General features: G+C 38.5%; 49 protein-coding genes and 2 pseudogenes (1 of these 51 running past the window's edge). 20 read left to right on the top strand and 31 right to left on the bottom strand.

Annotation, left to right across the window (positions count from 1 at the left end):
- Positions 1–1,586 carry the 5' portion of a DNA topoisomerase (ATP-hydrolyzing) subunit A gene (gyrA, locus tag H4J54_RS02600; protein ID WP_182189284.1) on the bottom strand. 1,153 nt of this gene lie to the left of the window's left edge, so 1,586 of the gene's 2,739 nt are visible here — the first part of the coding sequence; the start codon lies at positions 1,584–1,586; its stop codon lies beyond the left edge, outside the window.
- Between the two features lie 483 nt (positions 1,587–2,069).
- Between gyrA and ubiG the strand changes: the two genes are divergently transcribed.
- The 5 genes from ubiG to yfaE all read left to right on the top strand — a co-directional run bounded on the left by ubiG (position 2,070) and on the right by yfaE (position 8,077).
- Positions 2,070–2,777 carry a bifunctional 2-polyprenyl-6-hydroxyphenol methylase/3-demethylubiquinol 3-O-methyltransferase UbiG gene (ubiG, locus tag H4J54_RS02595; RefSeq protein ID WP_182189282.1) on the top strand — a complete coding sequence of 236 codons (708 nt, stop codon included), beginning with the start codon at positions 2,070–2,072 and terminating at the stop codon, positions 2,775–2,777.
- A gap of 127 nt (positions 2,778–2,904) precedes the next feature.
- Positions 2,905–3,582 (top strand): HAD family hydrolase, encoded by a 678-nt coding sequence (locus H4J54_RS02590; RefSeq protein ID WP_182189279.1) that lies wholly within the window; start codon positions 2,905–2,907, stop codon positions 3,580–3,582.
- Positions 3,583–4,270: 688 nt separating this feature from the next.
- The gene (nrdA, locus tag H4J54_RS02585) at positions 4,271–6,541 is read left to right on the top strand and encodes a class 1a ribonucleoside-diphosphate reductase subunit alpha (protein ID WP_182189277.1); all 2,271 of its coding nucleotides are present in this window, start codon (positions 4,271–4,273) and stop codon (positions 6,539–6,541) included.
- Between the two features lie 142 nt (positions 6,542–6,683).
- A complete protein-coding gene (gene nrdB / locus H4J54_RS02580; RefSeq protein ID WP_182189274.1) occupies positions 6,684–7,814 on the top strand; it encodes a class Ia ribonucleoside-diphosphate reductase subunit beta in 1,131 nt (376 codons plus the stop codon).
- Between the two features lie 5 nt (positions 7,815–7,819).
- The gene (yfaE, locus tag H4J54_RS02575; protein WP_182189629.1) at positions 7,820–8,077 is read left to right on the top strand and encodes a class I ribonucleotide reductase maintenance protein YfaE; all 258 of its coding nucleotides are present in this window, start codon (positions 7,820–7,822) and stop codon (positions 8,075–8,077) included.
- A 191-nt stretch (positions 8,078–8,268) separates the two neighbouring features.
- Here yfaE and H4J54_RS02570 read toward each other — a convergent pair whose 3' ends face one another.
- The 12 genes from H4J54_RS02570 to H4J54_RS02515 all read right to left on the bottom strand — a co-directional run bounded on the left by H4J54_RS02570 (position 8,269) and on the right by H4J54_RS02515 (position 20,598).
- A complete protein-coding gene (locus H4J54_RS02570; protein ID WP_182189271.1) occupies positions 8,269–8,442 on the bottom strand; it encodes a hypothetical protein in 174 nt (57 codons plus the stop codon).
- Between the two features lie 26 nt (positions 8,443–8,468).
- Positions 8,469–8,834 carry a cupredoxin domain-containing protein gene (locus H4J54_RS02565; RefSeq protein WP_182189269.1) on the bottom strand — a complete coding sequence of 122 codons (366 nt, stop codon included), beginning with the start codon at positions 8,832–8,834 and terminating at the stop codon, positions 8,469–8,471.
- 15 nt (positions 8,835–8,849) lie between these two features.
- Positions 8,850–11,114: a heavy metal translocating P-type ATPase gene (locus H4J54_RS02560; RefSeq protein WP_182189267.1), complete on the bottom strand. Its 2,265-nt coding sequence runs from the start codon at positions 11,112–11,114 to the stop codon at positions 8,850–8,852.
- Positions 11,107–11,535, bottom strand: a complete 429-nt coding sequence (locus H4J54_RS02555; RefSeq protein WP_182189264.1) for a MerR family DNA-binding protein — start codon at positions 11,533–11,535, stop codon at positions 11,107–11,109. Before H4J54_RS02555 ends, H4J54_RS02560 begins: the two co-directional genes overlap by 8 nt.
- Positions 11,536–11,810: 275 nt before the next feature.
- Positions 11,811–12,296, bottom strand: a complete 486-nt coding sequence (locus H4J54_RS02550) for a DUF4440 domain-containing protein (RefSeq protein ID WP_182189262.1) — start codon at positions 12,294–12,296, stop codon at positions 11,811–11,813.
- Positions 12,297–12,328: 32 nt separating this feature from the next.
- On the bottom strand, positions 12,329–12,862 hold the full coding sequence (locus H4J54_RS02545; RefSeq protein WP_182189260.1) for a cytochrome c: 534 nt from the start codon (positions 12,860–12,862) through the stop codon (positions 12,329–12,331).
- A 67-nt stretch (positions 12,863–12,929) separates the two neighbouring features.
- Entirely contained in the window at positions 12,930–13,250 is a 321-nt protein-coding gene (locus tag H4J54_RS02540; RefSeq protein ID WP_182189257.1) for a hypothetical protein, read from the bottom strand.
- A 106-nt stretch (positions 13,251–13,356) separates the two neighbouring features.
- Positions 13,357–16,494, bottom strand: a complete 3,138-nt coding sequence (locus H4J54_RS02535) for an efflux RND transporter permease subunit (RefSeq protein WP_182189256.1) — start codon at positions 16,492–16,494, stop codon at positions 13,357–13,359.
- 2 nt (positions 16,495–16,496) lie between these two features.
- Positions 16,497–18,113: an efflux RND transporter periplasmic adaptor subunit gene (locus H4J54_RS02530; RefSeq protein ID WP_182189255.1), complete on the bottom strand. Its 1,617-nt coding sequence runs from the start codon at positions 18,111–18,113 to the stop codon at positions 16,497–16,499.
- On the bottom strand, positions 18,113–19,570 hold the full coding sequence (locus H4J54_RS02525; RefSeq protein WP_182189254.1) for a TolC family protein: 1,458 nt from the start codon (positions 19,568–19,570) through the stop codon (positions 18,113–18,115). Before H4J54_RS02525 ends, H4J54_RS02530 begins: the two co-directional genes overlap by 1 nt.
- Entirely contained in the window at positions 19,570–20,112 is a 543-nt protein-coding gene (locus H4J54_RS02520; RefSeq protein WP_182189253.1) for a DUF411 domain-containing protein, read from the bottom strand. The genes H4J54_RS02525 and H4J54_RS02520 overlap by 1 nt, the downstream gene beginning before the upstream one ends.
- A 150-nt stretch (positions 20,113–20,262) precedes the next feature.
- Positions 20,263–20,598: a hypothetical protein gene (locus tag H4J54_RS02515; RefSeq protein ID WP_259366949.1), complete on the bottom strand. Its 336-nt coding sequence runs from the start codon at positions 20,596–20,598 to the stop codon at positions 20,263–20,265.
- 650 nt (positions 20,599–21,248) lie between these two features.
- Between H4J54_RS02515 and H4J54_RS02510 the strand changes: the two genes are divergently transcribed.
- The 3 genes from H4J54_RS02510 to H4J54_RS02500 all read left to right on the top strand — a co-directional run bounded on the left by H4J54_RS02510 (position 21,249) and on the right by H4J54_RS02500 (position 25,758).
- On the top strand, positions 21,249–22,937 hold the full coding sequence (locus H4J54_RS02510; RefSeq protein ID WP_182189252.1) for a phosphoethanolamine transferase: 1,689 nt from the start codon (positions 21,249–21,251) through the stop codon (positions 22,935–22,937).
- Positions 22,937–23,302: a diacylglycerol kinase gene (locus tag H4J54_RS02505; RefSeq protein WP_182189251.1), complete on the top strand. Its 366-nt coding sequence runs from the start codon at positions 22,937–22,939 to the stop codon at positions 23,300–23,302. The genes H4J54_RS02510 and H4J54_RS02505 overlap by 1 nt, the downstream gene beginning before the upstream one ends.
- Positions 23,303–23,787: 485 nt before the next feature.
- Positions 23,788–25,758: an LTA synthase family protein gene (locus tag H4J54_RS02500; RefSeq protein WP_182189250.1), complete on the top strand. Its 1,971-nt coding sequence runs from the start codon at positions 23,788–23,790 to the stop codon at positions 25,756–25,758.
- Between the two features lie 254 nt (positions 25,759–26,012).
- Here H4J54_RS02500 and H4J54_RS02495 read toward each other — a convergent pair whose 3' ends face one another.
- Positions 26,013–27,284 (bottom strand): mechanosensitive ion channel family protein, encoded by a 1,272-nt coding sequence (locus H4J54_RS02495; RefSeq protein ID WP_182189249.1) that lies wholly within the window; start codon positions 27,282–27,284, stop codon positions 26,013–26,015.
- Between the two features lie 1,128 nt (positions 27,285–28,412).
- Between H4J54_RS02495 and H4J54_RS02490 the strand changes: the two genes are divergently transcribed.
- Positions 28,413–29,141, top strand: a complete 729-nt coding sequence (locus tag H4J54_RS02490; RefSeq protein WP_182189248.1) for a hypothetical protein — start codon at positions 28,413–28,415, stop codon at positions 29,139–29,141.
- 191 nt (positions 29,142–29,332) lie between these two features.
- Here H4J54_RS02490 and H4J54_RS02485 read toward each other — a convergent pair whose 3' ends face one another.
- From H4J54_RS02485 to H4J54_RS02450, 8 genes and pseudogenes are all read right to left on the bottom strand, one after another.
- Positions 29,333–29,569: a hypothetical protein gene (locus H4J54_RS02485; protein ID WP_182189247.1), complete on the bottom strand. Its 237-nt coding sequence runs from the start codon at positions 29,567–29,569 to the stop codon at positions 29,333–29,335.
- Positions 29,543–29,790, bottom strand: a pseudogene (locus H4J54_RS02480) (DDE-type integrase/transposase/recombinase); the annotation flags it as partial. The gene H4J54_RS02485 and the pseudogene H4J54_RS02480, both read right to left, overlap by 27 nt.
- Positions 29,712–30,011, bottom strand: coding sequence for a hypothetical protein (locus H4J54_RS02475; RefSeq protein ID WP_182189246.1), 300 nt, complete (start codon positions 30,009–30,011; stop codon positions 29,712–29,714). The pseudogene H4J54_RS02480 and the gene H4J54_RS02475, both read right to left, overlap by 79 nt.
- A gap of 33 nt (positions 30,012–30,044) precedes the next feature.
- Entirely contained in the window at positions 30,045–30,359 is a 315-nt protein-coding gene (locus tag H4J54_RS02470) for a hypothetical protein (RefSeq protein ID WP_182189245.1), read from the bottom strand.
- Positions 30,360–30,386: 27 nt separating this feature from the next.
- Positions 30,387–30,674, bottom strand: coding sequence for a hypothetical protein (locus H4J54_RS02465; protein ID WP_182189244.1), 288 nt, complete (start codon positions 30,672–30,674; stop codon positions 30,387–30,389).
- A gap of 146 nt (positions 30,675–30,820) precedes the next feature.
- Positions 30,821–31,015 (bottom strand): hypothetical protein, encoded by a 195-nt coding sequence (locus tag H4J54_RS02460; protein WP_182189243.1) that lies wholly within the window; start codon positions 31,013–31,015, stop codon positions 30,821–30,823.
- Between the two features lie 113 nt (positions 31,016–31,128).
- The gene (locus tag H4J54_RS02455) at positions 31,129–31,425 is read right to left on the bottom strand and encodes a hypothetical protein (RefSeq protein ID WP_182189242.1); all 297 of its coding nucleotides are present in this window, start codon (positions 31,423–31,425) and stop codon (positions 31,129–31,131) included.
- Between the two features lie 148 nt (positions 31,426–31,573).
- The gene (locus H4J54_RS02450; RefSeq protein ID WP_182189241.1) at positions 31,574–32,074 is read right to left on the bottom strand and encodes a GNAT family N-acetyltransferase; all 501 of its coding nucleotides are present in this window, start codon (positions 32,072–32,074) and stop codon (positions 31,574–31,576) included.
- Between the two features lie 211 nt (positions 32,075–32,285).
- On the opposite strand from H4J54_RS02450, the gene H4J54_RS02445 reads away from it, so the two are divergent.
- Positions 32,286–33,191 (top strand): IS30 family transposase, encoded by a 906-nt coding sequence (locus H4J54_RS02445; RefSeq protein ID WP_182189240.1) that lies wholly within the window; start codon positions 32,286–32,288, stop codon positions 33,189–33,191.
- Between the two features lie 360 nt (positions 33,192–33,551).
- On the opposite strand, the gene rhlP is transcribed toward H4J54_RS02445, so the two are convergent.
- From rhlP to H4J54_RS02420, 5 genes and pseudogenes are all read right to left on the bottom strand, one after another.
- Entirely contained in the window at positions 33,552–34,394 is an 843-nt protein-coding gene (rhlP, locus tag H4J54_RS02440) for a rhombotarget lipoprotein (protein WP_182189239.1), read from the bottom strand.
- 123 nt (positions 34,395–34,517) lie between these two features.
- Positions 34,518–34,826, bottom strand: coding sequence for a hypothetical protein (locus H4J54_RS02435; protein WP_182189238.1), 309 nt, complete (start codon positions 34,824–34,826; stop codon positions 34,518–34,520).
- Positions 34,827–35,246: 420 nt separating this feature from the next.
- Positions 35,247–35,402, bottom strand: a pseudogene (locus tag H4J54_RS02430) (IS3 family transposase); the annotation flags it as partial.
- Between the two features lie 624 nt (positions 35,403–36,026).
- Positions 36,027–38,294, bottom strand: coding sequence for a TonB-dependent receptor (locus H4J54_RS02425; RefSeq protein WP_182189237.1), 2,268 nt, complete (start codon positions 38,292–38,294; stop codon positions 36,027–36,029).
- 89 nt (positions 38,295–38,383) lie between these two features.
- Positions 38,384–39,595: a phosphopentomutase gene (locus tag H4J54_RS02420; RefSeq protein ID WP_182189236.1), complete on the bottom strand. Its 1,212-nt coding sequence runs from the start codon at positions 39,593–39,595 to the stop codon at positions 38,384–38,386.
- A 290-nt stretch (positions 39,596–39,885) separates the two neighbouring features.
- Here H4J54_RS02420 and udk point away from each other — a divergent pair, with 290 nt between their 5' ends.
- From udk to H4J54_RS02400, 4 genes are all read left to right on the top strand, one after another.
- Positions 39,886–40,530 (top strand): uridine kinase, encoded by a 645-nt coding sequence (gene udk, locus H4J54_RS02415; RefSeq protein ID WP_182189235.1) that lies wholly within the window; start codon positions 39,886–39,888, stop codon positions 40,528–40,530.
- 81 nt (positions 40,531–40,611) lie between these two features.
- The gene (locus tag H4J54_RS02410; RefSeq protein ID WP_182136812.1) at positions 40,612–41,856 is read left to right on the top strand and encodes a NupC/NupG family nucleoside CNT transporter; all 1,245 of its coding nucleotides are present in this window, start codon (positions 40,612–40,614) and stop codon (positions 41,854–41,856) included.
- 107 nt (positions 41,857–41,963) lie between these two features.
- Entirely contained in the window at positions 41,964–42,737 is a 774-nt protein-coding gene (gene deoC, locus H4J54_RS02405) for a deoxyribose-phosphate aldolase (protein ID WP_182189234.1), read from the top strand.
- A gap of 62 nt (positions 42,738–42,799) precedes the next feature.
- A complete protein-coding gene (locus H4J54_RS02400) occupies positions 42,800–43,378 on the top strand; it encodes a thymidine kinase (RefSeq protein ID WP_182189233.1) in 579 nt (192 codons plus the stop codon).
- Positions 43,379–43,523: 145 nt separating this feature from the next.
- Here H4J54_RS02400 and deoA read toward each other — a convergent pair whose 3' ends face one another.
- The 3 genes from deoA to H4J54_RS02385 all read right to left on the bottom strand — a co-directional run bounded on the left by deoA (position 43,524) and on the right by H4J54_RS02385 (position 48,656).
- A complete protein-coding gene (gene deoA / locus H4J54_RS02395; RefSeq protein ID WP_182189232.1) occupies positions 43,524–44,840 on the bottom strand; it encodes a thymidine phosphorylase in 1,317 nt (438 codons plus the stop codon).
- Positions 44,841–44,852: 12 nt separating this feature from the next.
- Positions 44,853–45,272, bottom strand: coding sequence for a cytidine deaminase (locus H4J54_RS02390; RefSeq protein ID WP_182189231.1), 420 nt, complete (start codon positions 45,270–45,272; stop codon positions 44,853–44,855).
- A gap of 207 nt (positions 45,273–45,479) precedes the next feature.
- On the bottom strand, positions 45,480–48,656 hold the full coding sequence (locus H4J54_RS02385) for a TonB-dependent receptor (RefSeq protein WP_182189230.1): 3,177 nt from the start codon (positions 48,654–48,656) through the stop codon (positions 45,480–45,482).
- 680 nt (positions 48,657–49,336) lie between these two features.
- Here H4J54_RS02385 and H4J54_RS02380 point away from each other — a divergent pair.
- The 6 genes from H4J54_RS02380 (at position 49,337) to H4J54_RS02355 (ending at position 56,724) form a co-directional block, all read left to right on the top strand.
- Positions 49,337–49,978 carry a TetR/AcrR family transcriptional regulator gene (locus H4J54_RS02380; protein WP_182189229.1) on the top strand — a complete coding sequence of 214 codons (642 nt, stop codon included), beginning with the start codon at positions 49,337–49,339 and terminating at the stop codon, positions 49,976–49,978.
- Positions 49,979–50,016: 38 nt separating this feature from the next.
- A complete protein-coding gene (locus H4J54_RS02375) occupies positions 50,017–51,201 on the top strand; it encodes an endonuclease/exonuclease/phosphatase family protein (protein ID WP_182189627.1) in 1,185 nt (394 codons plus the stop codon).
- Between the two features lie 91 nt (positions 51,202–51,292).
- Entirely contained in the window at positions 51,293–52,720 is a 1,428-nt protein-coding gene (locus H4J54_RS02370; protein WP_182189228.1) for an alkaline phosphatase, read from the top strand.
- A 970-nt stretch (positions 52,721–53,690) separates the two neighbouring features.
- On the top strand, positions 53,691–54,167 hold the full coding sequence (locus H4J54_RS02365; RefSeq protein WP_182189227.1) for a pentapeptide repeat-containing protein: 477 nt from the start codon (positions 53,691–53,693) through the stop codon (positions 54,165–54,167).
- Positions 54,168–54,887: 720 nt separating this feature from the next.
- Positions 54,888–55,460, top strand: coding sequence for a tyrosine-type recombinase/integrase (locus tag H4J54_RS02360; protein ID WP_182189626.1), 573 nt, complete (start codon positions 54,888–54,890; stop codon positions 55,458–55,460).
- Between the two features lie 559 nt (positions 55,461–56,019).
- A complete protein-coding gene (locus H4J54_RS02355; RefSeq protein WP_182189226.1) occupies positions 56,020–56,724 on the top strand; it encodes a hypothetical protein in 705 nt (234 codons plus the stop codon).
- A gap of 469 nt (positions 56,725–57,193) precedes the next feature.
- Here H4J54_RS02355 and H4J54_RS02350 read toward each other — a convergent pair whose 3' ends face one another.
- Positions 57,194–57,655: a flavodoxin family protein gene (locus H4J54_RS02350; RefSeq protein ID WP_182189225.1), complete on the bottom strand. Its 462-nt coding sequence runs from the start codon at positions 57,653–57,655 to the stop codon at positions 57,194–57,196.
- Between the last annotated feature and the right edge of the window lie 16 nt (positions 57,656–57,671).

The raw sequence follows: 57,671 nt of genomic DNA, 5'->3' as shown, positions 1-57,671 counted from the left end.
GATAAATCATGTGAGGCATTCGTAATTTCAGTGCGACGTTCATCACCAAATTCATCACGAATCGCTTCAAGCTCTTCACGAATAACTTCCATTAAGCGAGCAGGTGTTGCCAAGATATAAAGTAATTCAGCAATTACATCTAATAATACCTTATATTCACTTAAAATTTTCTCGTGTTCTAAGCCCGTTAACTTATGTAAACGTAAATCAAGAATGGCCTGTGCTTGTGGTGGCGTTAAAAAATATTGTCCATCACGAATACCAAACTCTTCTTCAACCCACTCAGGACGTGCAGCGTCATCACCGGCAGCAGCTAACATGTCAGCCACAAGACCTAAGTCCCAGCCACAAGCTAATAATTGCTCTTTTGCTTCGCCTGGTGTTGGTGATTTTTTAATTAATGCGATAATGGGGTCGATGTTAGAAAGTGCAATCGACAAACCTTCCAATAAATGTGCGCGTTCTCGTGCTTTGCGCAACTCAAAGATAGTTCTGCGTGTTACCACCTCACGACGGTGTAAAACAAAGGCATCAATCATTTCACGCAGGTTAAATAGTTTAGGTTGACCGTTGGTCAAAGCCACCATATTTAAACCAAATGAAACTTGCATTTGAGTAAGCTTATATAAGTTATTTAAAATAACTTCGCCCACTTCACCACGTTTCACTTCTATCACCATACGCATGCCGTCTTTATCAGACTCATCACGTAAAGCAGAAATACCTTCTAAACGTTTTTCTTTCACCAAGTCGGCCATTTTTTCAATCAAACGGGCCTTGTTAACTTGATAAGGTAATTCGTAAACAACAATGGTTTCTTTACCCGACTTCTCATCAACTTCGATTCTAGCTCGAGCACGAATTTTAATTTTACCACGGCCAGTAAGATAAGCTTCTTGAATACCCGCTCGACCGCTGATAATGCCCGCTGTCGGAAAGTCTGGACCGGGAATATATTCTAATAATTCTTCAAAACTAATATCGTCATTTTCTATAACAGCTAAACAACCATTAATAACTTCAGTTAAGTTATGAGGAGGAATATTAGTTGCCATACCTACTGCGATACCTGAGGTACCATTAACAAGTAGGTTAGGAATGCGCGTTGGCATTACCGCTGGTATCATTTCTGTGCCATCGTAGTTGGCAACGTAATCAACAGTTTCCTTGTCTAAATCAGCCAAAATAGAATGGGCGATTTTTGACATTCTAATTTCGGTATAACGCATAGCCGCCGCTGAATCACCATCAACAGAACCAAAGTTACCTTGGCCATCAACAAGCATGTAGCGTAATGAAAATGACTGCGCCATTCGAACAATAGTGTCATAAACAGCAGTATCACCATGTGGGTGATACTTACCGATAACATCGCCAACAACACGTGCTGATTTTTTATACGGCTTGTTAAAGTCGTTACCCAACACGTTCATCGCAAAAAGTACGCGACGATGCACTGGCTTTAAGCCATCACGTACATCTGGTAATGCACGACCTACGATTACACTCATCGCGTAATCTAAATAGGAGCTTTTTAGCTCGTCCTCAATATTGACAGGAGCAATATTATTCGCCAAATCGGTCATAAATTGATGGTATCCCTTAACGTAAATCTAATTCAGAAAATTTCGAAATTATTATATTTATAATTAACACAGCATACTAGCATAAATATTTGTCATGCCCTACCGCTTTGTATTGCTTAATCTTGCCGTTAAAAACGGTAAAGTTTCAAGTAAATGCTCTATATTAACCACAACAATAATATGGATTTGATTTCAGAGCTATTTATCAGCTAAATTCAAGCGCCTATACCTAGAAATATTAGCGCTGATTAGTGTTTTAAACATCTCTCATATTCAAGCACTTATTTTACCATCATTGTAACCCATATACCTACAACCTGAGTGTGAAAAAACAAAGTAATGCGGGACTAGCAATGACATTGCAAATAAAACATACATCACCATTTTTTCTGTCGATTTAAGGTCAATCAACTTTCACACTAGGCTTGCAGTAATTATTGCTTTAGAATCGACAATATTAAAAGACCAACAACAATGGTAGTTATGTCTAATCCTTTAAACGTTAATCCAGACGAAATCGCTAAATTTGAACAAGTGGCTAGCCAATGGTGGGAACTTGATGGTGATTTTAAGCCTCTACACCAAATTAACCCTTTACGCCGGCAGTTTATTTGCCAACATGTCGGCGATATTTCTGCTAAAAAAATTATTGATGTCGGCTGTGGTGGTGGCATTTTAGCAGAAAGCCTTGCGCAACTTGGTGCAGATGTTACTGGCATTGATATGGGACAAGCGCCCTTAAATGTTGCCAAACTGCATGCTTTAGAAGCCGGTGTTAGTGTCGACTATCAAAAAATAACCGCCGAAGAAAAGGCTCAACAACAGCCACAACACTACGATGTCGTTACTTGTATGGAAATGCTCGAACATGTGCCTGACCCCGAATCTATTATAAAGGCCTGTGCACAAATGGTTAAACCTGGAGGCTTTGTTTTTTTCTCTACCCTGAATAAGTCATTAAAAGCCTATTTATTGGCGATAGTCGCAGCAGAGAAGATTTTGAAGCTTGTGCCTAATGGCACTCATGACCACAAAAGTTTTATTCGCCCATCAACATTAATAGCATGGGCTGAGTCGTATGAGCTGAAATGCATCGATGCCGCCGGTATTCACTATAATCCTTTGACTGAAAATCATAAGTTAAATTCATCACTTGATGTCAACTATATTCTTTGCTGTCAACGCGTTTAGCCGTACTAGCTTAACGCTGAAACTGCCGCTTGAAATAGCATGGGTGTAAATTAACGCGTTAATAAAAAATTTTATTAACGCCGCAATCCCGCCGATAAAAATAACGATAACAAAATAGAGCGATATTATGTCAACTTCCCATCATTCCACCGTGCAACTTGCCAGCGTACTTTTTGACTTAGACGGCACACTGTTAGATACCGCTGATGATTTAGGCGCGGCATTAAATCATGTCTTAAACCATTACAATAAGCCAACTGTAGCCGCAAAAGATTATCGCCCTATTGCTTCAGACGGTGCTTTAGGATTACTAAACCTAGGTTTTGGCTCAGCCATTAAACAATATGACTATGAAGTTTTACGTCAACAATTTCTCAATTACTATCAAGAAAATATTGCTGAGCATACCTGCCTTTATCCAGGCGTTGCTCAATTACTGAATAATTTAGAAACCAACAATATACCTTGGGGTATTATCACCAACAAACCTGAGGGCTTAACAAAACTGCTTTTACCTTATTACCCTGAATTTGCAAACTGTGCTGTTATGGTCGGTGGTGACACCTTAACTAAACGAAAGCCTGATCCTGAGCCAATATTACACGCTTGTCAGCAAATTAATGTTGATCATAAACAGTGTTTTTATATTGGCGATGCTCTACGTGATATTCAAGCCGGTAATAGCGCCAAGATGACTACGTTCGTGGCTAAATGGGGATATATTCTTCACAACGAAAATTGTCAAACTTGGCAAGCAGATCATATCATCGCTAAGCCATTAGACCTACTCAGTTTTATTAACTGATACTGAGTTATTAACCAATACTGAATAATAAGCTGCACTACTCTGTTAGCTTTAGAACAGTGTTAGAGCAGCTTTACTTTGCTTATGACATTAAGCGATTAACCCGTTTTACTGACAGTAAATCTAGCCCAATGCCAAATGAGTATGAATATTAAAAACAGCACACTTTAGTGGCTAATCACCCCTTCTTATTCACTAGCGTTTTAACTAATAGCATCAAAATATCATCTATTAGCGTTGATAAAATAATCATTCGTCAATTAATGCGTCCAAGAATCAACTAAAAACATAAGCCATTGAATATTAACACTTATTATTTTCATATTACCTTTAGTCATATAAAATATAAAAAATAACTTAAAATAATTTAGGACTAAAAAAAAATAAAAATAACCGTTGCGTTTTAGAAAAATCAAAATTGAAAAGAGCTACTAAGTTAGTTGTTACTAACAGAACTTTCACTGTAAAAAAAGCAACCAATATTCGACAACTTTTGTTCTTGCAATATCACGCAAACCGCACTATCTTGTGATCAGTTTCGTAAAAACCCCAAGATATAGTGCATTTTTCATTCAAAGGCATTTTGAATGAAATACAATTTACCTTGTGTAATATCATCTTGAGGCAATTAACATTATATCCATCTATTTTGGGTGTTTATAACAACAAACAGATTTACAGGTACTGCATGACTAACAAACTTTTTGTCACAAAACGCAATGGTTCAAAAGAACTGATCGACTTAGAAAAAATCCATAAAGTAATTGCTTGGGCTGCTGAAGACCTAGACAATGTCTCGGTCTCTCAAGTTGAACTGAAGTCTCATATTCAGTTCTATGATGGTATTAAAACGTCTGACATTCATGAAACTATTATTAAAGCAGCGGCTGATTTGATCTCAGAAGAAACACCTGATTATCAATATTTATCAGCGCGCTTAGCTATATTCCATTTGCGCAAAAAAGCCTACGGCCAGTTTGAGCCACCTAAGCTTTACCCACATGTCGTCAGCTTAGTAGAGGCAGGTAAATACGATCAGCATTTATTAATTGATTACACTGCTGACGAATTTGAACAGTTAGAAAGCTTTATGGACCACGGCCGTGATTTAAATTTCAGTTACGCAGCCGTAAAACAGTTAGAAGGTAAATACCTAGTACAAAACCGTGTCACCGGTGAAATTTATGAAAGTGCACAATTTCTTTATATTTTAGTCGCGGCTTGTTTATTCGCTAAATACCCGAAAGAAACGCGCTTGGATTATGTTAAAGGTTTTTATGATGCTATCTCTACCTTTAAACTTTCGTTGCCAACACCTATTATGGCCGGTGTACGTACCCCCACTCGCCAGTTTTCATCATGTGTATTGATTGAATGTGGTGATAGTTTAGATTCAATCAATGCTACCTCAAGTTCCATTGTTAAGTATGTTTCTCAACGTGCTGGTATTGGTATCAATGCCGGTCGTATTCGCGCATTAGGCAGCACTATTCGCAATGGCGAAGCATTTCATACCGGTTGTATTCCATTTTATAAACACTTTCAAACCGCGGTAAAAAGCTGTTCACAAGGTGGTGTACGTGGTGGTGCAGCGACCCTGTTCTATCCACTTTGGCATTTAGAAGTTGAAAGCTTACTCGTACTTAAAAATAACCGAGGTGTTGAAGAAAACCGCGTTCGTCATCTAGATTACGGCGTACAATTTAATAAATTGATGTACCAACGTCTGATCAAAGGTCAATCTATTACTTTGTTTAGCCCAAGTGATGTACCTGGTTTATACGATGCATTCTTTGAAGATCAAGAGAAATTTGAAGCGCTTTATGTTCAATACGAAGCTGATGATTCAATTCGTAAAAAATGTATTAAAGCGATAGAACTGTTCACTTTATTTGCTCAAGAACGTGCCAGTACAGGTCGTATTTATTTACAAAACGTTGATCACTGTAATACACATTCTCCATTTGACCCCTCTGTGGCACCGATTCGTCAAAGTAATTTATGTCTAGAAATTGCCTTACCCACCAAGCCTATGGAAGATGTTAATGATCCCAATGGTGAAATTGCCCTATGTACATTATCAGCGTTTAACTTAGGTGCTATTAAAAGCCTTGACGAATTTGATGGTCTAGCTGACTTAGCCGTGCGTGCTTTAGATAGCTTATTAGATTATCAAGATTACCCAGTACCGGCAGCACATACCGCCACTATGGGGCGTCGTACATTAGGTATAGGTGTTATTAACTACGCTTATTACTTAGCAAAAAATGGGGTTTACTACTCAAACGGTAGTGCCAACAACTTAACTCACCGTACTTTTGAAGCGATTCAATACTACTTGCTAAAAGCGTCAAATCAGTTAGCTATTGAACAAGGTGCTTGCCCTAAATTTAATGAAACGCGTTTATCTCAAGGTATATTACCTATCGATACTTACAAAAAAGAAATCGATAATGTTACCGCTGAACCCTTACATTTAGACTGGGAGTCGTTGCGCGCTAGTATTAAAAAACATGGCGTTAGAAACTCAACCGTATCAGCATTAATGCCGTCAGAAACCTCATCACAAATCTCTAATGCAACTAATGGTATTGAACCGCCTCGTGGTTTAATCAGTATTAAGGCCAGTAAAGATGGTGTTTTAAAGCAAGTTGTACCTGAATATGAAAAATTAAAAGATAATTATGAACTTCTTTGGAACATTCCAAGTAATGAAGGTTATCTACAATTAGTTGGCATTATGCAAAAGTTTATCGATCAAACTATTTCAGCCAATACCAACTACGACCCTTCTCGTTTTGAAGGTGGCAAAGTGCCAATTAAACAAGTATTAAAAGATATTTTAACCGCCTACAAGCTTGGTGTTAAGACGATGTATTATCACAACACACGTGATGGTGCTGACGACAACCTAATAGAAGCCGAAGACGATTGTGCCGGCGGCGCATGTAAGATTTAAAGCACCACCAGAGGAGAACATCTGGTTTTCCTCTTTTTTTGCCAATGTATATATCTGGCATAAAAACTAATAAAAATTAGCTTAATTACTATTAAAAGATGAAATATCGCGCCTCAAACGGCGCTATTTCTAGGAGATATAAATGTCGTACACTACGTTTAACCAAACAGCTAACAATGCCTTGTTAGAGCCAATGTTTTTGGGAAACAGTGTTAATATTGCACGATACGATCAACAACGTTTTATGGCGTTTGAAAAACTGATCGAAAAACAATTATCATTTTTTTGGCGTCCAGAAGAAATTGACGTATCAAAAGACCGTGCCGATTGGCAGAGTCTAACTGACTCTGAAAAACATATTTTTATATCTAATTTAAAATATCAAACGCTACTCGATTCAATAACGGCACGTTCAGTTAACACGATATTATTGCCACTAGTTTCACTGCCTGAAGTCGAAACATGGATTGAGACCTGGGCTTTTAGTGAAACTATTCATTCTCGCTCATACACTCACATTTTACGTAATTTATTTACTGACCCTAGTGAAGTGTTTGACGACATCATGGTGAATCCGTCAATTTTGAAGCGTGCTACCAGCATCGCAAAGTATTTTGACTCGGTTATTATCACCACACAATTATTACAGTCGCAAGGCCCAGGTAATTATCAGGTTGAAGGTAAAACCCTAGAGGTTAGCGAACGTAAATTGAAAGAGCGACTATATTTAGCCATTTGTTCGGTCAATGCCTTAGAAGCTATTCGTTTTTATATTAGTTTTGCTTGTTCTTTCGCCTTTGCAGAACGTGAGTTACTTGAAGGTAATGCAAAAATCATTAAACTCATTGCCCGCGACGAAGCACTGCATTTAACGGGTACACAACATATTCTTAATAACTGGATGTCAGGTCGAGACGACCCTGAAATGCAAGAAATCTCTAAAACCATGCGTGAAGAAGGTAAAGAGATTTTCATGGATGTGGTAGAGCAAGAAAAAGAATGGGCTGATTATCTATTTAAAGATGGCTCAATGATTGGTCTTAACGCTGCTATCTTAAAGCAATACATTGAATATATTAGTAATCAACGTTTAAGCGCCATTGGCTTTGATGCACCATTTGATATAAAAAGTAACCCATTACCTTGGATGAATTCCTATTTAGTGAGTGACAATGTACAAGTAGCGCCACAAGAGACTGAGATTTCTAGCTATTTAGTTGGACAAGTTGACTCATCAGTATCAAGTGATGACTTTGATGATTTCGATTTATAGTATTGATGGCTTTTAATATTACTGTCGAGGGACAGAAGATAATGTTCCTCGATGAAGACAAAAATATTCTCAATGCTTTAGAAAGAAAAAATATTGATTCACAATTTCATTGCCGAGATGGCTTTTGTGGAACTTGTCGTTGTTTATTAAAAAAAGGCACGGTTGAGTACGCTCAATTCCCTTTGGCTTTTATCGGCGACAATGAAATTCTCACTTGCTGTTCAACGCCTACCAGCGATATAGAAATAGATATACACGGCTAAGTTTCGCCGTTATGAGCTTAAGGTTTTATGATAGTCGAACTTGGCGTTTTGGTATAACAACGCCAAGCTTGATGTTAAACATGATAGTTAACCTTTCGAGTACAATATTTTTCATCGTCTTATTGAGTAGATATTCGCTATAATTGGTGAATATCCTCAACATATTATTGAACATGACATTGAACATATTGTTAAATAATATGTTCAATGTTACCAAAGATAAAATTGATTAAATCAGAAGCTAAATAAAAGTTTGGCTTATTTTTGTTAAACAAAGCCTTGCCTAAGCCAAGTATTGAAAACCCTAAATACCTAACTACCCAACTATTTTCTCTAACACCAACGCTCTCATCTAAATCGGTCATAATACCCCCACTCCATTGGGCTATATTTACTTAACAACAATCGTGCCGTTATACATTTTCATCTGACAATGAAAGGCATATTCACCTTTTTTCATCGCTGGTAATTGTACTGAAACCGCTTTATTTAACGGTAAATCTGCACTGATTTCTAAATCAGGAAATAGCACAGTTGCCGCACAGGGACTCGCATCTTTGCGAATAAATGTAATGACCAGTGGTTTGTCTTCAAGCAATGAAATATGTGCTGGTTGATAAATTCCGTCTTCAACCACTAGCGTTATTTCACTTTTATCTTGTTCATCACTCACTTGAGTTGATGGTGCTTGGTATAACCAAAACCACCAAATAATTAACACAATTAACCCTAAGCCCACTAAATTGATTATTAACATATTGCTCTCCTTAACTTAATGATCTTGTGGTTTAAAAAAGCGTAAACGGTTGGCATTGCTGACCACAGTTAATGATGAAAATGCCATGGCAGCGCCGGCAATAACTGGACTCAGTAACAAGCCAAAAAATGGGTATAAAATTCCCGCGGCAAAAGGTATACCCGCCGCGTTGTAGATAAAGGCACCTAAAAGGTTTTGTTGGATATTACGCAGTGTGGCTTTACTCACGGCTATCGCATCCGCAAGGCCATGTAATGAACCTCTCATCAAGGTGATATCTGCGCTTTCTATCGCCACATCAGTTCCGGTACCGATAGCAAATCCAACATTGGCCAATGCCAAGGCGGGGGCGTCATTAATACCGTCCCCTGTCATGCCAACAATTTCACCTTGAGCTTGAAGCTCTGCAACTTTATTTGATTTTTCTTCTGGTAATACTTCAGCGAATACTTCGGTAATACCTACTTTTTTCGCCACTGCATTAGCTGTCGCTTTGTTGTCACCCGTGAGCATAACGACACGGATACCATTAGCCTGAAGCCTCTTTATCGCTTCAACAGAGTCTTGCTTAATGGGATCAGATACCGCGATAATGGCGGCGAGTTTGTTATCAATCGCTAAATACATAGGTGTTTTAGCTTCATCGGCAAGCTTTTGCGCTTTAGTAACAACCTCATTTAGCACGACATTGTTTTTCAACATCAACTTCTGATTGCCAAAAAGTAATTGCTGACCATGGTATATTGCTGTTACGCCATGACCTGCAATGGCTTGAAAATCAGTAGTACTTTCAAGTTCAATTTCTTGCTCAATGGCTGAGTCAACAATGGCTTGTGCCAGGGGATGTTCAGAGCCACGCTCTATACTCGCGGCTACGGTTAAAATATATTGTTCTGTGTAGCTTTCATCAGCAACAATAATATCAGTGACTTTTGGCGCACCCTCGGTGATTGTGCCGGTCTTATCGAAAATCATGGTGGTAATTTTTGAAGCGGCTTGCAAAGCTTCACCATTACGTATCAACACCCCTGCCTCAGCGGCTTTACCTACGCCAACCATTACCGACATCGGTGTGGCTAAGCCAAGAGCACAAGGGCAAGCAATGATCAAAACCGTTGTTGCTGAAACTACGGCAAAGGCTAATGTCGGCTCAGGACCAAAGTTAAGCCAGACTAACGCGCTGAAGATGGCAATGATCATCACTACCGGCACAAAGTAAGCCGAAATAACGTCAGCTAAACGGCCAATGGGTGGTTTAGAGTTTTGTGCTCTTTTAACCATATTAATAATTTGTGCTAATGCCGTGTCTTTACCCACTCGCGTTGCTTTAAATAAAATTGAACCGGTTTTATTTAAAGTACCGGCAACGATGGTATCGCCTACAATTTTTTCAACTGGCATAGGCTCACCCGTTAACATCGACTCATCGATTGAGCTGTGTCCTTGCGTTACAATGCCATCGACTGGAATTTTCTCTCCTGGTCTTACTCGTACAATGTCATTGAGTAAAACTAGCTCGATAGCGATATCTATTTCTTTCTCGTCACGCACAACACGCGCGGTTTTAGCTTGTAAACCAATTAAGCGCTTTATCGCTTCACTCGTTCTGCCTCTTGCTTTCACTTCAAGCGCTAAACCTAGGTTAATTAAGCCGATAATCATGGCTGTCGCTTCAAAATAAACATGTCGTGCCATCTCTGGTAATGCCATAGGAAAGAAAACAACGACCATGGAATAGATCCAGGCGGTGCCTGTTCCTAGCGCAATTAAGGTATCCATATTAGCGTTGTGATTTACCAGTGATTTCCACGCGCCTATATAAAAATGTTTACCTGCAAAGTACATAATGCCAGCGCATAAAACACCAATAAATAACCAAATACCGCGCTCTAGCGATGTTTCAACTGTCATAGGACCACCAAAAACACTGTAAATCATCAGCGGTACACCTAGGCCAAGAGCAATCCAAACCTGCCTTATTAAGCCGGTGTAGTATTTTTGATCAGCAAGCTCTTTTTCATCTAATAAGTCATTATCACTACGGTCACTGGCACTTTTTGCGTTATAACCTATAGCTTCAATCGCTTTTATCAGCACGTTAGGGCCAACTTTTCCAACGATAGAGACTGTGCGCAAAGCAAAGTTCATTTCTGCACTGTCTACGCCATTAATATTTTTTAACGCGGTTTCAATTTTACCCACGCAGCTTGCACAGCCTGCACCTTCAATGATCAGCTCTTGGGTATTTTGATTGTCCGTACTGCCGGTTAATTTATTCATTATTACCTCCTTGGTCTGTGTTATCTGCACTTTCAATCAGGTGACAGATCATATCTCCAGTGGGTGTTTTATCGGCTTTGTCTTGCCAATCGTTAATGGCCTTGCTTAATTTTTCACGTAACAGCAACGCCGCCTGAAACTGTTGTTCAGTTTCAGTAAGATGATGTTCAACAATGTCTCTCACTAATGGACAGGCGCTATGTCCCTTATCAGCTTCAATTAAAATACTTTTGATCTCGGCCACTGAAAAATTTAATTGCCTAGCACTTAAAATAAATTTAAGTCTATTCTGGGCACTTTTACCATAAATTTTATAGCCATTATTAGGGTTTTTACGGGCGGTAATCAACGCCATTTTGGTGTAATAACGCACCGTATCAGGTGTTGTATTTATCGCATTAGCTAATTCAGTTACTGTCATGACATGACTCCTCTTTTAAATAAGGCAAAAAATATGTTTTTAATCACATAAGGTCACTTTACACCTATGTCTAAGACACAGGTCAAATAAAAATAAAATATATCTTTGTCAGTTAGATAACCACAATAGCGCTTAATTAAGCGCAACTTTTAACGCAAACTAGTAGTTTTATTACTCTGGCTTTTATCACCTTGGTCAGTTGATACAAAAACAATCATTCGTACTAACAGCGCCAATAATCTATATATTTTCTTGCTTATTTTTAATTAGCTCAGTTAGTGTGACCAATGGATATGAACAATTTTCCATTTACCAGCTGCTTTTAAAAGCACCATGGTTTCCATACCTTCACTATTAATATCTTTCCCTTGAAACTGACCCGTTGATTTGCTTCTCGACATAGAATAAGCAATATTACCGATAACTTTGATTTGATGATCTAAGACTTCGGTATTAATTTCTGCCAAATATTTCATATCCGCAAGCATATGATGTTCCGCATATTCATCTGCTGATTTTTCTACACCGCCACCTTCAAAAATCGTCACCTTATTCGCTAATAAGGCTCTAGCTGTTACTCTGTCGCCTGATTTCAGTGCATGATGAAATTGTGCAATAGTTTTTCCCGCTTCAGTGGCAACTATTGAATTTTTGGCGACAATTTTAGCTGTATTTTTGTCATTGCTATGTGCAAGTAAGTTAAAGCTCACTGTTGCTAACAAGAGTAAAGTGACCATTAATATACTGTGAATTACTTTCATATTTTTCTCTTTATAATTATGAGGGCTATCTTTTATTCTATAGCTGTAAGTATTTGATATTGTTCAGGTGTTAAACTTGGTAGGCGTTTTATAAAAGCCACCATTGCCCAGATGCGCTGATCATCATGAGTTTTACCCCAAGCTGGCATTCCTGAGGCTTTAATGCCGTGCTTAATAACCCAGAAATTATTACGATCAGCTTGCGGATCATTACCATATTCATGGCTGTCATCGTTATAATCAGACACCGCTAAATTAGGGGGTGCAGGATATAAGCCTAAGCTCATATCACTTTCATCTTGTCCGGGCTTTAAATGACAATTAGCACACATAAACCCATAGTCAACGCCACCAGATAACAATAGTTCAGGGTCGGTTAAATCTGGCACTTTAATATTTTCAGCCGCTTTTGATATAGCGTTTTCTCTCGTTGTTTCCAAAAGCCAGTAGACTAAATCACTGTGAGGTTCATCGGCAGCTACATCGACATTACCTGAATAAATAATTGTCGCCGTAGTTCCAAGGCCTAAAAAAATAAGAATCAAGAGCCATTTAAGCATTTTCATCAGCTTTCCTTCGTCAATAAAAATCACTTAGCAGCTGTCTTTGTACTAAGTGATTTTTGAAATTTAATTAGTGATTATTGTCGTCAGATTTTTTCTGCTTTTTTGCATCCATCGTTTTCATTTTACTGTGGTCCATTTTACTATTCATTTTACTATGGTCCATCTTGTCATTTGATTTTTCAGCTTGTTTCATGCACTTGTTCATCATGGCGATAGCGACCGGATCCTTCATATCCATTTTGCTATGATCCATTTTGCTGCAATCAGCTTTTTCAGCTTTTTTTGCATGCAAACTGGGATCATGTGCTGTAGCTGTCATTGATAAAGAAATGCTGGGTATTAATACCAAAGCGATTTTACTGATGGTGTTAATTAAGCCTGTTTTCATATTTTACTCCTGGGTTAGTTATTTAATATTTAACGTTTTCTAGATAAATTCATTCAGTGCCATAGGATTGCCATCAAGGTTCTGCATTATTTATCAATTTATATCTCTAGGCTTTCGACTCGGTAAGCTTTATTGATGATGAACGCCATAAATAAAACAAGGCCGGCAATACCAGCAAGGTTAATAACACGGCACTCATCATGCCGCCAACCATTGGGGCTGCGATGCGGCTCATCACTTCAGACCCTGTGCCTGTGCCATATAAAATCGGTAATAAACCGACAATAATCGCTGCTGCCGTCATCATCACAGGACGAACACGCATACCTGCTCCGTGCAGCACGGCTTGTAATACATCTTCTTTTGTCGTCACCATGTCTTTTGAGTGGTGTTCATCAAGCATGGTTTGATACGCTTGATTTAAATACACCAGCATAATAACGCCAATTTCTACCGCTACCCCTGCCAGTGCAATAAAACCAACGCCAACCGCCACTGAGAAATTAAAGCCTTCTAAATACATCAACCATATGCTGCCCACCATAGCTAAGGGTAAAGTGCCCATGATCATCGCCACCTCAATCACGTTACGAAAGTTAAGATAAAGTAAAATAACAATAATAAATAAGGTTAATGGCACCACATAAGCCAACTTCGCCTTGGCTCGCTGCATATATTCGTATTGCCCTGCCCAAGTTACTGAGTAGCCAGCAGGCAGTACTAATTTATCTGAGACGACTTTCTTGGCCGCTTCAACATAAGTGCCGACATCAACGCCTTCAATATCAACAAAAGCCCAACCGTTTAAGCGGGCATTTTCAGACTTAATGCCCGGAGGGCCATCTTCGATATAAATATTGGCCACATCACCTAATGCTATATGTTGACCCTTTGGCGTAACAATAGGTAGCAATGATAACTGTTCAGGGGAGTCACGATAGTCTTGTGGGTAACGCACATTGACCGGATAACGCTCTAAACGCTCAACGGTGTGAGTAACATTCATGCCACCGACAGCAGTGGCTACTACTTGTTGAATTTCAGCGATATTCAAACCATATCGTGCGGCTTTGGCGCGCTGAATATCAACTTTTATATATCGACCACCCGCAACACGTTCTGAATAAACCGATGTGGTACCAGGTACATCTTTTAATATCAGCTCTAATTGTTTGCCAATATCCTGAATCGTCAATAAATCAGGTCCCGCTATTTTTATACCAACAGGGGTCTTAATGCCTGTTGCTAGCATATCAATGCGGGTTTTAATCGGCATAACCCAAGCATTAGTTACCCCGGGTAGTTGAATTAGCGCATCAAGTTCTTTTTTCAAACTTTCAGTTGTTACCCCTTCACGCCATTGATCATGCGGCTTAAACTGAATAAAGCTCTCTATCATGGTTAATGGCGCGGGATCGGTTGCGGTTTCAGCACGACCTACTTTACCGAATACGGTTTTTACTTCGGGTACCGTTTTAATTAGCTTGTCGGTCTGTTGCAAAAGTTGTCGAGCCTGACCTATCGAAATACCTGGATAAGTGGTGGGCATGTACATCAAATCACCTTCATCAAGCGGTGGTATAAACTCACTACCGATTTTATCCAGTGGATAGATGCCAACCGCAAGCACAGCTAATGCAGCAACTAGGGTCATTTTTGGAAAACGTAAAACAGTTTTCAAGGCCGGCATATAGATAAAGGTCAGAAATTTATTCACTGGATTTTTATGCTCAGGTAGTACTTTACCTCGAATAAAATAACCCATTAATACCGGTACTAATGTTATCGCCAATGCCGCAGATGCTGCCATAGCATAAGTTTTGGTAAATGCTAGCGGGGCAAACATACGCCCTTCTTGTGCTTCTAGGGTAAACACTGGCACAAAACTCACGGTAATAATTAATAAACTAAAGAATAATGCTGGCCCTACTTCACTAGCTGATTCAGTCACTATTTGCCAGCGATTTTCTTTCGTTAGTGGGGTTTTTTCCATGTGCTTATGCATGTTTTCTATCATGACGATAGCGCCATCAATCATGGCGCCAATGGCAATAGCAATACCACCTAATGACATAATATTTGCGTTAAGTCCTTGCAAATGCATGATGATAAAAGCGGTTAAAATACCCACAGGTAAACTAATAATCGCCACTAAAGAAGAGCGCACATGGAATAAGAAAATAACGCAAACTAAAGCAACTATGCCAAACTCTTCCAATAACTTAGAGGCTAAATTATCGACTGCTCGTTCTATCAATGCAGACCGGTCATAAACCGGTACTATTTCTACGCCATCAGGTAAGCCTTTTTTAAGCTGTTCAAGCTTTGCTTTTACACGGTTAATCACTTGCTGAGCATTTTCACCAAAGCGCATCACGACAATACCGCCAACCACTTCACCTTCACCATTAAGTTCAGCAACACCTCGGCGCATTTGTGGGCCAGTGCCAATATCTGCAACATCTTTTAACAGTAACGGCGTACCATTTTGGTTGACCCCTAGCGGGATATTTTCAAGATCTTCAACACTTTTTATATAGCCTGTGGTTCTGACCATATACTCGGCTTCAGCCATTTCTACCACTGAAGCCCCTATCTCCTGATTACCTTGTTTAATCGCGGTTTGAATAAGTGACAGCGGTATACCAAAGGCGCGTAATTTATCAGGACTCACCTGAACTTGATATTGCTTAACCATACCGCCAAGCGCAGAAACTTCTGATACCCCAGGCACGGTTTGTAATTCAAACTTTAAAAACCAATCTTGTATACTTCGTAATTGACTTAAATCATGTTGGCCTGTTTTATCGGTAAGTGCATACAAGTATACCCAGCCAACGCCTGTTGCATCCGGACCCAATTGAGGCCGTGCATCGCTAGGTAGATCGGGAGCAACTTGACTTAAATACTCAAGTACCCGTGAACGTGCCCAATAAAGGTCGGTATCTTCATCGAAAATAACGTAAACATATGAATCACCAAAAAATGAGTAACCTCGCACGGTAACCGCACCCGGCACTGACAACATAGCGGTGGTCATGGGGTAGGTAACCTGATCTTCAACCACTTGTGGTGCTTGGCCAGGGTAACTTGTTTTTATGATGACTTGCACATCAGATAGATCAGGCAGTGCATCAATCGGGGTTTTACTAACAGAATATAATCCAACTGCCACCAGTAATAATGTTGCTAGCAAGACTAAAAATCGATTACCAATAGACCAGCGAATAATAGCAGTAATCATTATTATGCTCCTTTGTCGTTAGCAGCATTTTTCATTACAGCATCAGGTTTAGGCATTTTCATCGCACTGACAATAATAAAATTACCCTCGCGTATTTCAAAGGTGAACATGACATAGGCATTATTTGAAAATAAGTCCATATCCACATTATCATCCACAATAAAATCAACTCTGTCTGCTGCACGGCCCCATTCTACAATGGCTTCACGGTCAATAGTGACCATTCGGTGATCAAGCATTAGGTTAACCACTGTACCGTTAACGGTCGCTGAGGAAACTGTGTCAGCAGCGCTGTCATTTTTAATACTCATATCCATTTCGTTTGGTTTGTCTTGGGCAGAATCTTCTTGGTCAGAACTTTCTTGGTAAGAGCCTGCTTGGTCAGATTCATGATGCATGCGTTTAAAATCAGATGATTTGCTTGATTCTGAATCTAATAAAAATTGCGCTGAGCTAACCACTTTTTCACCGGCATCCAGTCCGCTAAGTATTTCAACATTGTTGCGGTCATATCGACCTACTGTGACGGCAATCGATTTAAAGCTACCTTCACCCAAAGCTAGCACCACTCGGTCTTGCATACCCGTTCTAATCAGAGCTTCTTGCGGAATTAACAAGGCTTGTTCATCACTGGTAGAATGAATAACAACCTGTGCAAACATATTAGGCTTAAGCTCAGCTTCTTCATTACTAAAACTTGAGCGTATTTTCACTGTGCGTGTTTTAGCATCGAGCGTTGGATAGATATAATCTACTTGCCCTTGCCATGTTCTACCCGGTAAATAATCTAATGTCATAGTGACTGGTGTACCGGTTTTAACTTGGTTTGCTTGTCGTTCAAAGACTTCTGCTTCAAGCCACACTTGTGACAGATCAGCAATTGACAACAAAGTAGTACCCGGCTTAACAAAGAAACCTTCACGTATATTTAGCGTTTTAACCACACCATTTTGTGGCGCGTAAAAAGTTATTTTTTGCTGAACTTGCTTGGTTTTTTTCAGTTTTATAATCGCCGACTGAGGTAACTGCAATGCCATCAATCTATTTTCAGCCGCTGTGATTAAGCGGCTATTTTTCCGCTCTAATGCCAATAACAACTCCTCTTGAGCATTAACTAACTCAGGGGAGTAAATATCGTAAAGGGCTTGATGCTTCTTAACAGGATCACCTACCGCCTTAACATAGAGCTTTTCTATCCAGCCTTGAACACGCGGATGAATATCAACAATTTTGCTTTCATCAAAAGTAATATACCCCATGGTGTTTATTTCGCTGTGCAATGAGCTAAAGTTCGCTATAGCGGTTCTTACGCCTAAGTTATTCACCACATCAGAAGAAATACGAATGGTGCCAGCACCGGCATCAGGTCCTTTGCCATCATCGTCATAAACTGGCACTAAATCCATGCCCATGGGTGATTTACCTGGCTTATCTTTCATATAATTTGCATCCATCGGAGCCACCCAATAAAGCGGTTTTTTCTCAGCCGTTTTAGCGCTAATGGCTTGCTCATTTTTCGCAGGAGTTATAAAACTATAAACACCAAGCGTGAGTATTGAACCGATAACCATGCCAATAATGATGGTTTTACTGTTATTGTTGACGATATTTTTGCTCATTATTTTTGTCCCGAATTAACAACAGTTTGATTGTTATTGGTTAAATTGGTTTTGTTATGGGTGTTTGCTGTATTGAGACTGCCGATAAAAAGGTAATTAAGCTCTAAGCCTATTTTCTGTTCTTCTACGTTCAGTGTTAGCAGGTCTATTTCAGTATTTAGCACAGCAATGCGGGAGCGAACAACTTCAGAAAAGTCACCATCGTCGTTGGTATAGGCAGATAAAGAGGCTGCTGCTTGATCATGTATTTGAGGTAGTAACTTAGATTTATAAAGCATTTGTCGCTCTTGTAAACGTAATAATCTGCCCTTGGCACTTGAGTAAGCAGCCAATAATTGTCTGAGTAATAAAATTTTGTCAGTCTTCACCGCTTCTGTTGCAGAGACCGCTGATTGCACTGCTTTATCTTGTCGATTATGAGTAAAAATTGGCAGATCGAACGTCACACCAACAGAGAATAAATCAGCTCGGCTACTGCCTATAGCATCGTCTGCGCGATATCCATAGCTTGCGTTTACGCCCCATTCAGGTTGGTATTTTTGCTGCGCTAACTTAATGCCTGTTTTAGTCGCCTGGATGTTTTTTTCTAACGCCATAACCGCAGGATGATTTGAAAAATATCGGATTAGCGCACTTGGTTCAAGCCAGGTTTCTTTGGCGACTAACGCACGGTTAATTAAATCTATCTCAGGCAGTTCTTGACTCAGCACTAACTGATGTAAAGAAAAGTCAGAGGCTAATAATACCGGTTCACCGACACTATCTTCGCTAGAAAATTGACTCAACCATTGAGTCAGCATACCGACAAAGCCGTTTTTCTGTTGTGCCAACTGGGCTAACCTATCTTCTAAGCGTGTTAGCTCTAATTGTGCTCGCACAATATCTTGTTGACGCGTTTTACCTAACGCCGACGAATAGCTTGCTGTTGCGACATCCGCTAACTGTTCGAACAACGACCTATTCTTTTCTATTAACGCTATGGTTTGTTGCACTCGATAGGTGTCCAACCATAAACTTCCTACCGTAACCGCTACTTTTGATGCTCGGTCTTTTCTTTGATAGGGAAACGCTTCACTTTGCGTTTTTAGTTGCTGGCTTTTAATCGCTAACGTATCTCCACGAGGAAACATTTGAGCAATACCCACCTTAGCCTGTGTCATGCCTTCTTGAGCAAAATCAAAACCGTTGGTTGGCAGGTTAGCGAAACCAATTGACACCTTGGGATCGGGTAATGTATTTGCCGCCGTACTCATTAATTCAAGGGCCTGTTGTTTGTGCTTATTGCCCGTTAACCAAGGGTCACTTTCTTGAGCCATTGTAATGGCTTTTTTAAAAGACAAAGCCTTACTATCAGCCAGCACGGGTAACTGGGCAGCACTAACAGTAAAAACAGAAAAAGCTAAAATCCCTGTACCAAACTTGAGACCAAGCTTACTGTACTGGTTGAGTTTATTCATTAGAATTGTTCCTTATACGATTGAACATGAGCATAAACTTCACTCGTACCATCTGACTTCAAAAGTAAAATTCGATACGGCTGAAACTTGTCATCAACTTCCATGCCTGGCGAACCTACAGGCATAGCAGGAACCGACAAGCCGATAACATCAACGGCCTGTGTCGCTTGCATAAATTGTTGGATGAATTTGGCTGGTACATGCCCTTCAAAGACATAACCATTTCTTGAAATAGCGGTATGACAAGAGCGATATCTGGGCGCTATGCCTTTTTCATTTTTAATAACTGAAAAATCATCATTACTGTAAACTTTTGATTCAAAGCCATTATCATTAATGTGACTAAGCCATTTTTTACAACAACCGCAGTTTGGACTTTTATAAACATCTAAGGCAATAGATGGCAACTTAAGCTTTTGAGTTTTAGCCGCAACACTTGTATCAGTTTTAATAGCAAGAGCGGCTTTATCTGAACAGCTCGCCAGCGTACAGACTACCACCAAGGTAGTGATAAGGTTTAACGTAAATTTATTTGAAAACATAACCGCCCCAATAGGGATATTAATTAATATTTTAAATTAATTAGGTTATTTTTGATGAGGTTAGAAATGCTTATACCAACACGAAATCAAAAAGCCTAATACAGATATTGATTATAAATGCGCCAAATCTTGGACACATTTATGCTGTATTTAGCTTAATATTGGCGGACGATATAATGATCTAGCTGGTTGGCTTAACGCCAAAGTAGAATAGGAAAGTATTTTAGATGCTACGTCGGCGATCGGCGTATTGCCCGATACGCCCTTCATGAGAGCAGCAACACTTGAGCAGCCCCCCATAAAGCAGTTGCATACTTGAGCACAACAATCTTCGGTTGATTCTGTTGTATTATCAACCGCATCACCGGACATATTATGGTTACTGTGACCTGTCATCGGCTTAGTTTGTGACTGTGCTGCTACTTTTACTTGCCCACTCATGCCTGCCATAGCCATCATTTGATAAGGCATAATAGTAGACGCCATTGCCTGACCCACAAAGGTCAAACATACCAGCAATACCATTAATGTTTTAGAGCAGTGTAAAGTCACAAGTAACTAGCCAAAGATTATACTAAATGAATGTTGGCATAACTTCTGTTTATATTCAATGCAATAAATAGTTTTTACCTAGATGAAAATCGAATATTTTCCTTATGCCCCCTATCCTTTCATCATATTTTCTATCAACAAGTTCCAGCTATCAAGTGGCCGTTATTAAAAAATTAGAGTAAACAGCACAATAATTTAAGTGAAAATCAGCCAATCTTAAGTTTCTTCTGGTATCTTTTACTTAATAATATTTCTGTGTTGCGGGTTACCCTTAAAAGTTTTAATGATAGAAGATTCAACGTCTCTAAGAAAATGTTTATAGCAATGAGTTCGCTTTAACAACTATTATGACCAAACTTATTAACAATGCCTTGTATTATAGCCCCGCCTCAAGCTCGGTAACCGTCACTGTTGAACCTCATTCAGACAATAATCAGCTCATGATAACAAGCAATAATCTTGCACAATTTACACTTAACTTTTTATACAATATTGAGTTTAATCTAAGCTAATGTTCAGGTTACCCTAAGGTTACCTTAAGTTTACTGCTATAAGATAGCGACACTTGTTAATAGGTGTCTCACATGAATAAAATTATCGCGTACTTTAAAAACTTAACACTAACAACCAACCAGTTGCTGTTCTTCACTTGCTGTTATATTGCACTGATATTAAACTTACCTTTTTTAGTAAAAACAGCGGACGTAATTACCGCGTTAGATAACTATAACCTGCTGTTTTTAATGTCACTACCCATATTTTTACTCTCTTTAAGTATTATAATTCAAGGGGTTTTTTCATTTCGATGGCTAACCAAACCGCTACTTATTACGACAGTGATGATTTCATCTTTGATATTTTATGGCACCATTACTTACGGTATCGTCTTTGATTACGGTATGGTGCAAAATACTGTTGAAACCGATTCAGCCGAAGCCTTATCTTACGTTAACCTTTACGCCATCTTATTTTTCTTGATTTTTGGTGTTATCCCCTCACTGATCATCTACACGATTAAATTAACTTATAAGCCTTTCTTTACAGAATTGTTAAGCCGAGTAAAAATGATTACCCTTAGCTTTGGCGCAGCATTTTTAATTGCCAGTGTATTTTACTCAAATTATGCTTCGGTTGGCCGAAATAATAAAGAACTGCTGGGTTATGTTACACCCTATAAACTACTAGATGCGTCATATAAATTTGTTAGAAATCAGTACTTTTATCCACCTTTACAATTTAAGATCTTAGACACTGCGCCTTCAATCGTTCGTGATAATACTCGCCGGCATGTCACGGTAATGGTGTTAGGAGAGACAGCGCGTGCGCAAAGCTTTTCACTGAATGGTTATGCTAAACCTACCAATAAATATACAGAAAAACAAGGGGTTATATCTTTTTCACAGATGAGCTCATGTGGAACAGCTACCGCAGTTTCGGTACCCTGTATGTTCTCAAGATTAAACAAAAATAATTATGATAAGCGTATCGCAACCACTCAACAAAATGCCATAGACCTGATACATTTAGCCGGTACTGACGTTTTGTGGATCAGTAATAATAATGGTAGTTGTAAAGGTGTGTGTACCCGAGTAAAAACTGAACAAATTGAACCTGATAAATCTAACCCCTTATGTGATGGTGAGTATTGCTATGATGAGGCGCTATTAGCCCCATTAAAAAATAAACTAAAGACATTAAGCCATGAAAACACCCTCATTGTATTACATATGATCGGCTCTCATGGGCCAACCTATTTCAAAAGGTATCCAAAAGAAAAAAGGGTCTTCACACCCGACTGTCAACGCAGTGACATTCAAAACTGTAGCCATGAGCAACTGATTAATACTTATGACAACACTATTGCTTATACTGATCTAGTGCTCTCAAAGATTATTAATGAATTAAGTGGCTTAGATAAAAAAGATGACATTGAAACATCTTTACTTTATATTTCAGATCATGGTGAATCACTGGGTGAAAATGGGGTATATTTACATGGTTTACCTTATGCGTTTGCACCTGAAGAACAAACCCACGTGCCCATGATCTACTGGACGGATAAAATACAAAATGACTTTAATCGCCAATGTTTAAATGCTTTGGCAAAATCGCCGATAAGTCATGATAACGTTTTCGATACCTTATTGAGTATCATGTCGATTAAAACTACAGCTTATCGCATTGAAAGTGATCCCTTCATTGATTGTAAATCACAACAGGCGATAGCCCGCACCACAGTATCAACCTCATTAGAAATGGAGCTAGCAGACTAGTGTTTGACAATAAAAATAAGCCTAAGGGCATCCAAAGAATAATATTAGCCTCATTGAACTCATTTAGAGCGTTCAAATGGTTGTATCAAAATGAATCTGCATTTAGGCAAGAACTGTTACTGCTGTTTATTGCCATACCGGTATCTTTTGCATTTGATATAAGCGCCAAAGAGCAAGTTACCTTAATACTCGCGGTACTCTTCATACTATTTACCGAGATCATCAATACCGCAATTGAAGCGGTAGTAGACCGTGTGGGCTTAGAGATTCACCCCTTATCGGGTCTTGCAAAAGATTTAGGCTCAGCGGCGGTATTTATTAGTCTTATTGTCGCCAGCAGTATTTGGCTAGTAGTATTGCTTTAAAAGCTAATACTTTACTAAAAGGCTTGCAGTGGCAGCCTTTTAGTAAAGTCATTATTTGGCTGTGACGAGCAACCTATTATTTAATTATTGCTTTAGCCGACCAATAAACCTAAGCACTATCTAGGCACTATACCAAGGAAATAACGTTCATAATGACCTTATCTGAGTAAAGCAGTTAAGCGCTATTATTTAAATTTAATAGCGCTTTAATCATATTTAAAGACTCTCTTCACATCCATTAAACCACGTCACTGTCGCTTAAATAATATAATTTTGAAAATATGCTCCGCCCTCCTTTTCCAAAATTCTATGCAAATTATGTATTGCAAAGTAATTACAAAACAAGTAGTTTAGCCCTAGTCAACCTGTTTTTCGTTAATAAATGTAATAATTGTAACTAGCATAGCTCGCTTTCAGTTTAAATTAAGCCTCTCTTAAGTTTCATTTTTTAAAGTAGCAGCGTCCTCTATTAGCGGTATTGAAACATGTTTAAAACTACACTCAATTTATTACGACCCTTTGTCTTATTTTTCTTACTATTAATATTGACACTTTTCATTTCTAGACTGGGCTTAGGTCTATGGCAAATTCAGCGATTCGATACTTTTAATAGCTTTCTAACCTTATTTTTAAATGGTTTTAGAATCGACTTAAGCGCATTAGGCTATTTATTAATTTTACCTGCCATAATGCATCCCTGGTTTATGATCTCCGGTTATCAAAAAGTATGGCTGAAGGTATTAAAGGTACTATTTTTCTTCATTTTTATCAGCGTACTATTTTTTGAATTAGCCACGCCGGCATTTATTGATGAATATGGTTTCAGACCGAATAGACTGTTCATTGAATATTTAGCTTATCCTAATGAAGTCATGAAAATGTTATTCAACGGTCACTTATTTACCTTAATTATGGTTCTCACCTTAATACTCATTCCAGGTAAATTGTTTTGGCACCTGTTAGCTAAACTGATCAATACAAACCAACCTCGACGTTTGGTATCGTTTAAGTCAGCGACTCTTTCATTTGTTACTTTATTTGTCGTACTTGTGATGTGTGCCAGAGGCACTGTTGGACATCGGCCAATAAATCCGTCGTTAGTTTATTATTCTACCGATCCTTTAATAAATTCGTTAACACTAAATTCTATCTATAGTGTTGCTCATGCCTACAAACAGTTAGGTAATGAAAAAAATGCCTCAAAGCTTTATGGTAAAATGGCCACTGAAAAAGTCATTGCCATTGTGCAACAGGAAACAGGTTTAGCACCACAAGCATTTACCGATCTCATTCAACCCTCTTTGGCTTCTCGTGCACCTAGCTATCAAGGTAAAGCTAAAAACTTGGTTATTATCTTAGAAGAAAGTTTAGGTGCTCAGTTTGTCTCGTCATTGGGCGGGCTTCCTCTTAGTCCTGAAATTAATAAATTAAATAATGAAGGCTGGGCCTTTAAAAATTTATATGCCACAGGTACACGCTCTGTTAGAGGCATTGAAGCCGTAATTACGGGTTTTACACCCACGCCTGCCAGAGCGGTAGTCAAACTTGATAAATCACAGCATGGCTTTTTCACTATTGCGAGTTTACTTGCCAAACATAATTACACCACACAATTTATTTATGGCGGCGAAAGTCATTTCGACAACATGAAGAGCTTTTTCTTGGGCAACGGTTTTAGCGATATTGTTGATTTTAACGATATTCAAAACCCTGAGTTTGTTGGCTCGTGGGGAGCCAGTGATGAAGATTTATTCAAGCAAGCCCATATTGAATTAACCAAGTTAAACAATAGCGAAACTCCTTTTTTTAGTTTTATTTTTTCGTCTAGTAATCATGACCCTTTTGAAATTCCAGCAGGCGTTATAACCCCTATTGAGTATACAGAAGAGCAACTAAGCCAATATGATGAGAAAGAGTTATTACGTCACAAAGCTATCCAATATGCAGACTATGCCTTAGGTAAATTTATCACTAAAGCAAAGCAACAGCCTTATTGGCAAGATACTATATTTTTGGTGGTTGCCGATCATGATGCCAGAGCATTTGGCAGTGATCTTGTGCCCATCAAAAACTTTCATATTCCGGGTGTTATTCTCAATTCATCAAAGCAGCCGTTTTCTGACGAGAGAGTTGTCAGTCAAATTGATTTAGCGCCAACACTTTTATCGTTAATGGGCGTGACCAATCATTCACCTATGCTGGGCCATGATTTAAACAAACCACAAAGTTCAGGACGAGCTATGATGCAATATGCTGAAAACTTTGCTTATATGGAAGACGATGAAGTAACGATACTACAACCACAAAAAGATCCGATGAATTTCAGTTATGATTTTGATGAAAAAAAATTAACACCAACAAAGCTTAATCAATCATTGTCTGAAGTCGCTTTAGCACATGCTTTATGGGGCAGTTTAGCTTATGAACATGAATGGTATGCCAGTGAATATGATTAATAGCTTGTCATATCTGCTATCAGTAAAAATTCAGCTACTACTGCTTATCCGTTGCCAACCTAGAAAAATGTTCTATAAGCGAGTAGCTAGTTTTAAATGTTTATACTGTAAACCTTAATAATTTACGTTAATGCTTTGAACCTTGATGTTTTAAAGATAGCGGCTTTAAGAGTACGACAGACGCTAAGCCCAATATTTAAGGCTTAGCGTAAAACCTGTGAGTTTAACAGCTCTACAGTTAACCAATCATCAAGCTAGTGTTTCGCCAATGACCTAATATCATTCCCGGTCGGTGACTCATGTACTCTCAGTGAAAAAGCGGGTAACACAGCAATAACATGATCGAAAATATCTGACTGAATATCCTCGTAAGCATTCCAGTTTGTTGTGTTGGTAAAAGCATAAATTTCAATCGGCAAACCATGACTTGTTGGCTCTAGCTGCCTAACAATCAAGGTCATTCCTTGATGAATATCAGGATGGTTTTGCAAAAATGACACCAGATACTTTCTAAAAGTACCAACATTGGTTAGTCGTCGGCCATTTTGCATTACTGTCATATCAGTTTTTTTATCGGTATTTTCTTTTTCAATTTCTGGCACCGTATGCGTTATATACTCGCTGAGTAAATGCGCCTTTTTCAATTCAGCTAGTTGCTCTTTATCTAAGAAACAGACACTGCTCATTTCTAGATGAATACTTCGTTTTATTCTTCTACCACCCGCTTCAGACATGCCGCGCCAGTTTTTAAATGAGTCTGAGATAAGTGCATAGGTAGGAATAGTGGTAATCGTTTTGTCCCAATTTCTTACTTTAACTGTTGTTAAAGCAATGTCGATCACATCGCCGTCTGCACCATACTTTGGCATTTCAAGCCAATCTCCCACTGCCAACATATTATTAGCCGAGAGCTGTATACCGGCAACTAAGCCCAAGATAGGATCTTTAAATACTAACAACATTACGGCAGACAGTGCGCCCAAGCCACTCAGTAAAATAAGGGGTGATTTGTCCATCAGCAACGACACCGCTAAAATACAAGTTAACATACTGGCAACAAGCTTAACGGTTTGCAAAAGGCCTCTTAACGGAAAGTGTGCCTGGCTTGTGCGTCTATCTGAAAGCGATTGCAAAATGTCTAAAAAGGTAAATAACGACAATAAAGAAAATAAGATAATCCACTGGTCGGTAACGACTTCAGCAAGATGTAATAAGCTGCTCCCTGTCGCGAGTAAAAGCTTGGCTTGAACCACCACAATGGCGCCTTGCAGCGTCAACGAAAGTCGCTTCGCTAGGCGCTGAAATAAATCTAGAGTTAAATTTTTCGCCTGCGGCAAGTCGGTGGTTTCAAACTTGCCCTTGATAAAATGCTTAGCTGAGACCTTAATAATATAATGTAAGACTAAGGTAAACGTGATTATCCATACAATAACTAAAATGTCGTACCACACAAAGACATTACCCGGCATATGGTGCTCAAGCCAGCCTACCAAAAACTCTCGCACATGTGTTCTTGTTTCGATCATTATCATAATCCCTTTTGATTGGCTTATAGTTCGATTTAACCAAAGCATAAATAATACCAATGTCATTAATTAGGTGGTCTACTTTATACGCAGGAAAAATGGCCAAATATAAGGCATTTATTTTAATCACTAGTGGTTCTAATTATTAAATAAATAACACAGTAGTGGGTTATTTTAACCAGTAAAAATGATCAGATAATTAGTGAGATTGGTATAACTAAACCTACACCCATTAAATACAAAACAGAAAGAAATATAAAGCCAAATTTACTCTGCCACTTCATATTCCTTTCAGGCTCTAACACAGAGAAGCTTGAATTACTTTTATCAAAGTAAACGGTCACATTTTTGTTAGTAGAATAACGCTTGATAATAAGATCTACATTTTATTTTTATCGCTCCCTTGAAACCAAAACCTATTCTATTTGATGCGTAAGATTTGCCATCGACTTGCTATTGATAATTGATATTAAATCTAAATCTTGGCTTAGACCCATAACTAATATCAGATGTTTTAATCTGTCCATTTGTTTGAACAAACTCTATCGTATTTAAAAAGAAGCTCCCTGGGATTTTAATTAGTGAGAAGGAAAGTTGGCATTACGCCTAATACCGCATTTATTTTTGTGTAAGCACAGTGCATAAATTAGGCGCAAAGAAACAATGAGGGATGTCTTGCCTTTTGCCTTTAACCAGCGGGTTTATGGAGAGTAAAGACAAGCCTGCCCCGGATGCAAGAAGAGTTTTTAGTGAAGCAAAACGCAAGCCCTGCCGCCCTATTTCATTCTTAGTGGCAAGCCATGCCTGGGTATAGACCTTGGCTTTGTCATAAATCAAAGACCTGACCCCGCCGTTTCTTTTGGCTGCTGGACACGCCAAGATATTGTGTCTATTCTCATTAATTATCTGTCGATTAATTAACCGCATAAAATTTGTCTGATGCGTTAGCACTACTGGGGACAGGCCTTGCCTTAACTGGCGGCCTTATGGAGAGCAAAAACAAGCGCCCCCTTATGAACCGGATACAAATGTTTTTTTTGGTGAAACAAAACGCAAAATCTCTCCCTATTTTTGTTTTATGAAAAATAAACCGGTTTATTGTTCAACTCATTTAGAGGTAATTTAAAAATGGAAAATTCAAATAAACTTAGCGACTGGATACCACTAATCACTAAATTGGTTTGGCCACTCATCATTATTGTTTCTCTGATGGTGTTTCAACAACAGGCAGCTCAAATTTACAACATTGTTTTAAATAGTATGAAATCCGGTAGAAGTGTGGAAATTGGCGGATTCTTAAAGCTCGGTGAAGCAGCGACTAATACGCAAATCAGCGACCTGGCATTTGAAGATATCTCGATAAAAGGTATCGGGGGAGCAGCCGGAGTAGTCAGGAAATCTTCTGGTAGTCACCTACTCACTTTACAACAGGAAATCAGGAGTAATCCCTTAAAAACTATCAACACCCTGTTACTACCTGATAACATTAACTATTCGGTAGATTTACTGAAACAATATGTAGGCACTCTGGGTTTAAAGTTTGTTGTATTCCAGCAAGGAGGGCAATTCGACGGCTGGATTTCAGCGAGTACCTTTGTCGCTCAGTTACCAGCGCAAAGCACAACTCTGGATTACGATCAGCTAAAAGACAGAGTAGTTGGTGTCAATCAGCAAACCGTCAGCCCAGAACTATCAGCAAAAGCAGTGTTGGAAAAAATGCAGGAGTTACACATTGATTCCATTCCAGTAGTTGATGCTAAGCAGCGCTGGTTATTCTTTGCTAATCGAGGTGAAATCCTCGCGCGTCTAATGACCACTATGATTCTGCAGGAAAAAAATCAGCAAGCTTTGGATTAGAGCTATGTAGAAGAACAATGGGATCAGGGCTTGCCTTTAACCTGTAGCCTTATGGAGAGAAAAAGACAAGCCCGCCCCTGATGATCCGAGTGCAAGTGAGTGTTTAGTGAAGTAAAACGCAAGACCTGACCCCCCTATTTTGATTATGGTATTAATGCTTTGTGATTTTTATATATTATCAATGGGATACCTCAGGCTATGACCCCATTGATAATATTCACACCTTCAACATTCCAGACAAAGCTGCCCATCAACAGGTTGCCACCAATATAAATTTTACTGACTTCCCAGGTATCCAGATCTATTCTGAAGAACACACCATCATAACTGGCTGTACTGTAAAAGTATTTCATATCCAGACTAACATCAGAGGTATGAGCCTGAGATTTATAGTCCGGCGATGCATCAAAAACAAGCTGTGCTTTCATTCTGACCCCATGCTCCAACCCACGATTTTTCGTGAATATAAGTCAATCACGACACATAAATATAGCCAACCTTCTGATGTCCAAACGTAGGCGGTATCACCTACCCACGCTTTATCAGGTACTTCAACAGCAAAGTTTTGCTTTAGCTCATTTTGATAAATGGGTTTGTTATGGTCGCTGTTCGTTGTTGCCTTGTATTTCTTTTTATAACGAACCCAAACCCATCAATAATTGATTCCCATAATCGAGGACCAAATGTAGAGTACTTAGCTGATTCTTCTTGTTTTTCAATTTCAGCTTTAGCTGCTGGGTCATTAATTTTCTTAGAAATAGCTAGCTCAATTTCTTTAGCGCTTTCAGGGTATGGCTCTGAATCAATATTATTTTGAACATCTAAAAGTTCATCTAGTGTGTAGTTATTGAAGTTAGGGCTAGAATCCATGTGCTTAACTCTCCTTGAGTAGATAACGCCTTGTTATACTTTTTTACACTGACTTTCTTCATGGTTACCACTTAACTGCAACCTTATATCTTTGACTTCCGGTTTACTACGTGCAATTGCAACATACGCATAAGCGAGAGTATCTGGACCTGCACAATAATCAACGTCTAACGTTACCAGTGAAAATTTAAGTAGTTTTAATTTACTTTCTAACTCTTCGTGGGTTAATTCTTTCCCTAAGTTACCTATGGAGTAACTGGCTTCTTTAACGAATATTGTAATGAGTTCATCAGCTAGAACTTTGCCAGTTGAAGTCAAAAAAATCAATATTACGAGAATGTAACGCATGAATCCTCCTTAACGTATAACGCCTTGTTAGTTTTTGTTACTACATTTTATTTGTTTTTCCCCAAAGTGATAAACATTATTTACCGCTACGTATACACTTGAAACAACGGCTGATGTCGGCATAGTTATAATAGATAAAAACTCATCATTCCATTCATAAAAGCTAGTGTCGCCCTTCATTAGGTTAACAACTTTCAGAGTCTTTTTATCTGTCGACAAACCACACTGATATTTTTGAGAATGATCCACTTCAGGAACAACAACACATCCTGTGAAGATCAGTGTACAGCTGATAATTATTACTTTATTTAACATCAAATTATCCTTTTCGATAGATGGAGATAATACAAGTGCTATGAAAACCAACGCCCCATTAAGAGGCAAATGATAGTTGGCTAAAATAAGCGACGAAGGAGAAAAACCAACTGTTTTTTGTCCTTATTGATTTACTTATGTGTAACTCACTCTAGGGGTTTGTTTTTATAACCTGCAACTTTACTTTTTAAATTATGAAACAAAGCAGCAAAGGCAAAGTTACCTAGTAGTAAAATAAGACAAAGAACTTTAATGCCTACAGATTCATGTTCAAGAAACATATTAAGCATTGCAGAAGAAAAAATAAAACCGGCTAAATAATAGTTTTGTATACGACTCACAGTAATTCCTTTTATACCTACGCCCTGTTAACAGGCAAAAAGTTGTTGGCTAAAATTAGCGACGAAGGAGCAAAAGCCAACTGTTTTTTTGTCCTTATTTAACAGCTTATAGTTTATTTTGCCAACCGTTGCTCTGTTAGGTTTAAACGTTTATGTGAGCTGTACACTTGCAACCTTTCATTGTTTGTAATTAAAAATGCATCCATTTCTACAGATATTAAAGCTGACATAGGAAAAACGTCTAAAATACCAAAGTCAGCAAGTTTAGCTGAAAGAAGTGCGGTTTTGCCATTAGCAATAAAAGCTGAATCTTTATCACGAAGATCGCCATCTACGTATAGCTTTGCGCCACCAAGCCATGAGTTAACAATCTTAACTTTATGGCCTTTAACCTCGAACTCTTTTCTCATTTTTAAACTCTAACTTTGAAAAAACAACGCCCATTTAAGGAGCAGATAATAGTTTGCTAAAATGTGTAGCGAAGCGAAAACAGGTAAACTGTTCGCCGTTGATCTTCCACCGATAAAACGGGGGAAGATCAAGTCCCGCTTGAAATTCTTATGTGCTGTTGACTAACACAGATGTATTTCTTGAACCAGAAGTTCGTTTCTGTGGGTCATAAAAGGTATCAACAATTTGAAAGGATGCTTTTCGCATCATGCCTGCGGATGCTAAATTTTCTTCGTGGCGTTCAATATATATTTTTTCACATTGTCCTTTGTGAGCCAACTCAATTGCCTTTTGTAATAACGTGCTTCCAATCCCTTTACCACTATAATTCATGTTAACTACCACATCATTAATGTATGCCATTGTTGATAAATCGGAGTATTGACTAAGTTTTGAAGGACATGCCTCTTTAAAAATTAAAATCGCGAACCCAATAATTTCATTATCTTCAGCTAAAACAGCAAGCGCCTTTCCATCGCGTATTAGCTGAAACTGTTGATTAATGCTTTCATTCGTAATGTAGTTCCACTCGTTTGGCCCATCTCGGAGTAAAATCTTTCTCATTTGTTCAAAATCAGCTACATTTAGCAGCCTTGAATGTACTTTCATGTTCCACCTCTATCTGGCACATAAGGCCAGGTTAAGCGGCAAATAATAGCTGGCTAAAATGTGTGAGGCACGAACAACAGCCAGCCGTTATTTTCCGTTTGATTGCCTTGTTATATGCGCCGAATTCATATACTAAGTGCAACACCACTAAAAATCAAAAGTGCTATCTGTGATACTAAGGTTCTTTACTCACGCCAAGAAGTGAGAAACCATGACTAAGTCCACACAGATAACATTAACTGATAGATATACAATTTACTACAAGAGAAAGCAAGGGAAGAGTCATTCTGAGATAGCAGATATCATCGGGAGGCATCGCTATAAGATTGCTCGTAAACTTGAACGCAAAAAGTGCCCATCACATGGATACTATCTTGTTGAAAAATATGATGCTTATGCTCGAACACGACGCTCTCGTTCACGAAAAAAACTATATTATATTGACACTTACTTTCTACTCGTGCGTAAGCTGATGAAAAAATGCATGAGCCATGAAACTATTTATCAATATATTCGGCGCGATAAAGCGCAAAGTGGCGATTTATGGACTCACCTTCGACAATCACCAAAACAACGTCGAAAATGCTACAAGGCCTATGATAGTCGAGGTCGCCTAGCAGACAAACGAAATATCAGTGAACGTCCAGCAAGTGTAGAAACGCGAGAGGATAAGGGGCACTGGGAAATTGATACTGTCCATGAACGAGGAAGTTTTCATTGCATAGTGACATTATTAGAGCGAAAAACAGGCTATGTGATGATTGGAAAACTGCCCAATAAAAACGCCTTATCACTGAATAAAAAGACAATAACCTTGATTAAGAGAAAGCCATTAGAATTTAAAACCATCACCTCAGACAATGGTACTGAATTTCATCAATACAAAAATATTGAGAAGCGCTGCCAAACTACGTTCTACTTTGCCAACCCTTACCATTATTGGGAAAGAGGAAGTAATGAAGATGTAAATGGTCTTATTCGACAGTATCTTCCTAAGATAAAAAGCATGGAAACGGTCACACAGAAACAATGCGACCAAATTGCTAAGAAATTAAACCAGCGACCAAGAAAACGTCACAACTATAAAACACCAGAGGGGATAAACCATGAAATATAATGGCTATTGTTGCACTTCAAACTTGATACTAAGTTTCGTTTAATTGAGCCAAGCAATTGAAACGATGATTAGAACATAAAACAATATACCTATTACGTAAGGCACAAGGTAGCCATTGTTAGATTTACTGTTTAACTTTTTATATTCACTATAACTATGCAATTGATATTTAGATAAACCGAAAGAAACTACACGTAATACACATACTCCAGTTATATACAGAAAAAAATCAAAAGCCAAAGCTACAAATAGATTTGGTATGAACTCAAGAAATATACTCACTCGACTCTCCTATCGACAAAAATACCAACGCCTCACTAAGAGGCAAATAATAGTTGGTTAAAATAAGCGACGAATGAGCTAAAACCAAGTATTTTTTGTCCTTGTTAATTTGCTTGTTAGCACTACGAGCACTAAAACTAACAAATATAAACTCATTGAACCGCCACCACTATAACCTTTGCGATGTTCAACCTTGGCAATTTTCTCTTCCTTTACTCTTGTTTTAAAGCGAGCAAGTTCAGCATCCAAGTTAACCGTCATATCAGTAACAGCTAACCCGAAACCTTCTAATGATTTTTCAGAAAGAGTGTCATCAATTCCTACAGCAGTAGTTCTTTTTTCAATCTTGTTTATGCCGGGAGCTCTAAAAAGCATCTTTTTGCTTTTTATATCAAATACAGCCGTATCAACAAATGTTTGAATGGAGTTTTCATTTCCAGGAATGATATACATTCCGACAATTGTCCAATAGAGAAAAGCGGCATTATTTTCTAGTGATTGAGTTACTTGATCATAGGAAACCAAAGCCATAACATCTACATCATAAAGTCTTCCTACTTGCTCTAAAGTCGAAAAACCTTCACCGCCATTTAAGTATGTACTTGGTATGATTTCGATACGATCAATATAGTCATATTTGAGGAAAGATTTTTTCACTTTTTCTAGAAGTTCAACTTGATCTTTACTATGAATTCCATCACGTTGCCAATTTTTAGATGGCACAAAAGCTAAACCTACTTTGACTGGTAATTTTAAAACTGGTGTTTCTGGTTTATGCTCAGAACGGCTTGTTTCATCTGGATATAGAAAGTCCATCAAACTACTCGATTGCGTTTTCTTTCCAGTATTTTGGCTTAGTATCGAGCTACATGAAGCTAAAAAAGCTATCCCTAGTATTACGATTAATATTCTAGATTTCATCGACATTCCTTTTGGTAGTGCTAACGCCCAAATAACAGGCTAAAAATTGATGGCCAAAACCAGCGAGACACAGCAATGGCCAGCTGTTTTGAGTCCTAGTTTATTTTCTTATAGTTCGTGTTTTTAAAACGAACTTACAACAATTAATACAAAAGCCAATATAAAATATTTATAGCTTTCTTTAGAAAAAGCAAAGTTTGGCTTTAACCAATGCTTTAGTGGTGCAGCTAATAAAGGTGGAGATAAAAGTAGACCACGTAATAAGGATAAAACACCAATGGCACCAGCAATAGCACCAAAATCCATTACATTAGTTTGATAAAACTGAACTGCTTGCATGATAATAACAAGAGCCATAAAACCTTTAATTAGGTTTGAGCTGCGTTTGATTTTAATAGCTTGATCTTCCATTGAACTCCAATCCTCTGTCATACATATACGCCTCAATAAAAGGCTAAATTTTTCTTGCTAATAAAGCGAAGGACGAGCAATAGCAAACTGTTTTTAGTCCTGCTTTATTGGCTTATATGCTGCCTAATGGAAAACACTGAGATGACCAAAAACATCAAAGTTTGTTGTGTGGAATGAGTAGAATTAAAAACTTATCGCCACTTTACTGCTAACCGTGAATTTGAACCGTTTATACAAAAACTGATTAAGCGAAAACAGAAGCAGAATTTATAAAACCTAGAGGGAGTTGAGCGATGTGCACTAAATCCATTTAGGCGAAAACTGTGTAACCAGAAATACAAAATATCCTATGCTGCTAAAGTTACCACAAAAACGAATAGAAACAAGCAGAAGCCAACTGTTTATTGTGATCTTCCCCCGATAAAATGGACACATTTTTTATCACGCCGCTATAGCTTTATATTCCATCGGTGAACAATAGTTTATACCTGAATGCATCCTCAACACATTGTAGTATTTGTTGATGTAACTGCCAAGCGTTCCCTGTAATTCCTTATCGCTTTTAAAGATATTACCGCGAATAACTTCTGTTTTCAGCATTTAGAAAACAACTACGACAAGCCATACTTAAAAGTGATATTACAAAACATGTAAAGGCTCATACTTTTAGGCACTCGGATTTAACCACTACAGAAATATAGACCCATGTAGTAGCAACAGCAATGATTGCTCTGGAGCCCGTTAGGATGAGGAACAATCAGGAATGATAGGCTATGCCTTCTGCAAGTTCAAACTTGCCGTTACTTACTGAAAAGCTTATGTCTCTTTTGAGGCAAAAGTAATCAACAGAAGTCAATATCATTGGGTGATTGGTAACATAGCGTTACGGATGATGAGTTGGTTTTGCATTCACTCTATTTGAAAAACCGCCCATAAATAAGCATACCGATAATATTCTCAAGCACGACGAGGTTAACCAACATTTTTCAACACGTTATTATGAAGTGCTATTTAGAGTAATTAATTTACTTAATTTACTTAATTAATTTACTTAATTTACTTAATTAAAGGCTCTACTCAATTTTATATCTTACTGAATAAATTGGAATTCGAAAAAATCGAACTTACTGTAAATTCTGTCCATAAAAAAGCCAGTAATCAAAATGATCACTGGCTTTTTTCATGCTGATTTTTTAAACTATTTTAAAGCTACCTTGCTTATTAATAGAAGTTCGCCTTAAATTCTACACCCCAAAAACGAGGTTCATTGACAAAACCTGTTAAGTTGTTGAAATCGATAGCACCAGTAAGTTTTTCTTCATCTGTAATATTACGACCAAAAACGGCTACTTCGTATTCTGCACCATCTGCATACCATTCGTAACCAACACGAACACCACCTTCTAATAATGCATCACCGGTAAACTCTGTTGACTCGTATAAGAAGAAGTTAACTTCGCTACGGTAAGACCAATCAGTGTAAACATAAAGTTGACCTTCACCCATTTCTTTCGTCCAACGGGCCGCTAAGTTTGAAATCCACTCAGGTGATTGTGGTAATGAGTTACCATCAATCAAGGCTAAACCGTCACTATTTAATGGTGAGGTAACCGTACAACCACCGCCACAACCAGGCACGGCAACATTGCTATCTTGCAATTCTGTGTGGTTATAACTTAGGCTCGCGGTTAACGCTAGGTTGGGGGTAATAAAGTATTCTGAGTCAAGTTCAAAACCATAACCCACTGATTTATCTGCATTGAGTAAACTTGCTACGTTACCCGTACCACCAACAGCAGTTAACTGCTGGTCGCTAACAACGTAGTAATATACTGAGCCATCAACGCGAGCGGTGTTTTCTAAAAATACTGATTTGAAACCTGTTTCTACAGAATCTACTGTTTCAGAATTTGCTGTGGTTGAATTTGCCGAGAATAATAAACTACGACCTTGAATGCTTGGCGCACGGTAACCGCGAGCTAAACGTGCATAGACGTTAGTTTCATCATTTAGTGCGTAAGTAGCACTTAAGTCACCACTGACTTGTGAGTCTTGCACATTATTACTTTCAGAAAAACTTGGCGCACCAAATGGTGACTGAACTAGTTGACCATCCCAGTCACGTTTATCATCTGAATAGCGTAAACCACCGTTGATGTTTAACTTATCAGAAACTTCATAATCAAGTGACGCAAAAACTGCCCACGCTGACGTTTTCATTTGTTGTGTCGCAATACCATCTTGTACACCGCCGCCTAAGGTATTAAAACTTAAATTATTAATCGTTAAGTCTTCATCAAATAAGAAATAACCGAATTGATAATCTAACTTACCTAAATCGTTACTCGCGATACGTATTTCTTGGGTCAGTTGCTTATGATCTGGCATTTTAGCGCCAGTTTCAGAAGGGAAAGGAATAAAACCAGGTCCCATATAATTATCTAAGAATGCAGCACCGTAACCACCATCAATATCGCCTACTGAAAACATTTCAGCTGACTCATAACCGGTTACAGATGTTAAGGTATGACTACCCATATTGTATTCAATTTTTAAGCTAGCGCCTTTCATATCAACCGTTTGGTTGTTACGAACAGCAGCATCTTGAAATACAGTTTCGCGGTCAAAATCATCAATTAAGTCATTAGTGCCAGGTTTAATGATATTGGCTCTGAAAACGCGTGAATCGGCTTGGGCATCACGGTAATGATAGTTAAACAACGCAGAGAGGTCGTCATTGGGTTCCCACAATAGTTGCAAACGACCTGCAGTTTCAGCGTAACCGCCTAATTGATCTTTTTGCTCAAAGCCAGGTGCTTTGTTGTCAATCCAATCATCACGGTCTTGTTGAAGTAATGCGATGCGTGCTGACAAAGTATCTGTTAAGCCACCACCAACAGCAACACGAAAATCAGTACTACCAAAACTACCATATGAGCCAGAAATATTGGCATCAAAGTCTTGCGTTGGTTTTTTCGATTCTACTTTCACAATACCTGCTGGGGTATTACGACCAAATAATGTCCCTTGAGGACCACGTAAAACTTCTACGCGTTCAATGTCGAACATTGGCATACCTTTAGTTAAGGCATTTTCTAACACAACGTCATCATAAATCAATGAAACCGGTTGTGATGCTAGCAAATCAAAATCTGTATTACCTAAACCACGAATGTAAAAACGTGGGAACGTACGTCCAAAAGAAGACTCGATTAATAAGCTCGGCACTTTTGCAGACAGTGCTCTAACATCCATACCTGAAGAACCTAATACCTCAAGTTTTTTAGCGGTAAGTGCTGATACTGAAATCGGCACATCTTTTATGTTTTCAGTACGCTTACGCGCAGTAACTTGAATAACTTCAACGCCGACAGCATCAATTTCATTAGCATTTTCTTGCGCTAGAGCAGCGCTAGATGCGCCTGCACCACACGCAAAAATAGCCGCATTGACGCAAAGCGCGAGCGACGTTTTATTAAAAACATTCATTAAGTACTCTCCCAAGAACTGTTTATGTTTTGTGTAAAGGTTTTATTAACCTGACATTCTATATTGAGTGTCAGGTTTTTAGTGTTGTTTCATAGCTCAAGATCAGACAAAAAGCTTGTACCATAGGGCATTTTATCTAATTTAAATAATTCTGCGATGGTTTGACCAATATCTGCAAAGGTACTACGTTCGCCAATATTAACAGATCGTATCTGTTTGTGGAATGCAATAACAGGTACATATTCCCGCGTATGGTCATTACCATGCCAAGTTGGGTCACAACCATGATCTGCGGTTAAAAAAAGTACATCATCTTCATTCATAGCCGCAACCACTTCGGGTAAACGCTGATCAAAATTCTCTAATGCCAAAGCGTAGCCTATCGGATCACGGCGATGGCCGTAGTCTTGGTCAAAATTGACTAAATTAGTAAATATCAGGCTATTGTCTTGTGCCGTATTGATATGTGAAATTGTCGCATCTAATAAAGCGTCAATTCCCGTGGCTTTAGTTTTTTCACTAATACCTTGGTGTGCATAAATATCGGCAATTTTACCCACACTGATGACATAGCCACCCGCTTGGGTAAAGGTGTCTAATACCGTGGGTGCTGGCGGTAAAATAGAATAGTCGCGTCGATTACCCGTACGGGTAAAGTCTTCAGGGCTGCCGCCAATAAAAGGTCTGGCGATAACACGGCCAACATTTCTGTCAGCAAGTAACTCGCGCACTGTTTCACAATATTTATAGAGGTTGTCCAAGCCAAAGTGTTCTTCATGAGCCGCCACCTGAAACACACTGTCAGCAGAGGTATAGCAAATAGGTAAGCCAGTGTTAATATGCGCTTGCCCAAGTTGGTTAATAATATCGGTACCTGATGCATGGCAATCGCCTAAAATACCCTTATAGCCAGTGGCTTGATTGATTTTTTCAATCAAATCAACGGGGAAGGCGTTACCATTTTTTGGAAAGTAGTCCCAATCAAATAATACTGGCACTCCCATCATTTCCCAATGGCCACTTGGCGTGTCTTTACCTGTACTAATCTCAGCCGCATAACCATACGCCCCCTGTACAGGCTCTTGCTTTGCCACAGGAAAACTAGCTTTGCCCGCTTCAAAAGCGGCTTGAACCAAGCCCATTTTTGCTAAATTAGGTAATTTAATTTCACGTTTTTCGTGCTGATGAAAATGTCGTGCTAAGTTAGCAAAAGTATTGGCACTGATATCGCCAAAGTCTGCCGCATCGGGTGCATGCCCAATACCAAAACCGTCGATTACTAAAACTATTGCTCTTGCCATTTTAATTTCCTGTTATTAGATCGTTGCATTTTAACAAATTCTTCAAATTTATCCTCGTTTATAGCGATAAATTTCATGACCAAATGGTCAGCATGTGATACTTTACCAAGCAATAAATTATAGACAATAGATATTTCATAAATATTTAAAGCACAGAACAGCCTTTTGCCTAAATTTTAATGAATTTCAGCATAATTAGTTCATAATATGAATGCGTTGACTTATCCACAACAGCATCACAATAAATAATAACTTAACCCTTTTTTAATCACATTTTAAGGCTCTCTGTTTTGCAAACCAATAAACCGACGATTATTGCGGTAACCGGTGCTTCGGCATCTGGTAAATCACTTTTTGCGCAAACTATTTACGATGAACTGTTACCTGAGCTAGGGTCAAGTGGTATTGCTATTATCAAAGAAGATGCTTACTACAAGCATCAATCCCATCTCTCGATGGCAGAACGTATAAAGACAAATTATGATCACCCTAACGCTTTTGAACATAGTTTGTTGTCGCAACATTTAAGCCAGTTAAGTGCCAATGAAAGCGTTGATATACCCACCTATTGTTATAAAACGCATACTCGATTAGATGAAAATCAACATTTAGCACCCACACCCATCATTTTAATTGAAGGTATTCTTTTATTTGCCGATGAAGAACTGAGAGACAAATTTGATATTAAAATATATATTGATACCCCGCTCGATATTTGTCTAGTGCGTAGAATAAAGCGAGATACCCTTGAACGTTCTCGCAGCATAGCGTCAATTACCGAACAATATTTAACCACAGTTCGACCTATGTACCACCAGCATATACAGCCAAATAAACTCTTCGCCGATATTGTAGTGACGCGTGGTGGTAAAAATAGAATGGCAATAGAAATGCTAAAAGCCAAAATTCGTCAACTCATGCAGAGACGTCTTTAAATTTGAACAAGCAATAAAATTAAAAATTGATGTCATTAAAATAAATATAATAACGATAACAAAACAATTTATGAGGTAATTATGGAATTAGGTGCACTTAGGGGCGTCATTGGCATTTTCGCGTTATTGGCAGTGGCGGTCTTTTTCTCTAAAGATCGCAGCGCAATTAATTGGCGAACCGTAGGTTTTGCTTTTGCATTACAGATATTACTCGGTGCATTTGTACTTTATGTGCCCTTTGGTAAAGATATTTTAGGCTCGATAACCAATGGCGTTCAACAGGTTATCAACAGTGCACAAGCCGGCATAAACTTCTTGTTTGGTGGTTTAGGCACCGATGCCATGTTTGATAACGGCGTTGGCTTTGTTTTTGCTATTCGTGTACTGCCGGTGATTATCTTTTTCTCATCGCTTATCGCAGTACTTTACTATCTTAATATTATGCAATGGGTAGTAAAAATTATCGGCGGTGGCTTACAAAAACTATTAAAAACCTCTAAACCTGAGTCATTATCTGCCACGGCTAATATATTTGTTGGCCAAACAGAAGCCCCCTTAGTTATCCGCCCTTATATCGCCAAAATGAGTCAATCAGAGCTTTTTGCCATTATGGTCGGTGGTTTAGCCTCGGTTGCAGGCTCTATATTGGCTGGCTATGCTGGCTTAGGTGTTAAACTTGAATACTTAATTGCTGCATCGTTTATGGCAGCGCCTGGTGGCTTACTGATGGCAAAGCTACTCATGCCTGAAACAGAGGTCATTAACAATGATTACAGTGATGTAGAGTTGGCTGAAGCAGAAGCTAAACCGGTTAATGTTATTGATGCTGCTGCCACAGGTGCCGCTTCAGGTTTAAAACTGGCGGTTAACGTTGGCGCCATGTTGCTTGCCTTTATTGCCATTATTGCATTACTTAATGCCATGGTGTCAGGTTTTGGCAGCTTATTAGGCTTTGAAGGCGTAACCATTGAATGGCTACTGGGCTACATTTTTGCCCCTTTTGCCTACCTTATTGGCGTGCCATTCGACGAGATGTTACAAGCAGGCAGCTTTATCGGCCAAAAAATTGTCGTCAATGAATTCTTTGCCTACGTAAACTTTGTTGAAATTAAAGATACCCTTTCCCCAACAACTCAAGCGATTATTACCTTTGCTTTATGCGGCTTTGCTAACTTATCTTCCATTGCCATTTTATTGGGGGGTATCGGCTCAATGGCACCTAATCGTCGCCCTGACATTGCACGACTAGGTATGAAAGCCATGTTAGCAGCAACTATGGCTAACTTAATGAGCGCCGCTATTGCTGGCGTTTTTGTTAGTTTATAATTAACTAAAAGCTTTTAGGGACTAGCTTTCAGGTTTAAGCTGTCAGCTCTCAGTTATTTGGGGTTAGTTATCAGTTATTAGTGGGCAATTTGGGTTTTGAGGTGAAGATGAGTACTATTGAACAATACGCACAGCGTGCACTTAACATGATGGATTTAACCAGTTTAACTGACGTTGAAAGTGCCGATGATATTATTCAGCTCTGCCAAAAGGCTAAATCACCTTGTGGTAACACTGCCGCTATCTGTATCTTCCCGCGTTTTGTGCCCTTAGCAAAAAAAACCTTAGCGGCACAAGGTACGCCTGAGATAAAAATTGCTACTGTGACTAACTTCCCACACGGTAACGACGATATTGATATTGCTGTCGCTGAAACTAAAGCCGCTGTTGCCTATGGCGCAGATGAAGTCGATGTTGTATTTCCTTACAACGCCCTAATAAAGGGTAATAACAAGGTGGGCTTTGAACTTGTAAAAGCCTGCAAACAAGCTTGTGGCAATAACACCAAACTGAAAGTTATCATTGAAACCGGTGAGCTTAAAACTGACCAGCTTATTACTCAAGCGAGTGAAATTTGTATCGCTGCCGGTGCTGACTTTATTAAAACCTCAACCGGTAAAGTTGCAGTAAATGCCACACCTAGGGCAGCTAAATTGATGCTAAAGGTCATTAAAGCTAAAAATATTCAGGTAGGTTTTAAACCTGCTGGTGGCGTAAAAAACGCTGAAGATGCTGCGGTTTATCTTGATTTAGCGGCTAATATTTTAGGCGCAGACTGGGCGACTAAAGCTCACTTTAGATTTGGCGCCAGCAGCCTATTAATCAACTTACTTAATACCTTAGGGTCGAGTAATAAAACGGCTGAGCCAACAAGCTATTAAGTACATTGCACCCAACAGGTTATATAGCCCCCAACAACCCTAATTAGGATATCAATATAGCGATGGCGCAATTATATTTTTATTATTCAACCATGAATGCCGGTAAATCGACTCACTTATTGCAGTCTTCGTATAATTATCGTGAACGTGGTTTAAACACATTGCTGTTCACCGCACAAATTGACGATAGGTTTGCCAAAGGTAAAGTCTCATCTCGATTAGGTATCCATGCTGACGCATTATTATTTGACGATAAATCAAACATTTTCGAGCAAGTAAAATGCCAAATAAGTAGTAGCAAAATTGCTTGTATATTAATTGATGAAGCCCAGTTTTTAACTACACAGCAAGTTAGGCAATTAACCGATATTGTCGATGAATTAAAAGTGCCTGTTTTAGCTTATGGTATTCGTACCGACTTTCTCGGTGAAACCTTTGTTGGTAGTGCAGCACTGCTCGCCTGGGCCGATAAATTAGTAGAATTAAAAACCATTTGTCATTGCGGAAAAAAAGCAAATTTTGTTATGCGCTGTGATGAACATGGCAATGCGGTTAAAGGTGGCAAGCAAATAGAAGTCGGTGGTAATGAGCGTTATGAGTCTTTATGTCGCCGGCACTTTAAAGCCCTTGTTTGGCATTAACTAAGCAACTACCCTATTTACATTAAACATAACTCGTAAAAAGGAATGCCATGGCATTCCTTTTTTGTTGTGCTTATTTCAATAGCGCTAATTTATTAACACGACTCTATTAATACAAAGTTTATTAACACTAAATTTATTAAAACTAAGCGGAAATGGTTTGATAAATAACCGCTTGTTGCTCAGCTTGCTTGTCATCAATCACTAAAGCCCCTTGATACTGTAGACTAGCTAGTAGTGCAGAGCTTTCATCTCTAGCATGCACTCGAGCCACCACATCACCGCGGTTAACTAAGGTGCCAATGGGTAATACTCTGTCAAAACCAACACTATGATCAATTTGCTGACCATTTGCTGTGCGTCCACCTTTTAAGCCCACCACAGCCAAGCCAATATCACGGGTTTGCATACCATTAATATAACCGTGATCTAGGGCAATAACATCCTTAATACATGCGGCGCGTTGCATTGAACGCCAAGGATCTTCCATAAAGTCACTTGGACCACCCAAGGCATGGATCATTTTACTGAATATTTCAGCTGCAGCGCCAGAGGTCAGTGCATGGTTAATTTTTACTAATGCGGCATCTTCATTATCCACCACTTTTGCGCTAACTAACATAGCTTTAGCTAATGCAACCACCACGGCATGTAAGCGAGGTTCACGCAGCGAGCCAGTTAAATATTTAACCGTTTCGGCCATTTCCAAGGCATTACCCGCGGTTGCACCTAACACTTGGTTCATATCAGTGATAATCGCTTGTGTCGGCACACCGGCGCCATTAGCCACATTAACAATACTTTGCGCTAGCGCTTTAGCATCAGCAATATTTGACATCATAGCGCCGTTACCCACTTTGACGTCCATGACTAAAGTATCAAGCCCTGCTGCTAATTTTTTCGACAATATAGACGCAGTGATTAACGGAATAGACTCCACCGTGGCAGTAATATCGCGTATGCCATATAAACGTTTGTCTGCCGGCGCTAAATTATCCGTTTGAGAGATAATCGCCATGCCCAAATCTTTTACAATCGCTTTAAATTCAGCAGTACTGGGTTGGACATTAAAGCCGGCGATACTTTCTAGTTTATCCGCTGTTCCGCCGGTGTGGCCCAAGCCACGCCCTGCAATCATGGGAACATAAGCACCACAAGCAGCCACAATAGCCGCTAACATAAAGCTGACCTTATCACCAACACCACCGGTTGAATGTTTATCAACGACTGGGCCGTCTAATTCTGGCCATGACAACACATCACCTGAATTTTTCATCGCCATGGTAAAGTCGATAATTTCACGGGTTTGCATGCCTTTTTGAAAAATCGCCATGGCCATTGAACCCGCTTGTGCATCATTAAAATCTAAGGTAACTAAACCATCAACAAAGCTTTGAATTTGTGCTTGGGAGAGTGAACCACCATCACGTTTGGTGCGAATTATTTCTTGCGGTAATAACATGAACTAAAATCCTTATTTTTCAAGTAAATCTTTCGGCGTAAAAGCATCAGGTAATAATTCATTAACTGTCCATTGCTTTTTATCATTGTTGTGATTAACCGCCATAACAAGTGCATCGGGTGCTAAAAATTCAACAATAACCTGTCGACAAGCACCACAAGGTGGCGTTAATTTTTCTTGATTAGTATAAATGACGATGGCTAAAAATGCTTGTTCACCTGAAATAACCCCTTGTGCTAAACAATTACGTTCAGCACAAACGGTTAGGCCGTAAGAAGCATTCTCTACATTGCAGCCTTTCACTATTTTACCGCTAGCTGTTAACGCTGCCGCACCAACATAAAAGTTACTATAGGGTGCATAGGCGCTTTCAAAGCCCTCTTTCGCTGCATTAATCAGTCTTGATATTACATTATTTTCAATATTTGACATTATAAAAGCCTTTATCTGACCAAGTGGTCAACTTGTGTTCTATCGTAGTAAATCAGTAGGAGAAATGCAACTGAAAACAGCGTTAAATAAAATCTATTACCACGTATTGTAATCAACTTACTTTCTAGCAGGTTACTTAACGGTAGATTAAAAGATAAAAAAAAAGCCAACATTCCTGCTGGCTTTTTTAGCACGTTTTATAAATAATTAGAAAGTATATTTAACACCAATCTTCATAGACCATGTAGACTCACGATCTTTAAATCTAGCAGGCGTCTCTCCTGCAGAAATATTTGCACTTTCGTACACGTATTGACCGTCATCATTAATGCTGTAATCGAGTAATTCTGTTGCAGATTGACCATAGGGTAATTGGTAAACACGTGCAGCACCTTCATCAAAAATAGCTAATGCGTTTTTAATATCAACATAGAACAAACCTTTATGCCCAGCTAAGAAACCTGGGATTTCTTGTTCAAAGCGTAAATCCATCGTCGTTGTCCAAGGCGCTGTATAAGCATTCTTGTCAAGATAACCACCATCAGCGCTAATACCCGCTGTTGCTAACTCAGCCATAATGTCGTCGTAGCTTAAGCCATTATCAAAATCGACCGCACCGTCGCTCGCACCCGTTGGAATATAGGGTAAGTTAGCAGTAGTAAGATCTAAGTTGCCTGATAAACCGTCACGGTTGTTATAACCTAACAAGTAACTAAATGGACGACCTGACTTACGCTCCCAAAACATGTGCATACCTGTGTTATAACCTTCAAACACTTCAGCGTTATATGAAAGGTTGAACGTTAAACGATGTTTAACTTGATATGCTGATGTACCTATACCAGGATGCTCAGGGTCAACTACCGGGTTATAGTTATATGCAGTGTTTGACGAAGTGCCTGTGGCATCTACACGGTTGCGAATGGTTGAATGGGTATATGAAAAGTTAGCTTTAATACCGCTCTGCCAGTTCTTTGCAATACTCAGTGTTTCAATTATCGTATGACCACCAGACGTATTGGTTAATAATACATCACGGGCATCTCTGTCAGCGATGGCAAAAGTGTAAATCGGACGACCTTCAACCGTTAAACCATTATTACCTTTTGAGGTATCTAATGTGCGCGAAAGATCAGACCAAGCCATATCTTTTTGAATGTCTTTGTAAAGCACTTCACCACTAATACGCCAATCGTCACCTAAACCTATGTCACTCAGATTAGCAACATAATCTGCGGCTATACTATATTGCCACGTAGTAGGTATTTCAAAATTTGGATCAATGGCATCAATGTTAGAGTTTGGTCCACCTAACTCAGATTGTGCAATTTGATCTTGTGCGTGCTGCGGAATACCGCTTGGGTCTGCATCTTGTAAGAAGGTGTTTGCTGCAATGTCATCGCCAAAACTACGGTATAACGCAATTCTAGAACCGTCATTACTGAACGCATTTGAGATGAATACATTTGGACGGCCACCACTAAACAGACCCGCGCCACCACGGATAGTTAAGTCATCAGTTGCGCTCCAAGTAAAGCCAAAACGTGGTAAAATAATATCTAGACCGTCAAGATTTTCATTATTTGCATAAGCATAGCGATCGAAGAAGCTTTCATTAAAGTTTGGTGCCTCATCATTGACCGTTGATTCATAACGTAAACCATAAGTTACGTTCAGTGAATCATTGACATCCCAACTATCTTCAATATAAAAAGCGTGATTTTCAAGCGCAAATTCAGCGGCGGCATCATCACGATTTAAACTTGGATTATTTTGGTATTCAAACCAGTCAGCTTTACCCGCTTCAAAATCATCAATACTATTAAAATACCAAGAACCTAGAAAGTGTTGCATAAAGAGGTTATAAACATCTACTTTTTCGTATTCCCAACCAAATGAAATCGCATGATCTTCATACAAATAATCACCACTGATACGCACTTGTAAGGTCTCATTGGTTAACTGGTTTGCGTGGCGACTGTCATCAGCGCCCAACATAATTTCGCCGCCATTAACGGTGTCAATTTTAACTTCACCAAATTCATAGCCACCTAATGATACTTGACCGTTAATAGATTCTTTTTTCGAGACCTTAACTTCTGTTGAAAAGTCTTGATTCCAGTTTGAAAATACTTGAGCAACATAAGTGTCAAACTCGTTAGAGCGATTATACCAATGAGAAGATAGATACAATTCATCAGATCTACCACTACCCTGATTACCCGCGCTATTACTAGAGCCATGAGCATAGGTAAAAGTCGCGCGATGATCTTCATTAATATTCCAATCTAACTTCAATGAATATTTTTCATCTTCTAGTGGAATAGAGTTATCCCAACTACCGGCATCATAACCATATTTATCTTGAGCAATATTGACCACACGATCAACTTCTGCTTGCGACACTTGGTTAACTTTGTTGGCTACATTTGAATCTGACGGGCCTTTATCTACCGAACTGGGTGATTCAAAAGTTTCGTATGACGCGAAGAAGAAGAGTTTGTCTTTAATAATTGGACCACCGAAAGTTGCCCCCCAAGTCTCTTCATCAAATTTTAAAGCAATTTTATCGCCATCATCTGTTTCAGGTGTCCCTGCCCAAGCATCTTTAGCTTGCTCAATAAACATAGAACCATGAAATTCGTTAGTACCCGATTTAGTCACTACACTAACTTTACCACCAGAAAAACCACCTTCTTTGGCGGTAAATGGCGCGATAGCAACACTGATTTGAGCAATTGAATCAAAAGCAATCGGAGAACGTTCTGTTGGGTAACCGTTACCTGCTAAACCAAAGTCATCGTTAAGGTTCACACCGTCAACCGCTAAACTGTTATATTTAGGGTTACTACCTGCTAAAGATAAGGTATTACCATCATTACCAACAACGGCCATTGGATTTTGTCGAACAATGTCTTTTAAATCACGGTTAAATGCGGCTGATTTAGTTAAAGCATCACCACTAAAGACACTTGATGAGCCTTTTGACGGGTCAAAAAATGTTGAAGAACCGGTTACTGCAATACGCTCAATATTAGTATCTTCTAATACTTCACTGATTCGAAATACATCACCTAAAGTAATGTAAATACCTTTAAGTGTTTTGTCGGCATAAATATCAGAGTCGATAGTGACGGTATATGGACCACCAACACGCAAACCTTGTGCAGAAAAATTACCTGTGTCGTTAACTTTTAAAGTTTTACGAGTACCTGAAGGTTCGTGAACAATAGTAATAGTTGCATCAGTAACAATACTGCCATTGTTGGTTAGAATGTTACCGCGCATTGACGATGACGTATCATCAGCCATGGCCGATGTTGACAATCCAAGCGCAAGTACAATTGCGCCAGTAATCCTTGAGAGACGATGATTTTTCATCATATTATTCCTTGGTGTAAGTTAAAATTTTATTTGTTAAGTGTTTATGTAAGTTTTACTGAGCTCATTTCAAGCTATTTATTATTTTTTTAATGCTAACTCGGTGAAATTAAAACAGAGTTTTCTTACATTTTCATTACAAAACTTTACAGGGTACTTGCTGTGAATTTAAATTTTTTAACTTCACAGCACAGCAAAACAAAGCGAATGCGCTTAAAGCTATAAATAACAACAGCCTAGCCTTGTTATTAAAACAGGCATAAAAACAGCTTATAACTATAGTTACATTAAAATAGATTAACTATAACAAAACATGATAAAAACAAACCATTTGGTCAAGATAAAATAAAGTATGATTTTAGCTCAGTTAATAAAGGCCTGTATTAACTAATATAAATTAACCATAGGTAAACTATTTTTAAAAAATTCAAAAAATGCTGATGAAATAAGACAAAACTGTTTAAACAGTCTCGTAACACTATATTTAACTTAAACTGACCAGTTTTTAACTCCTCAGCATGAGTTTATTGATATATGTACCAGATTCAATCCATAAAATGGCTAACAGTGTTAATAGTTAACATAGTAATTTTTTATCGGCTGAGCATAAGCTAACAATTGTAATATTAACCTAGTAAAATAGTGTTAATGAATATAAAAATATAAAGAAAAAGGTTATTCGCGTGAGCAACAATACCAGCCATACCAGCAATGAAAAGCAAGGAAGTATTCGGGCCCGAAGTGAAGCTGTCATTTTAGCGGCGGCACAAAAAGAGTTTATTCTCCAAGGCTTTAAAGGTGCTACCGTTCAATCTATTGCCGATAGCGCAAATCTGCCTAAAGCAAACGTATTATATTATTTCAAAAATAAAGAAAATATTTATCATGCGGTATTACAGTTAACCTTAGATACCTGGGATCAAGGTATTGGTGAACTTGATATTAACGACGGTCCTGTTGTGGCGATTGAAAAATTTATTGCTTCAAAAGTAAAAATGTCTTTTGAACACCCTCAGGCATCAAAAATTTATGCCATGGAAATCATACAAGGGGCATTACATTTAAAAGAGTTTTCTCGCACTTATTTACGCCAATGGGTAAGAGAAAAAGCTAAAGTATTTCAAGTGTGGATCGATAGCGGTGAAATGAAAAATGTTGACCCGGTAAAACTTATTTTCTTAATTTGGTCTTCAACTCAACATTATGCTGATTTTGAACAACAAATATTAACCATTATGAATCGTGCCGATTACGAAGAAGACGATATAACCCAAGTAACCGAGTTTTTAACTGATTTTATCTTACGGGGTTGCGGCCTAAAATAGGAATTTATATGCGAGTATTAAGCTATCTAGTAACAACTATGTTGTTAGTCTATTCAGGTATTGCTATGTCACAAACGTTAAATAATTCAAGTTCAAGCTTACGCATTGCTACTTTCAATGTCAGCATGGAAGCATTAAATTACTTACCTTCAGCATTAGGCAAAGAACAAAAGCCCACAGGACATGAGTTAGCCGCAGCGTTAGTAGAAAATCATCAACAAATTAAAAATATTGCTGAAATTATTCAACGCGTAAATCCTGATATTATTTTATTGAATGAATTTGACGGTAATGACCCTAAACATCAATCACTGAAACGCTTTTTAAGCGATTATTTAGCAAAAAGTCAGCAAGATAACACTGCGGTTAACTACCCCTATTTTTATCAAGGCCCCTCTAATACGGGTGTTGTTTCTGGTGATGACTTAAATAATGACAACAAAGTAGGTGAATTACCCAGTGATGCCTATGGTTATGGGCTTTTTTCAGGGCATTTTGCCATGGCATTGTTATCGAAACATCCTATTGTTGAAGACCAAATCAGAACATTTCAACTGTTTAAATGGCGCGATATGCCAAACGCCTTAATACCCATAAATCCTGACTCAAAAATACCTTGGTATAATGAACAAGCGTGGAGTAATTTTAGACTATCATCTAAATCTCACTGGGATATACCATTGAACGTCAATGGTAATGAAGTGCACATTTTGGCAAGCCATCCTACCCCATCGGTATTTGATGGACCAGAAGACAGAAACGGTAAACGAAACTTTGATGAAATACGTTTTTGGACTGATTACCTAACCCCGAGTGCTGCCAGTTATATTTATGACGACAATAAGCACTTTGGTGGTTTAGCTCAAGATAAAGCTTTTGTTATATTAGGTGATTTAAATGCCGATCCTATAGATGGTAATGCAATAAAATCGGGCATTAAGCGCTTAATCAATCATCCGCGTATTATTGATGCCAAGCCAAGTAGTGAAGGTGGAAAGTTACAGCGAAATAATAATGCAAATGCAAAATATCACACGGCATTTTGGGGCATGCGAGCCGATTATGTTTTGCCTGCAAAAGCACAATTTAACGTACTTGGCTCAGGTATCTTCTGGCCAAAAGAAAATGAAGCTGAGTTTCGTTTAATTAAAGACCGTGCTGCCTCGTCAGATCACCGACTTGTTTGGGTGGACCTAGAGTTTAAAAATCCAATTAATAAATAACTGTTCTACATCGACAGAGTTAAATTCGACTGAGTTAAATTCAACTCGGTTAAACAGTTATATTTACCAATAATATTTAGCGGAAATCAATATGAAAAAATTCATTCCAACCTTATTAACCAGCTTGATGATATTGTCTTGTGGTCAGCTACAAGCATCTGATGATGCTAAAACAAACACTATTGCAGATAGCCCGAAAAATATCATTATGATTATTGGTGATGGTATGGGCCCAGCATATACCAGTGCCTATCGCTATTTTCATGACGACCCTAATACACCTGAAATAGAACAAACAGTTTTTGACCGTCACTTTGTGGGTAATAGCAGTACCTACCCAGCCGCTGAGTCAGGTTACATTACCGACTCAGCGGCTAGCGCTACTGCATTATCAACCGGTATTAAAAGCTATAATGGCGCTATCGGCGTCAATGTTAACAAACAGCCAGTTGAAACCGTTTTGGAATATGCCAAACAAAGTGGCAAAAAAACCGGTGTTGTGCTTACCTTGCAAATTAATCACGCCACCCCTGCTGCTTATTTAGCTCATAATGTTCATCGCTATAATTACAATGCTATTGCCGACAGTTACATTGATGATGGTATCAAAGCCGACTTATATTTTGGTGGTGGCTGGAAATACTTTATCCGTGAAGATAGAAATATTGTCGATGAATTTATACAATCAGGTTTCCACTACATTGATAAATATAGTGAAATAAGCTCTATTCCAGCAAATAAACCCGTACTAGGTTTGTTTGATAAAACCGGTTTACCTTGGGCCTTGGATGATACTAACAAGTACCGTTTATCAATGATGACACAAGCGGCAACAAAGCAATTAGAAAATGATAACGGCTTCTTCATGTTAATTGAAGGTAGCCGAATTGACTATGGCGGACACGCTCGAGATATTGCCGCCGCTATGCATGAAATGGACGATTTAGCCAAAACCTTAGAGTACCTTGAAACTTATGTTAAAGAACATCCAGATACATTAGTGGTGATCACAGCCGATCATAGTACTGGTGGGTTAAGTATTGGTAAAAAAACTGAACGTTCTAACGCTAATATCAACAGTAAATATTTATGGAAGCCAGAATTTTTACGCAGTATGACCATGTCACCAGAAACAATAGCAAAACGGTTTATGGATAAGGAGTTATCTCTCACACAACTGGGTGAGTTGCTGTCATTTAACATAACAGCCACAGATATGGAAAATTTACAACAAGCTAAACTTGCTGATCACCTGATTGTTAAGCAATTTAAATTATTAGCTGCTGATGTGAAGAAAAGTAAAAGAAAGCCTAAACCATACCAGTCTGTACTTAATGTTATCACCAAAATTATTGATGTAAAAACCAACACAGGTTGGGGATCCATTAGTCCTTCAGGTACCCATACCGGTATCGATGTGCCTGTATTTGCCTTTGGCAAAGGCAGTGAAATTTTTTCAGGTTTTCAAGATAACACTGACATTGCCAAGAAAATTTTCACCCTATTAGGTAAAAAATAAAACAAAGCTATACCTACAAAAATAGTAGAACAAAACAAAAGGCCGAGTAGTTTATAAATAATTTATAACTTGCTCGGCCTTTTTTGTTTACTCTGTCCCGTCCTGAAATGTCTTTTACCTGCAAGCATACATTAGAACCTGTTGTGTCGAGATGTCATGAAAAATGTGAATCGCGTCACGATGTGAAAAAATTAACATCAAATGTGACTACGTATAATGTGTGAGACTACCAAGCACTAAACGAGATTGGCTTCTAATGATCACTTCTGCCACAAAGAAGACCTAATTTCGCATTGAATTCACCACAACCAATAGTCCGCTTGGCCACCAGGCTGTGTGAAAACTCTCAGAGTAAATTTTTTATGCGACGCTACGTGAATTAACAGGTGGTTTTACCTCAAACGTACTACAGAATTTAATCTACGGAGCCTTTTTACGTTGATATTATCCAATTACGCAAGTTCGAAATAGTTTTCACACAGGCTGCCACCAAACCCGTCATTCATCATTTATCAGTTAACGCTAACATAGGCAATATTACGTAAATTAGGCATTTGCTATACCTTCAAGGGAATAGAGATCAATATTTTTAAATCACCAAATCCCAATTATCTTGTCGTTGTTATAGTAACTCGGGTTTTTCGGAATGTGGGATGAATTTTTTATCGTACTTGGTATTATCAGGTACTAACTCGGCTACTAATCTAATTTCAGCTAATGTTTAGTTAGTTAATGAATTAATACTACTAAAAAATTTAATTTCAAAGTTCATTTCCTGCTAATTTGCTTCCCCATCTCTCACTGCTACACTCAAAGTTCAATTAATAAAATTATGATTTTAAAGATGAAGTTATTTTTCTATAGAGCGGTAATGTTTCTGGCTTTACTTATTATGTACGCCTTATTAAGGATGATAGCATTGATTAATTGACAAATAAAAACAATATAAATCAACGAGAAAGGGTAAAAAATGAAAAACAAACTAATCACAACTGCAATAATAGCTGTCTTTGCATCTTATGGTGTCTCTGCTGGAAACGGGAAAGGTCTCAGTGAACGCGTAGCCACCCTCGAAAGTAATGTTGCGATACTTATGGCTCGAACTGCACAACTTGAAGGACTTCAACACTGCCACTCTATGCCACAAGCAAATGTCAACTGGCACGGATGCGACAAAAGTAATATGGAAGGTGGATACGGCGGTGCCCCATTATCGGAAGCTAACTTAATCAATTCTGATTTAAGAAATGTAAATTTTAGTGGCGTTAGCATTATTGCAACTGACTTTAACGGTGCCAATCTCGATGGTGCCAATTTCACTAATTCAAGCTTGGCATACTCCAATTTAGTTGGTGCTAACGTGCCAAATGTTATTTGGAGTAATACCACTTGCCCCGACGAAACTAATAGTGATGAAAATAACGGCACTTGCGAAGGTCACTTTTAATAGTGTTTCGAAGGATTTTAATTAACTCTAAATAGGCTCCCGGGCCTATTTAGAGTTTTTCTTGTTTGACAGATAAAGGCTATCAATGGCTTTCCTCCTAACAATAACATTTCATAGTGAATGGACGGAAAGGACTCAAGTTGCTTGCTTCCAGAAATACATAGCCAACTTTCTTGCACCGTTATCTTATTGAGGACCCTTGACAAATTGTTGTATTATCGACCTCGGCTACTTCGAAATAAGTGGCAATAGCCCTGTTCATCTGGTCCAAGGTCAATTCAGGCTGAATAACGTTACTTTTTTTTCCGCGACCAATAGTGTCAATAGTTATTCAAAACGCCATTCATTAAATCCCATATCACCCATTAGACTGGTCATATTGCCTTGCTAAGGTACCTCTCCAGTGGTTCGCTTGAACTCTGGACTATAACGTTTGTAAACACTTTTCTGATTCATTACACCTCTTAACCTAAAAACAGGTCAATTTAAGATGTCCATCAAACTGGCGTAAGACCACTAAACAGTCCATTCTGATGTTGTTATTTCATTCAGAGAATGATCGTATTTATGGAAAAAGTTAGCGTTTCAATATGACTTGCCACCGGCAGTTTTGAGCTTGAAGCTCACAATAGACCATACTTAGTTCTCCATTAATAACGGAGAACTATCATGTTTTCTTTAACCGTTTATAAACCAACTTAGCCATGGAATAAAAACAAAATTGTTGGGCAAAAATCACCACTTAAGCTACAACAAATTTGGGCAATCCGAATCAGATTAGAATTAGTGAATAACATAAGAGACCTTGCGCTTTTTAACCTTGCTATCGATAGTAAATTGAGAGGATGCGATTTAGTTACTCTAAAGATTCGAGATATTGCTCACGGAAAAATTATTCAGTCGAGAGCCATTATTGTTCAACAAAAGACGGGATTACCCGTTCAATTTGAACTTACCGAAAATACACGTAATTCAGTTCAAACTTTAATTACAAATTTTCAACTAAACTCAAATGATTATTTATTCAAGTCTCGTATTCATTCATCAGAACACCTATCAACACGTCAGTATGGAAGAATTGTTGATGCTTGGGTTTCCATGATTGGTTTAGATCAAACCCAATATGGAACTCATACGATGAGAAGAACGAAGCCATCATTGATATACAAAAAAACTAAAAATCTACGAGCGTGCCAATTGTTGCTAGGTCATCGAAAGCTTGAAAGCACTGTTAGGTATTTAGGGATTGAAGTTGATGATGCTCTTGAGATTTCAGAGAGTATCGACTCTTAGGTATTGTGCCAGATCCATAACTGGTATCTGGCAACAACGCCACCAAAGCGGTCATAGGATATTAGTTGAGCCTTATGACGACTATTAGCCAAAAGCCGACAGTAGCTTTTGAGTTACTACCGGCAATTCAGAGCCTTTAGCCGTAGTAAAGCGCCTAAATATGTTTGATAAGCGCTCGTAAAAAGGCGAGATAATTATTAAGGTTTGTAAATTACCTACTGAAGTTGGGCATAAATGTAAGTTAATTAGGCATTCAAAAAAAGTGGTATATTTTTGAATAATTGGATTTTGTTGACTATTGTTATGGTGGTAAATGAATTACCTTTATTTTCTACTCCAATCGCCCGCTATCATGGAAATGGATGGAACTAAAAAATTACCGAATGACTACAAGAATTTGCATATGCCCACACCTGCCACCAAAGAAGCTAACTTAGGTGATGTTGTCTATGCTATACCCATTCGGGGTAAAACTTTGTGCTGTCTACGCTAAACGTTGTATGCCCCTAGACCAACTGGTTATATATTCAAAAAACAATTGACTAAAAAGGAGAGATTTATGTCAATTTATATACGAGAAATACAAGATTGCAAGGCATTTGAGATGGTGTGCGAGCAGTCTGTTAATTTGAATGATCAGATATTAGAACTTCGATTTAATCTTATACTTGCAGCAGATGGTGTTTTAAAAAATGCTCTTATGGAGTTAGGAAATGGTGATAATCACATATTTACACGTAATATCCAAAACGGTAATGACGGATATATAAACGCAGTCACCAAATTTGGCCCTAAAGTTAAAGGAGCTTCTATATTAGTTACATCTGCACAACCCGCATCTAAAAGTTCAGTAATTGTTACTGGCTCAATTGATGATGTGCCATTATTACCGATGGCTTTTGTGAATAAGCTGCCAGGAAAACCTTGTTTAGCATGTGGTGAAGAAGTAATGCATAGTCCATTGTTAACGTTTAATAATAAAGAACCATCACCTGTAATAATTGATACAAAGATGCTACCTGCGATTGAAAAACTTGAAGCATTAGTCAAATCTGAGATATTTATGTTTGCATACAGATCTGATTCAAGAATCTTACGTCCTGAGTTTGGAGGTGGTTTAGGATTCTGGTGGCCAGGAAAAGAATCGTGGTGCTTAGCTGCTTGTTTTACTGGCTCTTTGGCTTGTATAGCAGGAACGTCAGGTCTTGGTTTAGTTGCTTGCTTAGTAGCACAGGCAACATGTGAAGCGGCTTGTTTGAGTTAGGTGACCTATTACTGATGCTTAAATTTGTTTATCGTGAGAGATGGGGGGCAGGTTGGTATTTGGTATAATTAATGCAAAGAGACCTAATCCCAAATTTTCTTCCGTATCAAATTAAACTATTGCTGTCAGCTTAACGATCTGCTGTCCTTTTGAGTGCAGAGGCACTGCTGCCTCCTTTGCTCACTTTTAATTCCTCCCAATGTAACTTCGTGACTGGCAGCAATGGTGGCAGCCTGTGTGAAAACTATTTCGAACTTGCGTAATTGGATAATATCAACGTAAAAAGGCTCCGTAGATTAAATTCTGTAGTACGTTTGAGGTAAAAGCCTGTTAATTCACGTAGCGTCGCATAAAAAATTTACTCTGAGAGTTTTCACACAGCCTGGTGGCTCAGGAGTCAGTCATGGTGATATTCAATCGGGTTGGATGATGCTATGACAGCTATGACTCCTGCAATGTAAAAGGCGAATTAATAAATTCCAACATCAAGTCCGGCAGCCATTGTCATACCTAGTTCTTCACATTGGTCAAGAAACGTTGATTGCCAGCCACCACGGCACACTAATGGTGGTCGAATCCAATTCCAACGCAAACCTGTACAGATCGATTCGACTGCCCGACAAGTACCAGTTCCATCATTCCCAGCACGAACATATAACGCACAAGGTAATCCCTGCTTTACTTCCAGACAAGGGTAATAGCAGCGATCAAAAAAATCTTTCAAAGCTCCACTCATATAACCGAGATTTTCAGTCGTCCCCAAAATTATCGCATCACATGCTAATACATCCTCAGGTGTTGTTTCTAAAGGCGGTATCCAGCTTGTTTTAACCTGTTCAATATCAGAATGCTGTGCACCTTTCAAGATCGCTTCAACCATTAATTGCGTATTTTCTGAAGGAGCATGCGCTACAATTAAAAGTGTTTTCATTGGTCAACTCACTTTG

The organism is Colwellia sp. MB3u-8 (genome assembly GCF_014076985.1).
Lineage (GTDB): Bacteria > Pseudomonadota > Gammaproteobacteria > Enterobacterales > Alteromonadaceae > Cognaticolwellia.
The sequence above is the reverse complement of the archived record's forward strand: the minus strand, read 5'-3'. Positions and strand labels throughout refer to the sequence as shown.

Excerpts from the sequence above, each read along its gene's own strand:
- H4J54_RS02565 (WP_182189269.1), bottom strand. The coding sequence starts at position 8,834 with ATGTTAATAATCAATTTAGTGGGCTTAGGGTTAATTGTGTTAATTATT.
- deoA (WP_182189232.1), bottom strand. The coding sequence starts at position 44,840 with ATGTTATTACCGCAAGAAATAATTCGCACCAAACGTGATGGTGGTTCA.
- H4J54_RS02400 (WP_182189233.1), top strand. The coding sequence starts at position 42,800 with ATGGCGCAATTATATTTTTATTATTCAACCATGAATGCCGGTAAATCG.
- H4J54_RS02545 (WP_182189260.1), bottom strand. The coding sequence starts at position 12,862 with ATGAAAATGCTTAAATGGCTCTTGATTCTTATTTTTTTAGGCCTTGGA.
- H4J54_RS02385 (WP_182189230.1), bottom strand. The coding sequence starts at position 48,656 with ATGATGAAAAATCATCGTCTCTCAAGGATTACTGGCGCAATTGTACTT.
- deoC (WP_182189234.1), top strand. The coding sequence starts at position 41,964 with ATGAGTACTATTGAACAATACGCACAGCGTGCACTTAACATGATGGAT.
- H4J54_RS02465 (WP_182189244.1), bottom strand. The coding sequence starts at position 30,674 with ATGTTAAATAAAGTAATAATTATCAGCTGTACACTGATCTTCACAGGA.
- H4J54_RS02500 (WP_182189250.1), top strand. The coding sequence starts at position 23,788 with ATGTTTAAAACTACACTCAATTTATTACGACCCTTTGTCTTATTTTTC.
- H4J54_RS02515 (WP_259366949.1), bottom strand. The coding sequence starts at position 20,598 with ATGGCGTCTACTATTATGCCTTATCAAATGATGGCTATGGCAGGCATG.
- H4J54_RS02590 (WP_182189279.1), top strand. The coding sequence starts at position 2,905 with ATGTCAACTTCCCATCATTCCACCGTGCAACTTGCCAGCGTACTTTTT.
- H4J54_RS02375 (WP_182189627.1), top strand. The coding sequence starts at position 50,017 with ATGTTGTTAGTCTATTCAGGTATTGCTATGTCACAAACGTTAAATAAT.
- H4J54_RS02410 (WP_182136812.1), top strand. The coding sequence starts at position 40,612 with ATGGAATTAGGTGCACTTAGGGGCGTCATTGGCATTTTCGCGTTATTG.
- H4J54_RS02560 (WP_182189267.1), bottom strand. The coding sequence starts at position 11,114 with ATGAATAAATTAACCGGCAGTACGGACAATCAAAATACCCAAGAGCTG.
- H4J54_RS02540 (WP_182189257.1), bottom strand. The coding sequence starts at position 13,250 with ATGAAAACAGGCTTAATTAACACCATCAGTAAAATCGCTTTGGTATTA.
- H4J54_RS02435 (WP_182189238.1), bottom strand. The coding sequence starts at position 34,826 with ATGACAGAGGATTGGAGTTCAATGGAAGATCAAGCTATTAAAATCAAA.
- H4J54_RS02520 (WP_182189253.1), bottom strand. The coding sequence starts at position 20,112 with ATGTTTTCAAATAAATTTACGTTAAACCTTATCACTACCTTGGTGGTA.
- H4J54_RS02525 (WP_182189254.1), bottom strand. The coding sequence starts at position 19,570 with ATGAATAAACTCAACCAGTACAGTAAGCTTGGTCTCAAGTTTGGTACA.
- yfaE (WP_182189629.1), top strand. The coding sequence starts at position 7,820 with ATGGCTTTTAATATTACTGTCGAGGGACAGAAGATAATGTTCCTCGAT.
- H4J54_RS02445 (WP_182189240.1), top strand. The coding sequence starts at position 32,286 with ATGACTAAGTCCACACAGATAACATTAACTGATAGATATACAATTTAC.
- H4J54_RS02530 (WP_182189255.1), bottom strand. The coding sequence starts at position 18,113 with ATGAGCAAAAATATCGTCAACAATAACAGTAAAACCATCATTATTGGC.
- H4J54_RS02370 (WP_182189228.1), top strand. The coding sequence starts at position 51,293 with ATGAAAAAATTCATTCCAACCTTATTAACCAGCTTGATGATATTGTCT.
- nrdA (WP_182189277.1), top strand. The coding sequence starts at position 4,271 with ATGACTAACAAACTTTTTGTCACAAAACGCAATGGTTCAAAAGAACTG.
- H4J54_RS02570 (WP_182189271.1), bottom strand. The coding sequence starts at position 8,442 with ATGACCGATTTAGATGAGAGCGTTGGTGTTAGAGAAAATAGTTGGGTA.
- H4J54_RS02475 (WP_182189246.1), bottom strand. The coding sequence starts at position 30,011 with ATGGATTCTAGCCCTAACTTCAATAACTACACACTAGATGAACTTTTA.
- H4J54_RS02485 (WP_182189247.1), bottom strand. The coding sequence starts at position 29,569 with ATGAAAGCACAGCTTGTTTTTGATGCATCGCCGGACTATAAATCTCAG.
- H4J54_RS02495 (WP_182189249.1), bottom strand. The coding sequence starts at position 27,284 with ATGATCGAAACAAGAACACATGTGCGAGAGTTTTTGGTAGGCTGGCTT.
- H4J54_RS02390 (WP_182189231.1), bottom strand. The coding sequence starts at position 45,272 with ATGTCAAATATTGAAAATAATGTAATATCAAGACTGATTAATGCAGCG.
- ubiG (WP_182189282.1), top strand. The coding sequence starts at position 2,070 with ATGTCTAATCCTTTAAACGTTAATCCAGACGAAATCGCTAAATTTGAA.
- H4J54_RS02535 (WP_182189256.1), bottom strand. The coding sequence starts at position 16,494 with ATGATTACTGCTATTATTCGCTGGTCTATTGGTAATCGATTTTTAGTC.
- H4J54_RS02470 (WP_182189245.1), bottom strand. The coding sequence starts at position 30,359 with ATGCGTTACATTCTCGTAATATTGATTTTTTTGACTTCAACTGGCAAA.
- H4J54_RS02550 (WP_182189262.1), bottom strand. The coding sequence starts at position 12,296 with ATGAAAGTAATTCACAGTATATTAATGGTCACTTTACTCTTGTTAGCA.
- H4J54_RS02420 (WP_182189236.1), bottom strand. The coding sequence starts at position 39,595 with ATGGCAAGAGCAATAGTTTTAGTAATCGACGGTTTTGGTATTGGGCAT.
- H4J54_RS02555 (WP_182189264.1), bottom strand. The coding sequence starts at position 11,535 with ATGACAGTAACTGAATTAGCTAATGCGATAAATACAACACCTGATACG.
- H4J54_RS02455 (WP_182189242.1), bottom strand. The coding sequence starts at position 31,425 with ATGAGAAAAGAGTTCGAGGTTAAAGGCCATAAAGTTAAGATTGTTAAC.
- H4J54_RS02450 (WP_182189241.1), bottom strand. The coding sequence starts at position 32,074 with ATGAAAGTACATTCAAGGCTGCTAAATGTAGCTGATTTTGAACAAATG.
- H4J54_RS02425 (WP_182189237.1), bottom strand. The coding sequence starts at position 38,294 with ATGAATGTTTTTAATAAAACGTCGCTCGCGCTTTGCGTCAATGCGGCT.
- H4J54_RS02510 (WP_182189252.1), top strand. The coding sequence starts at position 21,249 with ATGAATAAAATTATCGCGTACTTTAAAAACTTAACACTAACAACCAAC.
- nrdB (WP_182189274.1), top strand. The coding sequence starts at position 6,684 with ATGTCGTACACTACGTTTAACCAAACAGCTAACAATGCCTTGTTAGAG.
- H4J54_RS02350 (WP_182189225.1), bottom strand. The coding sequence starts at position 57,655 with ATGAAAACACTTTTAATTGTAGCGCATGCTCCTTCAGAAAATACGCAA.
- rhlP (WP_182189239.1), bottom strand. The coding sequence starts at position 34,394 with ATGAAATCTAGAATATTAATCGTAATACTAGGGATAGCTTTTTTAGCT.
- H4J54_RS02490 (WP_182189248.1), top strand. The coding sequence starts at position 28,413 with ATGGAAAATTCAAATAAACTTAGCGACTGGATACCACTAATCACTAAA.
- H4J54_RS02365 (WP_182189227.1), top strand. The coding sequence starts at position 53,691 with ATGAAAAACAAACTAATCACAACTGCAATAATAGCTGTCTTTGCATCT.
- H4J54_RS02355 (WP_182189226.1), top strand. The coding sequence starts at position 56,020 with ATGTCAATTTATATACGAGAAATACAAGATTGCAAGGCATTTGAGATG.